This window comes from Blastococcus sp. TF02A-35, assembly GCF_004571075.1.
In the GTDB taxonomy this organism is placed as follows: Bacteria; Actinomycetota; Actinomycetes; order Mycobacteriales; family Geodermatophilaceae; genus Blastococcus.
The window spans coordinates 1-53,385 of record NZ_SPQP01000022.1 but is presented as its reverse complement, the minus strand read 5'-3'; the positions used below and the strand labels follow the sequence as shown (position 1 = coordinate 53,385).

The window sequence follows — 53,385 nt, the reverse complement described above, 5'->3', positions numbered from 1 at the left end:
CTTCTACTCGCCCGTCGTCTACACGCCGCAGCGGGGCAAGGAGATCACGACCCGGTACCTCGAGGCGGCGACCCTGACCCTCTCCGGTGACGCCGCCGCGGGGACCTTCCGCTACACCAAGGAGGTGCTGGGCGGGGACACCGCGGTGCTCGAGTTCGAGACGAGCGTGGCGGGCAAGTACGTCAACGGCGTCGACATCGTCCGCTGCGACGACGCCGGCCGGATCGTCGAGTTCCGCGTGATGATGCGGCCGCTGCAGGCCATCCAGGTCGTCCACGAGGAGATGGGCCGGCGCCTCGCCGGTCCCGAGGTGGTCAGCCGCTCCGCGTTCGAATGACCTGCTCGACGTGAGCCAGCGCCGTCGCCAGCTCCGCGAAGCCGGTGCTCAGCGGGGAGAGGCCGATCCGCAGCCCGCGGGGCCGCCGGAAGTCGGGGACGACCCCCCGCCGCCACAGCTCCTCGACGACGTCCCGCATCGCGGGGTGCTCCAGCGTCACGTGGCCGGCCCGGCGGGCGGCGTCGCGGGGGGAGGCGACCGTGACGCCGAGCGGAGCGAGGACCTGGTCGGCGACGGTGATCGCGAACTCGGTGAGCAGCACCGACTTCTGCCGGACGGCGGGCATGCCGGCCCGACCGATGAGGCCCAGCGTGTCCTCGACCGGGATCATCGACAGGATCGGCGGGGTCCCGCTGAGGAGGCGCCGGATGCCCTCGGCCGGGACGTAGTCCGGGCCCATGGCGAAGGGCTCGGCGTGGCCCATCCAGCCAGGGATCGGCTGCACCAGCTCGTCCTGCAGCCGCCGGGCCACGTAGCCGAACGCCGGCGCGCCCGGCCCACCGCCTAGGAACTTGTAGCTGCAGCCCACCGCCAGGTCGACGTCGTCGGCGTCCAGCCGGAGCTCGACGGCGCCGGCGGAGTGGCAGAGGTCCCACAGCACGAGGGCGCCGGCGCGGTGGGCGGCCGCGGTGATGCCCGCCAGGTCGGCGATATACGCGGACTTGTAGGCGACGTGGCTCAGCACGACCAGCGCCGTCCGGTCCGACAGCTGCGCCTCCACCTCGGCGAGCTCGACGCCGGTGGCGGGGTCGGGCTCGACCCAGCGGACCGTGCGGCCGGTCTCGGCGGCGACCTGGGCCACCACGTAGCGGTCGGTGGGGAAGTTCTCGGTGTCGGCGACGATCTCCGTCCGGTCCGGGCGGGCGTCCACCGCCGCCCGCAGGAGCTTGTAGAGCAGCACGGTCGTCGAGTCCGCGACGACGGTCTGGCCGGCCGCGGCGCCGAGCACCGTCCGGCCGACCAGGTCGCCGACGACCGTGGGCCGGTCCAGCCACTCCTCGTCCCACGCGCGGATCAGCCGCTCGCCCCACTGCTCCTCGACGAACCGGGCCAGCCGTCCGGCGGTGACCCGGAGGGGGCGGCCGAGCGAGTTGCCGTCGAGGTAGGCCAGCACCCCGTCGGGCAGCACGAACTCCGCGCGGAAGGCGGCCAGCGGGTCCTGGGCGTCGAGGGCGGCGGCGCGTTCGACGAGCTCCCGCGGGAGCCGGGGTTCCTCGGTCACGGGGCCGACGCTAGCGCCGGCGGGTGCACCGGCCGCCGGTCGAGTAGGACTGACGCATGGACGCCTGCCGCCGGAGGACCCCCTGATGGCCGCCGAGGACCGTTCGGTGCTGAGCCGGACGGCGTCGGCGCCCGACGCCGTCCTCACCTACGGGCCGGCCGAGGAGCAGGTCGCCGACGTCCGGTTCGCGCCGGCCGGCCCGCCCGGCCGGCCGGTGCTGGTTCTGCTGCACGGGGGCTTCTGGCGGCCGCAGATCGACCGGCTGCACGTGCGGCCGATGACCGAGGCGCTCGCCGCGGCGGGGTGGACGACGGTCGCGCCGGAGTACCGGCGGGTGCCCGGCCGGCCCGACCTCACCGTGGACGACGTCCGCGCGGCAGTGCGCGCGGTCGCCGGGCAGCCGGGGCTCGCCGGCCGGCCGGTCCTGCTCGCCGGGCACTCCGCCGGGGGGCACCTGGCCCTCCTGGCCGCGGCCACCCTGGAGCCGCCGCACGTGCCGGTCGGTGTCCTCGCCCTCGCGCCGGCCGCCGACCTGGGGCTGGCGGAGGCTCTGGGCCTGGGCGACGGCGCGGTCCCCGCCTTCCTGGGCGAGGCCGCCGCCGTGCGGGCCGACCTGGACCCCGTGCGGCTGCCGGCACCGGAGGGAGCGGTGCGGATCCTGCACGGGACGGCGGACGAGATCGTCCCCGTCGAGGTGAGCGAGTCCTACGTGCGCGCCCACCCCGCGGCGGCGCTCACCCGGGTCGACGGCGGCCACTTCCCGCTGGTCGACCCGGAGAGCGCCGCCTGGCCGACGGTGCTGGCCGCCCTCGACGAGCTGTCGGCGCCGGGCTGACGCCGGCGGCCGCGGTCGCCTCAGCCGGCGAGCTCGGCGAAGGTGTCGGCGACCCAGTCGGCCACGAAGGTGCTCACGTGCGGCAGGTGGTCCAGGCCGATGTGCTCGGTGGCGCCCTCCTCCGGCGTGAAGACCCGCAGCTCGCGCTTCGGCGAGCCCACCGCCTGGTCGTAGGAGCGGTGCGCCATCTCCAGCGGGATCTGCCGGTCGTTCTGCCCGTGCGCGACCAGGAACGGCACGGTGATCTTCTCGACGACGCCCTCGAGGTTCACGGCGTCGGCGAAGTCCAGGAACGTGTCCAGGTCGTGCTCGTCGCCCGGCTGCCCCCAGACCCAGAGCACGTGCGACCAGTAGTGCGGCACCGGGCGCTCGCCCTCGCGCTCCTTGCGCCGGCGCTGTACCGAGCCCCAGTCGTGGTTGGCGCCCCAGGCCACGCAGAGCGCGAAGCGCTTCTCGAAGGCGGCGGCGCGCGGTGCGTAGTAGCCGCCCAGCGACCAGCCGACGATGCCGATCCGGGAGGCGTCGACGTCGCCGCGCGTCTCCAGGTAGTCCACGGCCGCGCCCGCCCAGGCCTCGGTGTCGATGCGGGCGGTCAGCCCCTGCAGCCGGATCGCCTCACCGGTGCCGGGCTGGTCGAGCATCAGGCAGGAGATGCCGCGTGCGGCGAGCTCCTCCCAGTGGTTGGAGGCGTACATGTGCTCCTTGGTGGAGTCCAGGCCGTTGACCAGGACGATCACCGGCGCGGACCCCTGGTCGGTGGCCGGGGCGGCGCTGAAGTAGGCCGGGAGCGTCGTTCCCTCGTAGGGGATCTCGACCCGGGAGACCCGCGGGCTGTGCGTCTCGAACGCCTTCTCCGCGATCTCCAGCATCCGCCGGTAGGTGGGCACCCGGTCCGGGCTGGAGTGGGCGAGCATCCGCTCGGCCTGGGCCAGGTAGTTGTTGGCCCGGAAGTACAGCTGCCCGGCGGTCCGGACGTGCCCGGCCTTCTCGGCGTCCTCGGCCTGGCCCACCAGCTGGTCGGTCAGCGCCGTCCAGGCGCGCAGGAAGTCGCCCGTCCCGGCGTCCTCGCCGGCGTTCGCGGCGTCCTTGATCGGCCGGCAGGCGCGGTCGACCTCGTCGATGAGCCCGCCGGAGTTCAGCGTCGCGACGACGCTGAGGTTCCAGGTGTAGGGCGCGGTGGGGAAGTACTCGAACACGGGTGGTTCCTCTCGCAGGTGTTCAGGCGGTGCTGGACGGACGGGGGGCGCGGACGGCGTCGCTGATCGACTTGACCCCGCCGTGGGCGGTCAGGCCGCCGTCGACGGGGATCTCCGCGCCGGAGATGAAGGAGGCCTCGTCACTGACGAGGAAGAGCACCAGCGGCGCCACCTCGTCGACGGTGCCGGTGCGGCCGAGCGGGGTCTCGGCGATGTTCGCGTCCCGGAACGCCGGCGTCGCCGAGGCCGTCATCGGCGTCTCGACGTAGCCGGGGTGCACGGTGTTGACCCGGATGCCGCGGGGGCCCAGCTCCAGGCACGCCGCCTTGGCCAGGCCCCGCAGCGCCCACTTGCTGGCGGTGTAGGCGACCGGGTAGTGCCCGGTCAGCGCGGCGACCGACCCGACGACGACGACCGAGCCTCCGTCGGTCATCAGCGGGGTCAGCGCCTGGATGCCGAGCAGCGTCCCGGTGACGTTGACGTCGGCCACCCTCGCCAGGTCGGCGGGGTCCAGCTCGGCCAGCCGTGCCCGCCAGGTGACGCCGGCGTTGGCCACCAGGCCGTCGACCCGGTCCAGCTCCGCGGCGAGCGAGGCCCAGGCCGCGGCGTCGGTGACGTCGAGCTGCCGGTACTCGACGCCGGGGAGCGCCTCGACCGGTGCGGCGGTGAGGTCGCAGCCGATCACGGTCGCGCCCTCGGCGGCCAGGAGCCGCGCCTCCGCGGCGCCCTGGCCCTGCCCGGCTCCGGTGACGACGACCGTCTTGCCCGCGACCCTCACGAGCGCGTGCGGGTCCGGGGCCGTGGCCGTGCCGGGGCGACCGGGGGCAGGGTGAGGCCCTCGACGACGCGGTTGCGGATGGTGCCGAGGCCCTCGACGGTCATCTCGACGACGTCGCCGACCTGCAGCGGCGGGGGAGCGGCGTCGCCCCGGATGCCCCACAGCTCGCCGAGGCAGCCGCCGTTGCCGCAGGTCCCCGAGCCGAGCACGTCGCCGGCCCGCACCTGGGTGCCTCGCGAGGCGTAGGCGATGAGCTCCTCGAACGGCCAGCCCATGTTGGACAGCAGGTCCTGACCGATCTGGACGCCGTTGACCGAGACCCGCATGTCCAGGGCCAGGAAGCCCTCGGGGTCGCGGTAGGGCTCCAGCTCGTCGGCCGTCACCAGCCACGGGCCGAGCGTCGTCGCGGAGTCCTTGCCCTTGGCCGGGCCGAGCTTGACCGCCATCTCCCGGAACTGCAGGTCACGGGCCGACCAGTCGTTGAGGACCGTGTAGCCGAACACGTGCTCGCGGGCCTGCTCGCGGGTGAGCGAGGCGCCGTCCCGCCCGACGACGACGGCGACCTCGAGCTCGAAGTCGAACCGCTGCGACCCCGGGGGCACCGGGACGTCGTCGTGCGCGCCGACCAGCGCGTACGGGTTGGTGAAGTAGAACGTCGGCGCCTGGTACCACTCCGGCGGCACCGACTCGCCGCTCGGCGCGACCATGCCCTCGACGTGCTCCTCGAACGCGACGAAGTCGCGGACGGTCGGGGCCTCCAGCGGCGGCAGCAGCCGGACCGACGCCGGCGGCACCGCCGGGCCCTCGAGCGCGGCGGCACCCGCCTCGAGCGCGGCGGGGATCCCCGCGCGGACGAGGTCGAGCACCGTCGTCCGCGCGGGGAGCGCGTGCAGCCCGGCGTCGGAGACGACCCCGGCCGTGACCGCCCCGCCGGCTTCCCAGGTGGCGAACCGCATCAGACCGGGGGAGCCACGAACAGACCCTTGTCCGGGTCGTTGAACGACTTCTGCGCGACGAACTCGTTCATCGCGTTCGCCGTGCCCCACTGGTCGGAGACCTCGGGGTTGCTGATGTCGTAGAGGTGCGGGTGCCAGGTGTCCTCGTCGAGCGTCTCCAGCTCGGTCGTGTACTCGACGGTGTTGCCCTGCGGGTCGAGGAAGTAGCTGAAGGTGTTGTTGCCGGCCAGGTGGCGGCCGGGGCCCCAGATCTTCTCGACGCCGGCCCGCAGCAGCCGGCCCGTGCCGCGCATGTACTCGTCGACGCCGCGCATCTCGAACGAGGCGTGGTGCAGCGAGGCGTGCGGACCGCGCGCGATCGCCATGCTGTGGTGCCAGGCGTTGGTGCGCAGGAAATACATCATGTTGCCCATGCGGGGGTGCATGAGCGTGTCCGACAGCGAGAAGCCCAGGTGCTTGTCGTAGAACGCGACGGTGCCCTCGGGGTCGGTCGAGTTGAGCACGACGTGCGAGAGCCGCACCGGGATCGACTCGCCCTCCTCGATGGCCCGGTGCTGGCGCACCGCGACGTCGGAGCTGATCTCGATCGTGCGGCCCTCGTTGTCGAAGAACCGGAAGCCGTAGCCGCCACCGGGGGTCTGCAGGTCGGTGGGCTCGTGCACCAGCTGGACACCGTCCGTGGCCAGCTGCTCGGCGAGGGTGTCGACGTCGGCGGCGTTCGCGGCACCGAAGGAGATCAGGTCGATCCGCTTCTCGCCCTCGCGCAGCCGCACGATGTACTGCTCGGGGGAGCCCTCGGCGGCCAGGAAGGCCAGCCCGGAGTCGGTGTGCTCGGTCGTGAGCCCCCAGGTGCCGGAGTAGAACTCCAGCTGCTTGGCGAAGTCGGGCACGGCGAGGTCGACGTGCCGGAGGTGGGTGATCAGGCGCTGCTTGGTCATCGGTCTCTCCGGGTCGCGGGCGAGATCTGCACACTCGCCCGCATCAGTGGCTCGACGGGGGCGACTGTGCAGATCTCGTCCGGGGGAAGGGGTTATGCGGGCTGGCTGGTCAGCTGGGCGATGGAGCGCATGAGGCTCGGGATGTCGCCCTGCACGTGGTCGAGCTGCCACCGGGCGAGCGCGTTGGAGGCGTCGACGACGGTCCGCACGCGCTCGAACCGGCGGGCGGCGAAGGTGTCCCAGAGGTCCTGGTCGAGCACGTCCCGCTCGACGAGGAGCTCGGCGAGGACGACGGCGTCCTCGAGGGCCATGGCACCGCCCTGGGCGATGGTCGGCGGGCAGGTGTGCGCGGCGTCGCCGATGAGGACGACCCGGCCGCGGTTCCACGGCTCGTCGAGGAGGTGGGTCTCGAACCAGGTGTAGTTCACCCGCGACGGGTCGGTCAGCGACTCCCGGATCTCGTCCCACGGCCCGTGGTAGGCCTGCGACAGCTCCTTCATCACCGCCAGCTGCTCGTCCGGGGTGAGCGCGCTGCGGTCCTGCGCCGCCTCGACGATGTAGGCGTAGAGCGAGTCCTCGCCGGTGGGGCAGTAGCCGGCGATGTAGGACGGCCCGCCGTAGTAGAGGTCGGTGCGCGTCACGGCCTCCGGCCGCGGCCCGAAGGCGCGCCAGATGCCCATGCCGACCGACGTCGTCTCCAGGTTCACCCCGAGCGCCCGGCGCGTCCAGGACCGGATGCCGTCGGCGCCCACGACCACGTCGTAGCGGCCGGTGGAGTGGTCGGAGAAGGTGACGTCGACGCCGTGCTCGTCCTGCCGGAGGTCGCTGTGCGTCGTGCCGAGGCGGATCTTCACGCCTACCTCGGTCGCCCGGTCGGCGAGGATCCGGGCGAGCTCCGGGCGCGGCATGCCCATCGCGGCGGGGAGGTCCGGCCCGCCGGTCTTGGCGTCGGGGACCTCCGCGACGACGGTGCCGTGCGGGTCGGGCGCCCGGATGCCGGTGACGTCGAAGGCGTAGCCGGCGGCCTGGACCTGGTCCCACACCCCGAGGGAGCGCAGCTCGCGCAGCGCGTTCCCCTGGAGGGTGATGCCGGAGCCGAGCGCCGCGACGTCCGGCTTGATCTCGACCAGGTCGACGGCGACGCCGGCCCGGGCGAGGTGGATGGCGGTCGCGGCGCCGGCCAGGCCGCCTCCGACGACGAGGACGCTGTTCACAGCAGGCATGTCAGGACTCCCTTGTCCGGCTACTTGACGGCGATCGGGTTGACGGGGGCGCCCACGGCGCCGGTCACGCGCAGGGGGGCGGCGGTGAGCCAGAAGTCGTACCGGCCGTCCTCGGCGCAGTCGGCGGCCAGCGCGTCGAGGTCCCACATCTCGCCGATGAACAGGCCCATGTTCGGGATGGCGACCTGGTGGAGGGGCTGGAAGGCGACGTCGAACTCGTTCGGCCGGACCTCGAAGCCCCAGGTGTCGGTGGCGACACCGGCGACCTCGCTGCCGTGCAGCCAGTCGGCTGTGGTGAAGGACAGGCCGGGGGCCGCACCGCCGGCGTAGTCGCCCCAGCCGCGGCCCTCGGCGATGTCGCGGCGGGCCCGGGTCAGCCGCCCGGTGCGCACCAGCAGGAGGTCGCCGCGGCCGACGCGGGAGGAGCCGCCCTGCGCCGCGATGGTGGCCTCGAGGTGCTCGGCGGTGATGGCGAAGCCGTCGGGCAGCTCGCCGTCGGTGCCGATGGCCCGGCCCACGTCGAGCAGCACCCCGCGGCCGGCGATGAGCGAGGCCACGGTCTCGATGCCGGTGAGCGCGTCGCCGAGGCTGGTCACGACGTCGCCGGCCCGGCGGCCGTTCCACGCGTAGCCGTGGTCGAAGATGTGACCGAGGCCGTCCCACTGGGTCGAGCACTGCAGGGGCATGGCGATGACGTCGTCGGCGCCGCCGATGCCGTGCGGGAAGCCCTGCACGCCGCGCTCGGCGTCGGTGCCGGTGTCGGTCATGGTGTGCACCGGGTTGGTCCGGCGGCGCCAGCCCTTCTGCGGGCCGTCGGTGTCGAAGGGCAGCGAGAGGGAGAAGCTCGCGCCCCGGCGGACCAGCGCCGCGCCCTCGGCCCGCTTGGCCTCGTCGAGGAAGTTCATGGTGCCGAGCACGTCGTCGGCACCCCACCGGCCCCAGTTCGAGCAGCGCTTCGCGGCGGCGGCGATCGCGCCCTCGGGATCGGTGCGGTCGAGGCGGTCAGGGGTCTCGTGCATGGCCAGGACAGTGGTCCGGCCCACAGGGGTGAGGGAAGACGAGATGTCTGATGACGCGCATAAGCCCGATCTATAGGGTGCCGCGCATGAACCTCGCGAGCCTGGATCTCAACCTGCTCGTGTCGCTCGACGCGCTGCTCCAGCAGCGGAGCGTCACCCGGGCGGCGGCCCAGATGGGGCTGAGCCAGCCCGCCCTGTCGGCCTCCCTGGCCCGGCTGCGCCGGCACTTCGACGACGAGCTGCTCACCCGGGTGGGCAACGAGTACCGGCTCACGCCCCTGGCCGTGCAGCTGCGCGGCCTGGCCCGGATCGCGCTGACCGGGGTGGAGCGGGTCTTCACCGCCCAGCCGGCCTTCGACCCGGCGTCCTCGACCCGCGAGTTCCGGCTGCTGACCAGCGACTACGTGGTGGCGGTGCTCGGCGACACGGTGGCCGCCCTGCTCGCGGAGGAGGCTCCGCACACCCGCCTGCGGCTGGCCATGCACTCGCCGGCGATCGTGGACCGGGCCGACCAGGCCCTGCTCTCCGCCGACCTGCTCTTCCTGCCGCCCGGCTTCCTCACCGGGCTCTCCCGCCAGGACCTCTACCGCGACGAGTGGGTGTGCGTGGTGGCGGCGGACAACCCGGTCGCCGAGGTCGGGCTGACCGTCCGCGACCTGGAGACCCTGCCCTGGGTGGCGACCTACCACGGGCCGACGGCCTCGACGCCGGCCGCCCGCCAGATGCGCATGCTGGGCATCGAGCCGCAGGTCCAGGTGGTCGTGGAGAACTTCCTGACCGTGCCCGCGCTCGTGGCCGGCAGTGACCGGATCGCCCTGCTGCAGCGCCGCCTGGTGGACCTGCTGCCGCTGAACGTCGGCATCCGGGCGCTGCCCTGCCCCTTCGACGCCGGCCCGCTCATCGAGGCGATGTGGTGGCACCCCGCCTACGACGGCGACCCCGAGCACGAGTACTTGCGCGACGTCGTCGCGCGGGCAGCGGAGATGGCCGTGGGCGAGGAAGCAGTCCCCATAGATCGCGCTGATAGCGACCAGCAGAAGAAGTGATTTCCGCTTCCCGGCCGTGGTCCTGACACTTCGACGCCAGTGACGCCCGTCACCGACGACGGGCGCCTGCGTCGAAGGGAAGTCCATGACCCGCACCTTGCGCCGGCTCGGCGTGACCGCCGTCCTCACCCTGGTCGCCACCGTGGGGCTCGCGGCCTGTGGCTCCTCCGGTGAGGACGCAGGCGGCTCGGGGAGCTCCGCCGGCGGGTCCGGCGGCGAACCGGCCGCGACGCAGGACCTGCTCCAGGTCGCCTACGAGGGTCAGATGGGCACCCCTCCGACGACGCCCACCACGCCGAAGGAGGGCGTCGACCTGTGGGTCGTGTCCTGCGGTGAGCAGATCCCGAGCTGCTCGACGCCGACGGCGGCGGTCCAGGAGGCGGCCGAGGCCGTGGGCTGGAGCGCGCGGCTCTGCGACGGCAAGCTCAACCCCAACGGCTGGGGCGAGTGCGTCCGCCAGGCGGTCAGCGCCGGCGCCGACGTGGTGATCCCGGTGGGCATCGACTGCGCCAGCATCCAGCAGCCGTTCCAGGAGGCCAGGTCCGCGGGCGTGACCGTCGTCGGCGCCGGCGGTGCCGACTGCGACGCGGTGGGCGGGGAGCCGCTGTGGGCCAGCGAGCGCATCCAGCTCGAGGGCATGAGCGTCAAGGAGAGCTTCGAGCTGCAGGGCAAGCTCGCCGCCGACTGGCTGATCGGCACCACCGAGGGCTCGGCCAAGGTGCTCCACCTGGTCTTCACCGACCCGCTGTGGGGCCCCTGGCTCGCCGAGGGCTTCGAGAAGGAGATCGCCACCTGCGGTGGCTGCGAGATCGTCGGCACCCTCGAGGTCGCGAACAACGACGTCATGACCGGCGCCCTGCCGCAGAAGTTCTCGACCGCCCTGCTGCAGGCGCCCGACGTGAACTCGGTCTTCGTGCCGCTGGGCGGCTGGATGCCCGCCGGCCTGGCCCAGGCCGTCGTCTCCTCCGGCCGCTCCGCCGACCTGAACGTGATCAGCGGCCTGGGCAACGTCGCCAACATGGAGCTGATCCGCGCCGACGGCGGCCAGGACGCGATCGTCGGCTACCCGACGCAGTGGGGCGGCTGGGGCTCGGTGGACACCGCCATCCGCGTCCTGAACGAGGAGGAGCCCCTCGTGCAGGGCGACGGCTTCCAGGTCATCGACGCGGAGAACGGGCTCCCCGCGCAGGGGAAGGACTTCGAGCCGGTCGACTTCCGGGCCGCCTACCAGGAGGCCTGGGGCGTCTGACCCCGCTCCCTCTGCACCGGTGGCCGCTCCCTCGGGGGCGGCCACCGGCGAAAGGACCACCATGACCAGCACCGAGACAGCCCCGGTGGCGACGGACGTCGTCCTGCGCATCACGGGGATGACCAAGCGCTTCGGGGCGACGACGGCCCTCGACGGCGCCGACCTGGCGCTGCGCGCCGGCACCGTGCACGCGCTCGTCGGTGGCAACGGGTGCGGCAAGTCCACCACCATCAAGGTGCTCGCCGGGGTCCACCGGGCCGACGCCGGCCGGATCGAGGTGGCCGGGTCGGTGTGGACCGCCGCGGGCTACGACGCCCGTGCCGGGCGCGCGGCCGGGCTGCGCTTCGTCCACCAGGACCTGGGCCTGTTCCCCGAGCTGTCCGTCGCCGAGAACTTCGCCCTGGACGCCGGCTACCCCGCCGCCGGACCGGGCATCTCCTGGCGCCGGCTGCACCAGCGGGTGGCCGGCCTGCTCGAGGCGTACGAGATCGACGCCTCCCCGCGGACGCCGGCGGGGGCGCTGCGCCCCTCCCAGCGGACGCTGGTCGCCATCGCCCGGGCCCTCCAGGACCAGGAGCGCGACCAGCAGCTGGTCCTCGTGCTGGACGAGCCGACGGCGACGCTCCCGCAGCACGAGTCGCAGCTGCTGCTGGACGCCGTGCGCCGCCGGGCGGACCGGGGGCAGACGGTGCTGATGGTCAGCCACCGGATGGCCGAGGTGCTGTCGGTCTCCGACGACTTCACCGTCTTCCGGGACGGGCGGACGGTGGCGACGCTCGCCGGCGTGCGGCCGACCGAGCGGCAGCTGGTGGACCTCATGAGCGGCACGGCCACCGGCGCGGCGACGCAGCCGGCCGCCGCGAGCGCCCCCGCCGGGCCGGCCACGGCCGAGCCGGCCGTGCTGGAGGTCGCCGGGCTCGTCGGCGGCCCGCTGCGCGGGGTGGACCTGGCGGTGCGCCGCGGGGAGATCGTCGGGGTCGCCGGCCTCGTCGGCTCCGGCCGCACGTCCCTGCTGAAGACGGTGTTCGGCCAGCACGAGCCGGTCGCCGGGTCGGTGCGCGTCGACGGCGCACCAGCCGCGCCCGGCACCCCGGCCCGGATGGCCGCCGGGATCGCCTACGTACCCGAGGACCGCGGGGGAGAGGCGGCCTTCCCGGACCTCACGCTGCGGGAGAACCTCTCGGCCACGGTCCTCCGGCGCTACTGGCGCCCCTGGGGCATGGCCCGGAGGCGGGAGCGGGCGGAGGCCCGCGGGCTCATCGGGGCGCACGCGGTGAAGGCGGCGTCGTCCGAGGTGCCGTTCGCCGCGCTCTCCGGTGGCAACCAGCAGAAGGCGGTCCTGGCCCGCTGGCTGCGCCGCGAGCCCCAGGTGCTGCTGCTCGACGAGCCGACGCAGGGCGTCGACGTCATGTCCCGCGGCGACATCTACCGCACCGTCCGGGACGTCGCGGCCGGCGGCTGCGCCGTCGTCGTCGCCTCCTCGGACCTGATCGAGCTGTACGCGCTGTGCGACCGCGTCGTGGTCCTGCGCGACGGCCGGATCGCCACCGAGGTCAGCGGCTCGCAGCTGACGCCCGACCACCTGACCGAACTCACGCAGAGCACCGCCGGCCCGGTGCCGGCGCCCGGAGGGACCCGATGAGCCTGACCAACACCGAGACCGTGGCCACCGCCGCCGGCAACGCCGCGGCGGCACCTCCGGCAGACCGTCGGGGCGGCGGGGGGAGCTGGCGCGGCCACGCCGAGCGGCACGCCCTGCTGGGGCTGCTGGTCGCCGTCGTCGCGTTCTTCTCGCTGTACCCGGACAGCGCGCAGACCTTCTTCACCAGCTCCAACGCCAGCATGCTGCTGGGCAACCAGTCGGTGGTCGCGCTGCTGGCGCTGGCGGTGATCCTGCCCCTGGTGACCGGCTACTTCGACTTCTCGCTGGGCGCGGTCGCCGCGCTGTCCAGCGTGCTCACCGCCGGGCTCATGTCCTTCCACGGCTGGTCGCTGTGGGCCGCCGTCGCCGTGAGCGTCGCCGCCGGCGCGGCGATCGGGGCGGTGAACGGTCTGCTGGTGACCCGCTTCGGCCTCAACAGCTTCGTGACGACGCTGGGAATGGCCACGCTGCTGGGCGGGCTCGTGCAGTGGTACACGGGAGGTCAGACCATCCTCGCCGGGATCGACCCGGCGCTCCCGCAGTTCGGCAGCGCGACCTGGCTCGGCCTGCCGCGGGTGGTCTTCATCGTCGCGCTGGCCACCGTCGTGCTGTGGTACCTGCTGGCCCACACGCCGTTCGGGCGCCGGCTCTACGCGATCGGCTCCAACCCGCGGTCGGCCCGGCTGGTCGGCGTCCGGGTGGACCGGTCGGCGTGGACGACGTTCGTGATGGCCGGCGCGCTGGCCGGGGTGGCCGGCGTCCTCCAGCTGGCGCGCGCGGGCAGCGCGACGGCCGACAACGGGACCGGCCTGCTGTTCCCGGCGCTGGCCGCGGCGTTCCTGGGCGCGACGGCGGTCGTGCCCGGCTTCTTCAACCCCGTCGGCACGATCATCGGCGTCCTCTTCGTGTCGGTCAGCGTGAGCGGGCTGACCCTGTCCGGCGCCAGCAGCTGGGCGAGCCCGGTGTTCAACGGTGCGGCCCTGCTCGTCGCGGTCGGCCTCTCGACCTACCTGGGGCGGGCTCGCGGCGTGCGCACCGGCTGAGGCCGGCGCCGGCGTGCTCAGCCGGCCGGGTCGGGGGGCACCAGGTGCTGGCGGAGGAAGGCGCCGACCGCGGCCAGGGAGGCCGGTGAGTCGAAGGCGGGGTCCTCATGGTTCGCGCCGTGCAGCAGCCACAGCGTCGCGTCGGCACCCTCGGCCCGCAGCGCCCGGTGCAGGTCGCGGCTGTGCGTGGAGGGCACCAGACCGTCGCGGTCGCCGTGCACGAGCAGGAAGGGCGGCGCACCGGGTCGGACGTGCGTCACCGGGCTGGCCGCCACGGCCGCGTCACGGGCGTCGCGCACGTCCTCGACGCCCAGCAGCCGTGCCTCGAACGACGGCTGCGGCAGCGGCCCGGTGACGAAGGCGGGCAGCGGTCCCTCGGGGACGTCCGACGCCCGTCGCAGGAGATCGGTCGTGGGGAACCAGGCGACGACCGCCTGCACCGACGAGTCGCCCAGGTGCGCGTCGGCGTCGTCGACCGTCAGCCCCAGCAGCGAGGCGAGGTGGCCGCCCGCCGAGGCCCCCCACGCGCCGACCCGCTCGGCGTCCAGCCCGTGGTCGCCGGCGTGCGCCCGCAGCCAGCGGAGCGCCGCTCGCACGTCCCAGAGCGGCGCGGGGAACGCGGCCTGGCCGCTGAGCCGGTACTGCACCGCGGCGACCGCCACGCCGCTCGCGGCCAGCGGGAGGAGGCGCTGGTCCGCGCGGTCGCTGCGCGAGCCGCGCAGCCAGCCGCCGCCGTGCAGCCAGATGCACAGCGGGGCGGGCCGGACGTCGGGGAGGTACAGGTCCAGCCGGAGGTCCAGGCCGTCGACGCTCGCGTAGACGAGGTCCCGGTGCACCGTCGTCCCGGTCACCGCTGCTCCGCGGACCGGATGGCAGGGACCACCTCGTCGCGGAAGAGCCGCACCGACGCGAGGACGGTCTCCACGTCGAGCGACCCCCAGGCGAAGGCGCCGGCGAAGTAGTTGATCTCGCCGACCTCCCGCGCGCGGGCCACCTGCGCCGCCACGGTCCGCGGCGACCCGACGAACAGCTTGTGCCCCTCGACGAGCGCGCCGAAGTCGGCCGGGCCGGTGAACCGCTCGCTCCCGTGCAGCCGCCACAGGTGGGTGAAGCTCTCGTAGTGCGCCTCGAACGCCGGGCGGGCGAGCGCCACGGCGGCCTCGTCGGTCTCGGCGACGACGACGTGGCGCAGCATGCCGAACCGCGGCGGGGAGCCCGGCAGGCTGTAGCGGGCCCCGCCACGGGCCGCGGAGCGCCGGAAGTGGTCGAAGAAGACCCGGCTCTGCTCGCGGACCGCCTCCAGCGGCGGCGAGGCGAAGCCGAACCCGAAGAGCACGTTGTAGCCCTCGTCGCCCAGCCGCGGGACCGAGGCCGCGTTGGACGTCGGGTACCACAGCGGCGGGTGCGGGCGCTGGTACACGGGGACGTGCAGCTCCACCTCCTCCGCCGTCTGCCCGTCGGGCCCGGGCCGGCGGAAGCGACCGGTCTCCAGCGCCTCGACGATGGCGGGGAACGACGACTCGAAGCGCGCCGCGGTGTCGGCCGGACCGAGGCCGTACATCGCCGCCTCGATGGGCGAGGAGCCCTTCCCGACCCCGACGTCCAGCCGGCCGTGGCTGAGCTGGTCGAGCATGCAGATCTCCTGCACCAGCCGCAGCGGGTCGTACAGCGGGACGATGAAGGTGGTGGGCGCCAGCCGGATGCGCCGGGTCTCCCGGGCGGCCGCGGCGAGGAACACCGCGGGGGAGGGCGACAGGCCCAGCGGCGTGCCGTGGTGCTCCGCCAGGTGGTAGGTCGTGAACCCGCCCTGGTCGGCCTCGGCGAGGACGCGCAGCCGGGCGTCGTAGACCTCGGCAGGTGACAACCCGGGGACGGCGTCCACCCAGTCGAACAGGCCGAACTCCAGCTCGTCCCGGACGTCGTGCTCGACCTGCTGCGCTGACATCGCATCCCCTCTGCTGCCGGCCCGCTGGGCGGTGGGACGCAACCTACCGGTGGCGCCGGGCGGGCCCCGGGTGTCCGATCGGAGCAGCCGGTCGGACGAGCGAGGAGGACGGGCATGCGGATCACAGCTGCCGTCGTGGAGGAGCTGCACGGTCCCTTCGTCGTGCGGGAGGTCGAGCTCGACGAGCCGGGCCCGGGGGACGTGCTGGTCAAGGTGGCGGCCACCGGGTTCTGCCACACCGACGGCATCGCCCGCGACGGCGACCTGCCCTTCCCGCTGCCCGGCGTGCTCGGGCACGAGGGCGCCGGGACGGTGGTCGCGGTGGGCGACGGCGTCACCGGCGTCCGCGAGGGCCAGGACGTCGTCCTCGGCTGGCCGTCCTGCGGGGCCTGCCGCAACTGCCGGGCGGGGGAGCCGCGCTACTGCCTGCGGATGGGGGAGCTGGTCGGCGGCGGCCACCGGCTCGACGGGGCCTCGGCCCTGCGCGGCACCGACGGCTCCCCGCTGGCCAGCCATTTCTTCGGGCAGTCCTCGTTCGGCACCTACGCGATGACCACCGCCTCCTCGCTGGTGCCCGTCCCGGCCGGTCTGCCCGTGGAGCTCCTGGGCCCGCTGGCCTGCGGGCTGGCCACCGGTGCCGGAGCGGTGCTCAACACCCTGCGGCCCGAGCCGGGCAGCTCGATCGTGGTCTACGGCGCCGGCACCGTGGGGCTGGCCGCGGTGATGGCCGCCCGCAGCTCCGCGGCCACGACGGTCATCGCGGTCGACCGGCACGCCGGGCGGCTCCGGCTGGCCGAGGGCCTGGGTGCCACGCACACCGTCGACGCGACCGAGACCGACCCGGTGGCGGCGGTGACCGAGATCTGCGGTGGTCCCGCCGACGCGTCGCTGGACTGCACCGGCAACCTCGCGGTGATCCGGCAGGCGATCGACTCGGTGGGCATGCTCGGGACGGCGCTGCTCATCGGCGGCGCTCCCGCGGGGGCGGAGTTCACCGCCGACCACCTGACCACGCTGTGGGGCAAGACGATCCGCGGCACCCTCGGCGGCAGCGGCCACGGCCAGCAGCTGATCGCCGCCCTGATGGACCTCCACCTGCAGGGCCGGTTCCCGTTCGACCAGCTGGTGCAGTACTTCCCGCTGGACCGCATCGAGGACGCCGTCGAGGCCTCGTACAGCGGCGCCGTCGTGAAGCCGATCCTGACCATGCCGCACTGACACCGGCCCCGGTCCACCAGGACGCTTGAAGTCTCAACTGTCTCGCCGTAGGCTGACACTTGAAGCTTCAAGCTATGACCGGAGGACCCGTGAGCACCCCGCATAAGACCGCTGCCACCGCCGTGCCGCTGCACCCGCTGCTCGCCGGCCGGTGGAGCCCCCGCGGCCTGGACCCGCAGCACGAGCTGACCCAGCACCAGCTCACGGCCCTGCTCGAGGCCGCCCGCTGGGCGCCGAGCGCGTCCAACACCCAGCCCTGGCGGTTCGCCGTCGCGCTGCGCGGCACCGAGGAGCACGCCGCCGTCCTCGACGCGCTGGTCGGCTTCAACCGCGCCTGGGCGCACGCCGCGTCCGCCCTGGTCGTGGCCGCCGCCGAGACGCACACCCCCGAGGGCGCCGAGCGGCGCTGGGCCGTCTACGACACCGGCCAGGCCGTGGCCCACCTGTCGGTGCAGGCCGAGGTGGAGGGGCTCGCCGTGCACCAGATGGGCGGCTTCGACAGCGAGCGCATCGCGGCCCTCCTGCCCGAGGGCGTCACCCCGCTGGTCGTCCTGGCCATCGGCCGCCGGGACGACACCGCGGAGCTGCCCGAGCCGCTCGCCGGGCGGGAGGCCGCCGCGCGCGACCGCCTGCCGCTCGAGGCGCTCCAGCTGCCCCTCGGCGTCCCCGCGTCCGTCTGAGCCGTCGAGGAGGGCCCGTGACCACCGCACCGCGGAGCAGCACCGCCGCCGCCGACGCGCTCATCGACCCGCGGCACCCCTTCGCCGCGCACCTCCGGCACGTCGCTGCCGCCGAGGCGGCCGAGCCGCACCGGGAGTGGACGCCGGAGGACGGGCCGCTGCCGGCGCTGTACCTCTCCCACGGCGCCCCGCCGACCTTCGAGGACGGCCCGTGGATGCGGCAGCTGCACGACTGGGCGCGGGCGCTGCCCCGGCCGAGGGCGGTGCTCATCGTCAGCGCGCACTGGGAGTCCGACGCCCTCGGCATCACCAGCACGGCCCCCACCGAGCTGGTCTACGACTTCGGCGGCTTCGCCCCGATGTACTACCGGATGCGGTACGACACCCCCGACCCGTCGGCGCTGGCGCAGCAGGTGCTCGCGGTCCTGCCCGCCGGCCAGCACGTGCACGAGCACCGCAGCCGGGGCCTGGACCACGGCGCCTGGCTGCCGCTCAAGGTCATGTACCCCGACGCCGGCATCCCCGTGCTGCAGCTCAGCCTGCCGACCCACGACACCACCGCGCTGCTCGGCCTCGGCCGGCGGCTGCGCACGCTGCGGGAGCAGGGAGTGCTGGTCGTCGGCTCCGGGTTCATGACCCACGGGCTGCCCTTCGTCGACTGGTCCCGGCCCGACGTCGTCCCCGGCTGGTCGGCCGACTTCGACGCCTGGGCTGCCGACGCCCTCGACCGCGGCGACGTCGAGGAGCTGGCGCGGTTCCGGCTGCGGGCGCCCGGCCTGCGCTACGCCCACCCCACGGTCGAGCACTTCACGCCGCTGTTCGTCACCCTGGGAGCCGCGACCGACCCCACCGCGCCGGTCACCACGGCCATCGACGGGTTCACCATGGGGCTGGCCAAGCGCTCCTTCCAGGTCGCCTGAGGCGGAGGACGGCACCGATGACGGCGGAGGACGTGGCCACCCCGGCGACCCGCTGGCTGGACGCGCAGCAGATGGCGGCCTGGCTGCCGCTGCTGCGCGTGGTCCAGCTGCTGCCGCAGGCCCTGGACCGGCAGCTGCGGCGGGAGGCCGGTATCGGCCACGCCTACTACCAGGTGCTGGCCACCCTCTCCGCCCAGCCGGAGCGGACCCTGTCCATGGGCGAGCTGGCGCGGATGACGGCGACCAGCCCCTCGCGGCTGAGCCACGCCGTCGCCGCGATGGAGGAGCGCGGCTGGGTCGCCCGCCGGCCCTGCCCGACCAACCGGCGGATCCAGTACGCCACGCTCACCGACGAGGGCCTCGGGCTGCTCGAGCGCATCGCGCCCGGCCACGTCGCCGAGGTCCGCCGGGTGGTCTTCGACGGGCTGACCGACGAGCAGGTCGAGCAGCTGCGGTCGCTCGCCCTCGCCATCCTGGCCCCGCTGGACGACTGACTCCCGGGGCGTCGCGCCGAGGCCGCTGTCGGGCCCGGGAGGGCCGTGCGCCATAGTCGTGGCTCCTCGACACCGCCGCCACGCTGTTCCCGGAGGCAATCGGACATGCCCAGAGCACTGCTGCTGGAGAACATCGACCCCGTGGCGGTGGAGCTGCTCTCGGCCGCCGGCTACGAGGTGGAGTCCGTCCGGGGCGCGCTGGACGCCGCCGACCTGACCGCCGCGCTGGACGGCGTCGACGTGCTCGGCATCCGGTCCAAGACGCAGGTGGACGCCGACGTGCTGGCGCAGCACCCCGGCCTGGCGGCGGTGGGCGCCTTCTGCATCGGCACCAACCAGATCGACCTGACCGCGGCCGCGGCGGCCGGCGTCGCGGTGTTCAACGCGCCGTACTCCAACACCCGCAGCGTCGTGGAGCTGGCGATCGCGGAGATCATCAGCCTGGCGCGGCGGCTGATCGACCGGGACCGGGCGCTGCACGCCGGTACCTGGGACAAGTCCGCCTCCGGTAGCCACGAGATCCGCGGGCGCACGCTGGGCATCGTCGGCTACGGCAACATCGGCAGCCAGCTGTCGGTGCTGGCCGAGGCGCTGGGCATGCGGGTCCTCTACTACGACCTGGAGGACAAGCTCGCGCTGGGCAACGCCGAGCGCTGCGGCAGCCTGGAGGAGCTGCTGGAGCGCGCCGAGACGGTGTCGCTGCACGTGGACGGCCGGGGCGGCAACGCCGGCATGTTCGGCGCCGAGCAGTTCGCCCGGATGCGGCCGCGCAGCCTCTTCCTGAACCTGTCCCGCGGCTTCGTCGTGGACCACGAGGCGCTGCGGGACAACGTCCTCAGCGGCCACATCGCCGGCGCCGCCGTCGACGTCTTCCCCGACGAGCCGCGCGAGCAGGGCGACGAGTTCCGGTCCGTGCTGCGCGGGCTGCCCAACGTCATCCTCACCCCGCACGTCGGCGGGTCGACCCAGGAGGCGCAGTACGACATCGGGCGGTTCGTCGCCGGGAAGCTGGTCGACTACACCCGCACCGGGACGACGACGCTGAGCGTGAACCTGCCCGCGGTGGCCCTGCACGGGTCGTCGGCGGACCGGTTCGGGCTGCTGCACCACAACGTGCCCGGCGTCCTGGCGCGGGTGGACGCGCTGGTGGGGGAGTACGGGCTGAACGTGGACGGCCAGGTCCTCGGGACCCGCGGCCAGGTCGGCTACGTCGTCACCGACGTCAACGCCGAGCTGCCGGCCGAGCTGCTGGCAGCGCTGACCGCGCTCCCCGAGACGGTCCGCCTGATGACCTTCCGGTGAGCACGGCGGGTTTCGGATCGACGGCACGAGGGCAGGGCCAGGCGCCGACGAGGAGGGCAGGATGAACCTGGAGAAGGTCGTCTTCGGGTTCTTCGTCGTCCTGGCCGCCACGCTGAACTTCGGCTTCTTCATCGGCGACATCTCCGACCCGGACCTGCACAACCCCTACGAGCTGTTCGCGGCTGTCGTCGTCAACCTCATCGCCACGGTGCTGAAGTTCGGCGACCGGACGCAGATCGGGGCGGTGCACCTCGCGACGAGCCTGGTCGCCGTCCTGCAGCTCGTCGCCGCCACCCTCCTGTACGGGTACGCGACGCACGTGTCGTCGGCCGGGATGAACGAGTCCTGGACGGCGAGCGTCGTCTCCCTCTCCGGCGGCGCGCTCCTGGCCAACATCGTCTCGGTCGTCCTGCTCGTCGTGGAGACGGTCTCCTTCCACCGCGACTGACGATGGTCAACCCCGTGCTGGCCCTGGTGAAGCGCCTCTCCGGCCGCGACCGGGGCGACCGGCGGCGGGTGCGCCGGGCGACGTTCCGCGTCGCCGCCGCCTCGGCGGCCCAGGCGTCGGCGACGGTCTTCCTGATCATGCGCCGGATGCGCGCGCCGCTGATCGTGCTGATCGTCATCTTCGCCGTCAGCGTGCTCGGCCTGACCGTCATCCCGGGGCAGGACGAGAACGGCGAGCCCCTGCGGATGAGCTTCTTCGACGCGTTCTACGTCATGAGCTACACCGCGACGACGATCGGGTTCGGCGAGATCCCCGTGCCGTTCACCTACAACCAGCGGATGTGGGTGACCGTCTCCATCTACCTCACGGTCATCGGCTGGGCCTACGCGATCGGGTCGCTGCTGGCCCTCCTGCAGGACCGGGCCTTCCGCTCCGCGCTGTCGCTGCAGCACTTCAGCAGGAAGGTGGCGCGGCTGCGCGAGCCCTTCCTCCTCATCGCCGGGCACGGCCGCACCGGCGAGCTGGTCGGGAGGTCCTTCGACAAGCTGGGCCGCCGCTTCGTCGTCCTCGACCTGGACCAGGAGCGGATCGACCGCCTGGAGCTCGGCTCCTACGTCTCGGACGTGCCCGGCCTGGCCGCGGACGCGCGCGACCCCGGGCACCTGGCGGTCGCCGGGCTGGGCCATGCCTGCTGCGAGGCCGTCGTCGCGCTGACCAACGACGAGGAGGCCAACCTGACCATCGTCATGGCGGCGGCCCTCCTGCGGCCCGACCTGCCGGTCATCGCCCGGGTCAGCTCCCGGACGATCGCCGAGCGGATGCAGGCCTTCGGCACCCCGAGCACGGTCAACGCCTTCGACCGGTTCGGCGACCACCTGCGGCTCGCGCTCCGCGCGCCGGCCGCCTACCAGCTGAAGAGCTGGCTGGAGAGCGGGCCGGGGGCGGAGCTGCCCGAGCGCGGGGCGCCACCGAGCAGCGGCCGCTGGGTGGTCTTCGGCTACGGCCGGCTGGGCCGCGAGCTCACGTCGGACCTGCGTGCCGAGGGCATGGACGTCACCGTCGTGGAGGTGCAGCCGACCGACGCCGACGGCGCCGACCTGCTGGTCGGGGACGCCTCCGACCCGTGGGTGCTGGCGCAGTCGGACCTGGACCGGGCGGTGGGCGTGGTCGCGGGCACCGACAACGACACCACCAACCTCTCCCTGGTCGCGGCGGCCCGCCGCAGCAACCCGTCGCTGTTCGTCGCGGCCCGCCAGAACCGCCCGGCGAGCGCGCCGCTGTTCGCCGCCATGGACATCGACGCCCTGCTCGTGCCGACGGAGGTGGTCGCGCACGAGGTGTACGCGCAGCTCTCGACGCCGCTGCTGTGGCGGTTCCTCCGCGAGATGCCGGGGCAGGGCGAGGCGTGGGCCGAGGAGGTCGTCGACCGGCTCACCGCCGTGTGCGGCACCCGGCTGCAGACCCTCTGGAAGGTCCGCCTCACCGCGCAGCACGCGCCCGCCCTGCAGGGCTGGCTGGCCTCGGGCGAGGCGACGCTCGGGGCGCTGCTGCGCAACCCTGAGGACCGGGAGGCCCCCCTGCACGCGGTGGTGCTGCTGGCCATGCGCGACCGGGAGGCGACGCTGGCACCGGGGGAGGACCACGTGCTCCGGCCCGGCGACGAGCTGCTGTTCGCCGGCCGTGCCGCCGCCCGCCGCGCGCTGTCGACGACGCTGCTCGTCCCGGGCGTCCTCGAGTACGTGCTCACCGGCCGCCGGGTGCCGGCGAGCTGGGTCTGGCGCGCGCTGGCACCCGGCCGGCCGGCCTCTCCGGATGCAGCGGGGCGCGGACCCGCCTAGCCTTCGGGCGTGGCCGGCGAGGACCTGCAGCAGCTGGTCCGCCGACGTCTGTGGGAGCTCGGCCGGACGGTGGACGAGGCGTCCCGCCGCGCGCGCCGGGTCATCCCCGCCGACACGCTGGCGCTCATGGCCCGCAGGGGCGGCCGGAGCTTCATCAGCGAGGGACTGGCCGGCTTCCTCGCCCGGGCCCTCGACGTCCCGGAGAACCGGGTGCGCCGCGCGGCCGGGCTGCCGCTCGTGCGGGACGAGCGGGAGAGCACCACCACCCGCCCGCACCTCCGGCTGGTCCGCGGGGACGGCACCGAGCAGCAGTAGCCGCGCCGGTGCCGTGACGTGCCGGGCGCCGTCGGGCGGGCGCTGGCAGGGTGGTCGGCATGGCCGACACCTCTCCCGTCGTCACGTCCCCCGTCGTCGTGGTGACCGGTGCCAACGGTCTGGTGGGCGCCGCGGTGTGCCGGGCCCTCGCCGAGCGGTCGGCGACGGTGCGCGCCGTCGTCCGCCGGGCCGGCAGCGCCCCCGCGCTCGAGGGGGTCACCGAGCACGTCGGCGACTTCGCGGACGAGGCCTTCGCCCGTGCCGTGACCGAGGGCGCGGACGCCGCGGTGACGACGGTCCACCCGATGGGCTCCCCGCGGGAGGTGCAGCACCGGGTGGGCGCCGAGGGCACGGCCGCCTTCGCCCGGGCCGCCCGCGACGCCGGCGTCGCCCGGCTGGTGCACGTGTCCACCGCCGGGGTCTACGACCGCTCGGCGGGGGTCGGTGACATCGCCGAGGACGGCGCGCTGCTGCCCGAGGGCAGCGGTGACTACCCCGACACCAAGAACGCCGCCGACGCCGCGCTGGCACAGGTGGGTGGGCTCACCACCGTGCTCGTCCGCCCGCCGGCGATCACCGGTGCCGGCGAGACGTCTGTCTGGAACACCCTGCGCCCGCAGGCGGTCCGGGACGGCGAGCGGCGGGAGAACCCGGCGAAGAGCTGGCCGTGGGTGCACGTGGACGACCTCGCGGCCCTCGTCGCCGACGTCGCCACCGGTGCGGTCGCGACCGCGGACGACCCGGAGCGGGGCCCGGTCGCCGGGGGCACCACCCCGGTCGTCGTCGCCGGCGAGCCCGCCACCTGGCGGGACTACCTCGGCACGGTCACCGACGCGCTCGGGGTCGCCCCCGAGTGGACCGACGAGCCGGTCTGGACCGGGCAGCTGCGGACCGACCGCGCGCGGAGCTGGGGCTGGGCGCCCCGGGTGACCCTCGCGCAGGCCCTGGACGAGCTGCGTCAGGGGCTGCGGAGCTGAGCGCGGCCGGTCACCTGCGGTCGGCGGGTGGCTCGATGAACCACATCGCGCCGGCGACGGCGCCGTACGCCAGCGCGGGGCCGGTGTGCGGCAGCCGCTTGCCGGCCGCCGCCCGCGCCTGGCCCCGCCGGAAGATCCACCGTTCGACGACGGCCAGCCAGCCTGCCGTCACGCCGGCCACGGCGACCAGTGGGGCGAGGGCGACGGCCTTGCGTGCAGCCGGCAGCGCGCGGAACGCCTGGGCGAGGGAGGGGGCTCCGTCGGCCGCCTGCTGCCTCTGCCCGCCGGGCCACGTCCTCCGCACCTCGGGCAGGGAGGCGGCGACGGCGACGGCGGTGGTCCCGACCTTCACCCAGCCGCGCGTCCGGCGGTCGGCGACCAGGTCGGGCAGGGAGTAGTGCAGCGCGGTGGCGGCTCCGGTCACCAGAGCCGCCACCGCGCGAGACGTCGGCGTCCGGGAAGGCATGCGCTCATCCTGGCGTGACCGGCCCGACCAGGGCACCACCGCGCTCGCGCGCGCCGTGGCCGGCGGGCGTCAGCGCCGGCTCAGTCCACGACCGCGCGGGTCCGCGACCGGTAGAGCAGGTCGGCGTACTCGGGGTGGCGCTGCACGTAGCCGCTGACGAAGGGGCAGACGGCCAGCACGGCCAGCTGCTGCCCACGGACGTCGTCCAGGGCATGGCGGACCAGGACGCTGCCCACGCCCTTCCCCTCGAACTCGGGCAGGACCTCGGTGTGCGTGAACGCCACGAGCTCGTCGGTCGGGATGTAGTCGGCGATCGCGGCGAGGGCGCCGTCGACCCGCGCCTCGTAGCGCCTGCGCTCTGGTGCGTTGGTGACCGTGACGTCCATGCGGTGCCTTCCTCGTCCAGCAGGGTGCGGATGGCGCTGATCATGCCGCCCGGACCGGCGGCGTCGTCGTCACCGGACGGTTCCGGCCCGGCGCTGGTAGAACGGGACATGCCCATCGACGCGCTCGAGCCCAGCCCGATCGTCCGCCTGCTCGGCAAGCCCGCGGCCGAGCTCACCGGCGCCGACCTCGTCCGGGCGGTCGAGGAGCTGGGGCTGCGCCAGGTGAACCTGCGCTACGTCGGTGGCGACGGGCGGCTGAAGACCCTGGCCTTCCCGGTCAGCTCCCGCGAGCACCTGCTGGAGGTGCTGGTCCGGGGCGAGCGGGTGGACGGCTCCAGCGTCTTCGAGGGCACCGACACCGACGCCAGCGACGTGTACGTCGTCCCGCGGCACCGGACCGCCTTCGTCAACCCCTTCGGGGAGCGGCCCTCGCTCGACCTGCTGTGCTCCTTCTACGACGAGTCGGGGCAGCCGCTGCCCTACGCCCGCGAGCAGGTCGTGCGGCGGGCTGCCGAGGCGCTCACGCGGGAGACCGGCATGACGCTGGAGGCATTCGGCGAGCTGGAGTACTACCTCGTCGACGAGCCGGAGCGGATCTACCCGGTCGAGGAGGAGCGCGGCTACCAGGAGTCGACCCCCTTCTCGAAGGGGCAGCGGGTCCGCGAGCAGGTGCTGGGCCACCTCACCGCCATGGGGGTGCGGCTGAAGTACGCCCACGGCGAGGTCGGCAACATCCTCGAGGAGGACCGGCAGCTGGTCCAGCACGAGATCGAGCTGCAGCCGGTGCCGGTGGAACAGGCCGCGGACGCCCTGGTCCTGACCAAGTGGGTGGTGCGGGAGGTGGCGGCCGCGCACGGGCTGGAGGCGACGTTCGCCCCGCTGGTCAGCGGCGAGGGTGCGGGCAACGGCCTGCACGTGCACAGCCGGCTGGTGCGCGACGGCGCCAACGCCATCGTCGGGGAGGACGGGCTCAACGACACGGGGCGCCGGCTGGTCGCCGGCTACCTGCAGACGGCGCGGGCGCTCACGGCGTTCGGCAACACGGTGCCCACGTCCTACCTGCGGTTCGCCGAGGGGGACGAGTCGCCCGGCGCCATCTGCTGGGGCGAGAAGGACCGCACCGGGCTGGTCCGGGTACCCCTGGCCTGGAACGGCGACGTGCTGCCCGGGATGGTCGCCCACGCCAACCCGGGCAGCACCGAGCCGGTCCCCGAGCCGGCCACCCACCCCCAGACCGTCGAGCTGCGCGTCGGCGACGGCTCGGCCGACGTGCACCTGCTGCTGGCCGGCATGGCCGTCGCCGCGAGACGCGGGCTGGCCGACGAGGGCAGCCTGGAGCTGGCCGAGCGGCTGGACGCCGCCGACCACGACGAGGACGACTTCGAGCAGCTGCCCACCTCGTGCGGCGAGTCCGCCGATGCCCTGGAGGCCGAGCGCGAGCTGTTCGAGGCCGACGGCGTCTTCCCCGCCGCGCTCGTCGACGCGGTGCTCGCCGGCCTGCGCGAGGCCGAGGAACACGCCGGCGACGTCTCCGGGGACGACGAGGCCCGCGACGAGCTCATCCGCCGGTACTGGCACGTCGGCTAAGGCGCCACGGGGCCGCGCGGTGGCCCGGGAAGCAAGAAGCCCCAGGTGCCGGTGCTGCCGGTTCCTGGGGCTCCGTCTGTGTCCGAGGGGGGACTTGAACTCCCGTCGGACCACCTGCATCGAGATGCATGCGCCAGCAGAATGCCGCCTGCCAGGCGGGGGAAAGACTGTCTGATTGTCGCTTTCAGGCATCCAGATGCACCCGAATACATCGGCGGCGGTATCGCGCCGGGTATCACGAGCGAACCGTCACACGCGCCCGCCATCGTCTGCGCCATGACCGACAACGAGATCAAGACGCTGGCCAAGCTGCTGCAGCCGTACAGGGACCAGGTCGAGGAGTTCTGGGGTCGCCGACGAACGGGCACGCAGGCCACGAGTTCTCCGACTGAGCTGCTCACGATCCCGGAGACCGCCGCGGTGCTCGGCTACAAGGACCGGGGCACGGTCTACGACCTCATCTCGACAGGCGCGCTGCGTGCCGTGGACGTGCGAGCGACCGGCAAGCAGGCGAAGACCCGAGTCCGTCGCGATGACCTGCAGTCGTTCATCGACTCTCGTACGCGGAGGGCAGCGCGATGACCGGCGGACGCCCCTCTCGCGAGGAGTGCTTCGCGGCCGCCGGCGCCGCGCTGGCCGCCGCCATCGAACGGCGGGACGCGCTCAGCCCGCGGCAGGCAGCCCAAGCCGCCTGGCGCCCGGGAGGCCCGTCGGTCGACGAGATCGAGCGTCGCATCACCGCACGACGCCTGAGCGAGGGATGGCAATGAGCGGCGACCTGATCCCGTACTGGGGGCCGCTGCCGGTGCCTCACGGCCATCGCCTGCCGACCCGCGAGGAGTGCTTCGCCGCGGCGGCGCGGGCGTTCAACGCCGGCCGTGCACGCCGTGACGCCCTTCCGGTGATGGACGCCGCGCGTGAGGCCTACGTGCCCGGCGGCCCCGTCGTCGAAGAGCTGGCCGCCCAGATCCGGGCGCAGCGAGAACAGGCGCGACGACGCGCCTCCACAGACACGTCTCCGCCGCCCGGCTGAGACGAGGCGGGCCCGTCATCAGTTGGCGCTGACGACGGGCCCTAGATCCCCACCCCCAGGAGGATGAGGACCTTGACGAAGAACGCTATCGGCACCCCCCGACAGACTCTTCAGCTGAACGGTCGCGACTGGTCGCTCGACGCCGCTGAGGTGGACTCTGTCGTGGAGTTCCTGACCGAGCTGCGCCGCTACCGCTACTGGAAGCACGAGACGTGGTGCGACCCGAAGCAGCACGAGTTGAACGCTGAGGGCGCCGAGCTGGACGAGACGCCCTGCGTTGGTCGCATGATCCAGGTCAGCGACGAGCTCGGCGGCTGGTGGCACCAGGACGATGTGGGCACGCCGGCCCGCTTCTACGTCGACCGTGACCGGCGCAGCGGGCCGAGCTGGGACGCGACCCTCGAGGAGGTTGAGGTCGTGATGAGCTTCCTGCCGAAGGACGCCCCGGCGGGGGAACTGTTCGCGCAGGCGATGGTCGACTACGCGGGCAGCGTCGACCTTGGAGGCCAGCAGTGACGGCGGCGCTGACCGACACCCCGGACCGCGGCTTGGAGGCGCGGCAGCTGTACGAGGGGGAGCGGAGGTCGCTGCGGCAGGTGGCTGCACGCATGGGTGTCTCGCACTCGACGGTGAGGCGGCTTCTGCTTGAGCAGGGGGTGTCGATGAGGCGTCCGCGCCTGTGGGTCGTCCCGGACGCCCCACGGCCCGCACAGCCGCTGCAGGTGGCACCCGAGCGGGCGGCGCTCGCCTTCACCGCTGACCGAGGCTGGCACATGGTGCAGGCGCCGCCGGCCTGGTTCCTCGACCTGCTCGCCGAGCTCGACTGAGCAGCGGGGCTCCGGTTCGCAGACGTACGGGGCGTGAGCAAGCATCGCGCCCCGTCCACCCGCCCGCCGATCCGCAGCGTCGTCGTTGTGATCGCCCTGATCGCCCGCATCTGGGAGGTGATCCACCCATACGTGGCTGAATCGAGCTAACCGAGGTGGTCCCGCCCCGACATGCCCCGGGGCGGGACCACCTCGTGTTCTGTCGTCCGGAACCGATACGGTCTCGTCCACCAATCAGAACGGGGCGGTCATGCGCAGAATCTTGGCCCTTGGGGCCATCCTCGGACTCGTGGCCGCATGCGGAGGTGAGGCGGACGAGGAGGCGGTGCAGACCGCCCCCGCCGCAGAGCCGGCAGAGCCAACCGAGCCCTACGACGTCTATCTCGAGGAGATGGACTCCGCCGGCCTGACGCCGGAGGTAAAGCCTGACGAGGCGGTCAGCGTCGCCGGAAACACATGCGACAACACCCTCCCGGAGATGCGCGAGTTCCTGACCACCATGCAGACCCTGTACACCGGCACGGAGTACGACCACTTTCTGGAGGGGCGGGCCTACTTCATCGACGCCTACTGCCCGAACATCCGGGTGGTCTACGACGCCGCCACCGAGGCCGTGGCTGGCGTCATTGTCCCACCGGCCGGGTCCTGAACCGTGGGGTGACGGTCCCCGCCGCCCGGCCTGGGCGTGCGGGGACCGAAGCGGTGGCGCTGCGGCCGGCGGGTGCCAGACCGTGTGGGCGGGGTGCCGTAGCCGCCGGCGGGGTCACCCCGCCGGCGACGTCCAGGGTGGCAGTGCCGACGGCTCCCACCACCGGCCCTGTCGGCGCACTACGGCGGCGGACTAGGCGCCTGATCCGTCGATGAGCTGCACGCCGAGCCCGGCGAAGTGCCTCATGTTGCCCGTGAGGATGGGTGCGTCGTAGTAGACGCCGCACGCGGCGATCCAGCAGTCGTTGGCCTGGCTGGCCTGGGCCAGCGCCAAGCCCTGCTGCTTCGCCTGATGGCGCAGCTGCGCCCAGACCAGGGTCAGCTGATCGTCGAAGGGGAGGATCACGCACTTCTTGATCTGCGCCTCAAGATCCGCCTTGCGACGGTCACCCCAACCCCCGTCCAACGCGCCGAATCGCAGCTCAGCAACCGAGACGAACGCCAGCGCTGGAACTCGACCCCTGAGTACCGGCCCGTAGTTCACCGCTTGCGGTCGCCGAGCGATGAGGAAGGAGAAGGCATCCGTGTCGAGGATGATGTGTGGGGCTGGCACCGGGTCGGTCACTCCGCCCGTGCGGAGAGAGCGGACTGGAAGAAGCTCTCGAAGTCGTCCTCGGGCACGTCTTCCGACAGTCCGAACTCGGCGGCGTCAGAGATGAGTCCGACGCCCTGCTCAGCAGCCAGTTCCTCGAACGTGCGCCGGCTTCCCTCGGGGACCACCTCGAGGTCCACGAGATCGAGTGAGCGCATCGTTCCGCCAATCCCGAACTCGGCAATGCCAGAGGCGATGACCATGCTGTCCATGTCGGCGAGCACCTGCGGCCGCATCGACTCGTCGAAGTTGCAGAGGATACTGGAATCGATCGTATCGATACGACAGCGGAGGGCCGACAGCGCGAAGTCGCCCATCTGCAGCCGACCGACCAGGCTTGCTTGATCGTAGTGGCGGGAGCGCCGCATGACTCGCACAGCCTGACGGAAGGCGCTGTCCACGTGCAGCATGCGGTGCCCGTTGAGGTCGAAGTCCACCGCGGCCACGGCGGCCTCTGCGATACCGCCGGACATGTGCAGAAGGCCATCCAGCACGGGAGCCGTGAACGGCTCCGGAAGTGCCTTTACGTCGCCTGCAACGATCGCACTCGCTCCGGCCTCCAACACCTCGAACGACTGCGCTAAGAGCTCATGGTCGAAAAGCGCCCCTTGCGCACGGTCGACCTCGAGGACTGCCGACCCGACCCTGAAGCCGCGTATCTCGAGACGAACCGCCTCAACGATGTCCGCCGGCCTCCGACCGCCACTTTGCGCGGCCCCCCCGGAGAGGCCTAGCGCGATGCGCTCCAGTGTCGCCTGGAACTCACCGGCGACCCGAGCCAACTCAGATAGGGGTAGCCGACCACCAGTTGTGGCGGGGCCTCTCGCGGTGATCACCAGCGAGAAGTCGCTGTCTGGGTCCACGGCTGCCTCCCCTCGTCTCGACTGGCTTATCGACCACGAGGCGCCCTAGCTCAACCTGAGCCGGGTGCCTGAGAGGTCATTCGCCCAAGGTAGTGCGCAGGTGTGTCGATTCGCCTAGTGATCTTGTGCCGGGTCGCCTGTTCGTGGACGGACCGACCGACTGACTGTTCCCTCGACGGGGCTCCCAGCTAGCCGCCCTGAGCGCCCCCTGAGGGCGCCTCAGGAGGCTATGACGTACCGCTCCGCGCCGACTTCTGTCTCGTACCGCGGCCGGGACCGCGCGACCCCTTCTCTTCGGCGTCGAACACCATGCGCGCGCGGGACTCGTAGAAGGCCAGCCGAGCGGCCTGGTCCGGCTCGGCCGCCCGCTTCAGAGCCACCGCCAACTTGGCCGAGGTGAAGATCCAGTCGGCAAGGGCCACATTCTCGCCGTTCGACGCCAGGCAGCGCTGATGCAGCGTTTCCTGGGCGACGGCGCAGCGGTGCTGCGCCTCCGAGTCCAGGCTCTTGGCGGTCGTGGTTTGCGCTGACTTCAAGGCGCTCCCGAGGGCCATCCACTCGTTGGGGCTCTCGACGTTGATGAGCAGCTGGGCGGCGCCCTCCCCGTCGCCAAGGTCGAAGTGCCGCATGAGCTGGTAGGCACGACGGCTCGCGGCCAGCGTCAGCGCTGCACCCTCCTCGGGCGTGAAGTTCACAGGCATGGCGGCACCGTAGCTACGTTCCCCGACAGAACGGGGGCGAGTAGCTGCAGGTGCTGGTAGTTGGGGCGCTCGCCGACGATCGTGACGGTCACCGCCGGACCCGCTGCCGGTAGTAGTCCTCGAGGCGGCCGTCGACGACGGCCCTGGACTCGATCCGGACGATGTCGGTGATCTCCCGGTCGCCGAGGAACACGCGCGCCTCCACGGTGACGTTGGGCGGGGCCGGTGCTGCTGCCACGACCATCTGCGGGGCCATGCCGTAGCCCGGCATCGCCGCGGCCGGGCGGGCCATCCACTCCTCGAACGCCTGCGTCTGGCGGGGGTCCAGCACCCGCTCCGGGGCGATGGTGGCCTTCGGCAGGTAGCCCTGGCCGACCGCGACACCGCCACGGTCGAACGTGTCGATGTGCACGTGGTCGTAGTGGTTCTGCGTCGGCGACCCGCGGTCGGCCATCCGCTTGAACGGCCCACCGTTGCTGCTGATCGACTGCTGCCAGATCACGTTCTCGGCGCGGAACCGGTTACTGGCCGCACCGAAAGCGAAGTCGTTGGCGATCGCCCAACCCAGCTGCAGGTTCGACGTCATGACGTCGATCGCCTTGCCCATGCCGTGGTCCGACGGCGTGTTGGTGCCCGCGATGTTCCGCTTGGCGAACCCGCCGATGTTGCGGACCCCGTAGACGTCCATCACGTACTGGCGGGCCGCCGCCATGATCGGCAGGAGGCCGTTCGCCGACCCGCCGCCGCTGGGCTCGCCGTACCGCTCGAGCAGAGCCTCCTCGAGCTCGGCCAGCTTCGCCGGACCCATCCCCACGTAGTAGGTGGTGCCACCCTCCACGCGGCCGCCTGCGGCCAACAGTGGCAGCACGTCCTTCTGGGTCAAACGCCCCGCGTTGATGGCCTCGATGAGCTGGCGGTTCTCGTCGGTGACCCGCTTGTTGACGACGAACTCTCCAGCAGACACCCAGGAGGTGGGGGCGCCGGTCTGGCGATCGATCCCGAGAATCGAGTCAGACGTGCCAGTGCCGGGACCCTCGATGATGCCGCCGGCGGCCCTGGCCGAGATGCCCGTGACGTTGCGGACGTTCGGTGCGGTGTAGACGACCCGCCCACCCGCAGTGCGGATCTTGTTCTCGAGCGCGTCGATCTCAGCGTTCGCCTGACTGGCGTCCGCGGTGATCCGGGTGAGGCGCTGGTCGGGGATGCCCAGGATGTCGTCGGCCAGCCGGTTGGCGGCCTGTGACGAGATGCCCATCCTGGCCGCGGTGTCAATGAACGACTGCCTCAGCTGGGCGTCCCGCGCTCGGACCTCGTCCTCAGTAGCGCCCTGCTGCCGCAGGGTGGAGATGAGCTGGTTGCCCTTGTCTCGCACCTCGAGGAGCACGTCACCGGCCTGTCGGCCCGACTCGGAGTAGGCGTTGAGCGTCCCGTCGGCGTTCAGCACCGATCCCGTGAGTCCGTCGACCGCACCGATCGCCTCATCGACGGCCGCGGCAAGCTGGGACTCGGCCTCGAAGGTGGTGACCGTGGCCCCGGTGAGCGCGTCCAGGCCGGCCTTCAGCGCGTCGACAGCCTTCTTCGCCTCGTCCGCTTCAGCGCCGAAGTCGCGGACATGACCGGCCGAGGCCTCCATCGCACCACCGGTCTCGGCGGTAGCGGCGGCGACATCCTCCTGCCCCTGCTTCATGCCGGCCAGGTCGGGAAACAGCTCCTCAAGGGCGCCCCGGTAGCCGTCGACCTTGTCCATCGCCGCGACGAAGGACGGGTCCTCGCTGTTGAAGTCGGCCGCCTCCAGCGCCTTCTGCAGGTACGCGTCAGTAGCCGTGCGCAGCTCGCCGTAGGCAGCCTCATTGCCGAGCAGCGCGTCGGTGACCTTAGGAAGGTCCAGCCCAAGCTCGCGGGACACGGACAGCAGATTGCTGTCACCGATCTTGGTGTCGGCGGCCTCTCGGGCGGCGATCGCCCGGACGTTCTCGTTGAGGGCCCCGTTGGACTCTTCTAGGGCATCCGCCAGACGTTGCTGGTAGCTGGCGGCCTGCTCCGTGGAGACGCTGGACTGGTCCAGCCAGGAGACCAGTGAGCCGAGGCCGAGGGTGGCGCCGGTGATGGCGAGGCCCCAGGGGCCGCCGAACGCGCCGACGAGACCACTCGCGGCTGCGCGCAGCCCGGCGGCGGACCCGACGGCGTTCGACATGCTCGTCGTGAGGTTCTGGATGGCCGTCCCGGTCGCGGACAGGGTGCCCGCGAGGGGGCCGGTGGCCAAGCGGAAGACACCCCAGGCGGCCGCGGCCGCGAGAACCGGGGTGGGGAGGGCGGAGATGCCGCTGACGATGTCTCCGGCGACCGTGACGAGGCCGGTGAGGCCCTGCACCAGCAGCCGAAGCGGACCCTGTGCACCGTCTCCCATCTGGGTGAACACCGCGTCCACCGCGCCGCCGAGCCGCTCGAGGTCGCCGCGCAGGTTGTTCGTCAGGTCGGCGGCCTGCCGCTGCGCGAACCCGGCGTCGTTGGTCTTGTCGATCCACTGCTGCAGCCCGGTCGCGCCCTGCTCGAACAGGATGTTGGAGGCCCGAACGGCGTCGGCGCCGAAGATCGTGGCCATCGCCTGGTCGCGCTGCTGCTGCGTCAGGTGACCCATCCGGGACTGCAGCTGCCCGGCCAGGGTCGTCATGCCGACGAACTTGCCGTTGGCGTCGTACAGGCTGATGCCGAGGTCGGACATGACCCCAGCGGCCTTCTCAGACGGCGCCTGCAGGTGCAGCAGCATCTGCCGGAAGCTGGTGCCGGCGTCGGAGCCGATGAGGCCCTCGGACGCGAACGCGGCCAGCGCGCCGGTGGTCTCCTCGATCGTGAGACCGGTGGCGGAGGCGACCAGCGCCGACTGGTTGAGGGCCATGCCCAGGTCGTGCACGGACCCCTGCGCCTTGCCGGCGCCGGCGGCCAGGAGGTCGGCGACGTGGTTCATCTGGTCGCCGCGCAGGTTGAACACGTTCAGCGCAGTGGCGCCGAGCTCGGCGGCGTCGGCGACCTCCATCTGCCCGGCGGCCGCCAGGTCCAGGGCGCCCTTGAGCCCGCCGTTGATGATGTCGGTGGTCTGGACGCCGGCCTTGGACAGCTCGGTGATGCCCTGTGCGGCCTCGACGGCGCTGTACTGGGTGTCGGCGCCGGCCTGGATGGCGGTTTCGCGGAGTTCGTTGAGGGTGGCGCCGGTGGCCTGGGAGGCTGCTCGCACCTGCGACATGGCGGAGTCGAACTCCATGCCGCGGTACCCGGCGTAGCCCAGGGCCAAGGCGGTGGCGCCCAGCCCGGTGGCGAGGGGGCCGAGGGAGCCGACGAGGAGCCCGTTGGAGCGGGTCAGGGCGAGGTTGGCGGACTCCTGCACGCGGGCGGCGGTGGTCGCCGACTGTGCGGCTGCGGAGTGCGCTCGGGCCTGAGCCTGCGCCGAGGCGGTGGCCGACGTCGACGCCTTGACGTTCGACAGGGCGATCTTGTCGGCTGCGGCGGCCTGCCGTGCGGCGCTGCTCGTCGTCGCGGCCGCGGCGTTGTTCGACGCGGTGGTGACCGCCGTGGTGGCGGCGGCCTGAGCGCGGGCCGAGGTGGTCGCCGACGTGGCGGCCCGCTCGTTCGCCGCAGCCACGTGAGCGCTGAACGCTGTGACGTCCTTCGCGGCCTTCAACAGCTCCGGGGACAGCAGGTTCCTGGCCGTCAGGATGGTCTCGAGAACCCTCGGCATCAGGCCACCCCCTGGCCGGACGACACGCGGCACCGTCGCGGGCGCCGCCCGGGGTTAGTCACCCGTCACCATCCCGGCCGCCGCCGGCGCAGGCCGGCGCAGGAGCACGCTGCGCTCCTCGGTGATGTCGCGGCCGACGACCTCCCAGCCGTCCGCGCCCAGCGCGTTGAGCTGGTCGAGCCACGTGCCCAGCTGCGTCGCGATCAGCAGCGTCCGGTACTCCCAGGTGATCAAGGTGGTCCTCAGCTCCGTGTGAAGTTATGGGGTGCCAGGGCGCAGGTGGCCGCCCCAAGGAGGGCAGGGGCTGTTGGTGGCCACCTTCGGTCCCGACGAGCGCCATGCCCGGCGCGCTGCGGGTGGCGTTGACGCCCCGGCACCCTGGTCATCGGGCGCCCTGTCCGGCCAGGTCCCGAGAGCGCACTTGGCAGCCGCTCTGGCAGGCGATGGCCAGCACGTCGCCGTCCGTGTAGCTCGATGTCTTGCTGGGAGCGCGCTTCGTCACCGGCGCGACATGCCGGCAGGTCGGGCAGCGAACCGCATCGACCCACCAGCGGGCGACGCCGTCGTTCAGCAGACGGCCCGGCCGGTGCTCCTCGGCGAGTACCTGGCCGTTGCAGCGGACCGTCGCCCTGCCGCCGCCAGCCTGCAGCTTCACCCGCTTGCCCCAGGAGCGCCGCCCCTGCTCGTCCGGCAGTGTCACGAAATCGATGCCGTCGGCACTCGTGGACACCTCAAAGGTGACCGAACCGGTGCCGCGATTCACCGAGCAGCTCACCTGGCTCGTGCCGTCGATGTCGTCCCAGCGGGGCACGATGACCGAAGCCGACGGCACCACCGGCGACTCCCTCTCAGCCCGATCGGCGCGGGCCTCCCGCACCTGCCGCTCCAGTTGCTCCGCCTCCGCCAGGAGCGGACCGATGGGCTTCCGCAGCACCTCGCTCTTCGAGAGCGTCCGCTCCACCCGGCCGTAGGTGTTCAGGAGTCGCTGGTGCTCTTCGGGCGTGGGCCAGTCGGGCACGTAGCGCGGCCCGTCAAGCTCCTCGAGCTGCCGCAGCAGCTCGTCGACCTTGACCTGGTGGGCGTCGGCCTCCGCGGTCAGCTTCGCGGCCTGCTGCCGCTTCTCCGCCGCCTGCGCCAGCGCCAGCTCCTCGCGGGCGTCACGCAGCTGCAGCCGGCTCTTCTCCGCCGCAGCACGGGCACCGTCGACCAGGAAGCGCAACTCCATGGCCTTGCCTGCCATCTCGCGGGCAGCGGCGCGCGGATCGTCGGAGTCCACGAGCGACGCGGTGGACGCCTCCAGCTCCTCGAGCTCCGTGGCGGTGCGCTGCGCGTCGTCCTCCCACGTGGCCACCGCACGCTCCAGGCGGGCCACCTCCGACTCCGCGGACTTCCTTGACCGGATCGCTGCCGTCACCGTCTTCACCAGTCCCATCGCGGACGCTCCGACTCGAGCACCTCGAACCGACCACCACGACCGGCCTTCGTCACGAAGTCCACCGAGACGGCGGGAGGGATGAGGCGAGTGATCTTGCGGACGTACTGACCGCCGACCTCGCCCATCTCCACGTCCCCGGAGGCGCGCAGACTCACGCCGATCACGTTGGCCATGGGCGCCAACAGATCCGCGTGCGCCGGCATCAGCTCCGCCTCGGCCACCAAGGCGTTGTCGTCCCAGCGGGCGTCGGTGGTGAGCACCCCCGCGAGGTCGCGGACGGACCCCTCAGGCCGTTCGCGCTGTTCGCTGGGCGTGCTGTGGTCGATCATCATGTGCAAGCCCGCCGGGAAGACCCGCTCGCGGGCAGCGGCCTGGAGCACCTCGGCGCCGTAGTGGCCGCTCGCACCCATTCCAGGCGTCGCGATCGTGACCCTGATCCGCCGACCAGTCAGGGGCCGCGGGGCGACCGCGGTGGCCTCCTGCAGGCGCACCCGCATGCCGGCGTCCAGCAGGGCGCCGGCCAGCGACTCCCGCAGCTGTGTGCCCGATCCGCCGAGGCGCTGCTTCACGGACTCCGCCACGGTGGCCAGCTCGCCGCTGCTGTTCGACCGCAGCCAGTCCCAGCCGTGCGCCTCCGCCAGCCGCAGCACCTTCTGCTCCTCGGCGATCTGCCGGTCGGTCTCCTCGACGGCTGCACGCCGACGCTGGTGCTCCTGCCACTGCGCGTGGCTGTGCATGCTCGACAGCGTGCCGAAGCGGGCCGTGAACTCGGCCTCCGTCAGCTTCCCGGGTGGGCCCGTGCGCCAGCCAGCGGACTCGGACGTCGACGCGGCGGGCTTGCGGCCGAACGCAGACGCGATGGCGGCGTCGATGCCCGCCGTCACGCCGCACCTCGCCGGTGGAGCTCCACGCTCGCCCGGTCGACGAGCCAGGACCACCCGGGCTTGCGGGCCCCGATGGTGCCCTCGTCGCAGAGCTGACGGACCCGCCGGTCGCTCACTCGCAGCATGTCCGCCGCCTCACGCACGCTGATCTCATGCGACAACGGTGCAGCCGGTGCCGAGTCCACCCCTTCCGAGCTGCCGACCTCGGAAGCCCGCCATTCGCGGTACTCCCCGGCGACCTCCTGGAGGTCCCGAAGCGCCTCGGCCACCTGCTCCCGCTCCGTCGGACTCAGCGACGCCAGCGGCCCAGGAAGCCACTGCGCGAAGCCCTGCCGCCCTAGGAACACCGTCACCACCCAAGCCGCCGCCCCCGACACCGGAGCCGGCCGAGGACGACGAGGCGTCCGACCCGACGTGTCCATCAGCGGCCACCGCCAGCGGCTACTAGCGTCGGAGCGGTGACCCGACCGGAGCCGTTGCCCGACACCTGGTACAGCCGTGACCTCCTCGTCCTCCGGGAAGTCGCCCGCGCCTTCGGGGACGACCCGACGACCACCCGCGTGGACGTGCGCGCGGTCGCCACGGCGCTCGACATGGACGAGGCCGCCGTCGCTGCAATCGGTGAAACCCTCATCGATGCGGGCTTCGCCGAAGGCCGCGGCACGGACTGGGGGCTCGCCTTCTTCTCGAAGGTGACTGCCGCGGGGCGCCGCGAGGTGGGCCAGTGGCCTTCACCCGACACCGCCGCAGACCGGCTCATGGCCGCCCTCGAAGCCGCGGTGGCGAACGCCCCCACCGAGGAGGCGAAGAGCCGCGCGAAGCGCATCCTCGAGGGTTTTCGGAGCGCCAGCCGCGACTTCATCGTCGATGTGGCCAGCGGGGTGGTCACCGGGCAGATCAGCGGCGGATAGTTCATCTCGCCTCCCCGTACACGGTCGGCCGGCACCCGGCGCAGCATCGGCCGGTGACCAGCAGCGCGTCGAGCTGGAACATGAACGGCTCCAGCGCGGCTTCCTCGCGGCACACGTCGCACCGGCGCCCATCCAGCGACCGGCGCAGGTCCTTCGCCACCTGGTGAGCGCAGGCACGGCACAGCAGCTGACCCACGTGTGCCGGCACGAACACCACCGCGCCTGCCCCCTCCCGCGGCCCATGCCCGCACCGCATGCGTCGAGCCCTCCGCATCAGATGCAGCACCCAGCCTGACGGGCGCTGTGAGTAGTCCACGCCACGGGCGCCGGCCGTCGCAGCGATCACCTCGCAGGCGTCCTCGAGCGCCGCCGCAGCTTGGTCGGCGCAGAAGATCCGGCGCAGCTCGTCGAGGTCGGCGCCCGTCACCGCCGCATCTCCGGCCCGACGAAAAGCCGCAGGCAGCGCACGACCTGCGCCGGCGCGCTCGTCTCACCGCGGTCGATGCGCGCCAGACGGGCACGGGCCTCGGTCTGCGCCTGCTCCCACCACTCCCGCTGACGCTCGACTGGGCGCTTCATGCCGTCCACCCGGCACACTCGCGGGCGTGGACAGCTATGAGGTGGAGTGTCAGCGCGAGGGCGGCTGGTGGGTGCTGACGATCCCCGTGATCGGCGGGGCTGTTACGCAAGCGGTCAACCTCGAGCAGATCCCCTTCATGGCCGCAGGCGCCATCGAGAGCCTGAGCGGACGCCTGGCCAACACGCTGCGCCTGACCGGCGCCGCAGTGGTCGACGCCTTCCGGGAGCGCCCCCTGTGGCGCGGAGACGAGCTTTCCGCGGCCCTCGTTGAGGGGTTCACGCCCGCCACCACCGACGCCGACCGACAGCTGCTCGCCGACCAGGTGGAGCGCTTCGGCCGATGGACGTGCACCCCGGACGACGACGGAGTCACCTGCACGCGGATGTGAGCCCCGTGCCGAGCCACTACGGTCCGAGGCATGGAGCAGTGGGAGCACCTGTTGGTTCGCGTCGTCCCCCTTCCCGGCGGTGGGGGGCGGCAGTACGTGCTGTCGCCCATGCAGTCCGACCTGCAGGCCAACCTGCACAACGTGGGCCCCGACCACACCGTGGCACTGCTCGACGAGCTCGGAGAGGACGGCTGGGAGCTGCTGTCCGTGGACGTCGCTTCGGACACCTACTGGCTGAAGCGACCGGCGCAGAGCGACGCCGGGTTCACCAGCCTCTGAAGCGGCGCCGACCCAGGGATAGCTGATCCCCTGACGGGCGACTGACCTGCGCTGATCCGCAGTGTGGGCACGAGGTGGGCACACGACGGTCATGCGCCGGCCCCCGCATCGAGCGCCCTGAGCTGAGTGCTCACGACCCGCAGCACCGCAGGGTGCGACGGGTCGTGGCCCAACGCGACCAGCACCGCCTTCATCGCCACCACGAACTCGGCCGCCGTCTGCTCCGACAGCCGCATCCGGCGCTCGTCGACCTTGGCGTCCAACACCGCCTTCGAGAGCCGGGACACCAACTCCATCCACGTGCGCAACGCCTCGAGGTCGTGCGCCCGCAGCTCACCCGACAGCTCCACCCGCTGCTGCAGCGACCGCAGCACCTGGTCGGCGTTCACGGCTGCCGCCGCCAGCGCCTCCCCGGGTCCCGCGGCTTGTAGGTGTCCGCGAACATCGCCTGCGCCTCAGCAGCAGCCAGACGGGCCTCCCGCTGCCGCGCGATCTGACCGGCGGCACCTCCGTGCCACATGCACACGCCACCACCCGGGACGAGTTGCCCACACCGGCGCCTGGTCCGCTTCGACATAGCGGTGCACTGCTCGCTGCGGCCGCTCACCGGTACTGCGCAGGGGTGAGGGGGGACGTCCGATCCCGCCGCTTGAGGCGAGTCTGACCGGCTCTGAGCTGCGCGGACGCGAGCAGTAGCGCGATGGCCGCAGTTCCCGATACCGCCAGCGATACCCCGCACGCTCCAGAGCGGCTCAAGAGGTCGCTCACGCTCAAGAGGTTGGAGCCACGAAGAGACGCCAGTTCGCTCGTCGAGGGTGTCAGCAGAGGGGTGTCAGCAGGGGGTGTCCCGTACAGAGGTGTCAGCTGACGCTGACACCCTCCTGTCAGCGTGGTGTCAGGTGACGTGTCAGCTGACAGTGCTGACAGGTCCGGGGGTGTGGTCATGCTGCGGGGGTCTCCGTTCGGATTCGGTACCAGAGGCGCTCCTTGCCGTGACCGGTGTCGAGGTAGTCGGCGAGGCCGCGGTCGCGGAGCTTGTTGAGCTCGGTGGAGACGGTGGGTCGGCGGAGGCCGTGGCCGTGTGCGGCGCTGATGTGATCCACCAGGGCGCCCCATGGCTGGGGTGTCTCTTGGGCGTCGAGGGCGGCGAGGAGCTTGGCGCCGGCGGGGGAGAGGTCGCTTCCGGCGGCCGTGGGTGTCGACTCGGCTGCGTCCGGTTCATCGACGCGGTACTCGAGGGCGCTGTCGAGGTCGTCGGGGTCGAGGGCGCGGATGGTGCGTCGGACGCGGACGGTCTGGTCGGGGACTTCTCCGCCTTGCACGTCGAGGGAGGTGAGAACGGTGGTGGCCTGGGTGGTCGGGTCGGTGTGGCGCGAGAGGACCTCGGCGGAGATGAGGACGCGGCCCCACTCGGCTGGCCCGGCCCCAGTGATGCGCGCTGCGCCCTTGAGGTCGCGGGAGCGGTTGAAGTGGGTGACGACGACGAGGGAGGCCCCGGCGTGCTCGCAGAGATGCTGGGGCTTCTCCAGCAGCCGGCCCATGGAGTAGAGGTCTTTGCCGTCGGCCCCGCCGGCGGCGAGGTAGAACGGGTCGAGGACGACGAGGACGGGCCTTGTCGCGGCGAGGTGGTCGGCCATGGCGGCGAGGTGCTCGTCGTCGGCGAGGTGCGGGGCCCGGGTGCACACGCTGATGGGCATGTCGTCGCTCGTGATCCCGCGGCCGGTCGCGATGGCGCGGACTCGGCGGACGATGTTGCCGTCGCCGCCCTCGCCCGCGAATACGACGACGTGGCCGCTGGTGTCGATCGGGTGCTGGCCGAGCCAAGGCGTGCCGGAGGCGACGGACACGGCCAGGTCGAGCGCGTTCCATGTCTTCCCGGCCTTGGGCTCGGCGGCGTGCACCCCGTAGGCGCCCGCGGGCCAGATGCCGCGAATGAGCCAGCGCCGCGGGCCGGCAGCGTCGACGTCGGCGGCGAGCTGCCCGAAGGTGCGAAACTGCAGCGCTGGCCCAGCCGGCGAGGCGATGCGTTTCGGCTCGTCCGGTGCCCGATCCGGCGGCGGCACCCACTCGTTGGGGGCGACGAGGCGGGGGACGCTCACCGTTCGACCGTGGTGAGTTCGACGACCCGCTTGTCCCGGTGCTCGAGAAGGGCGAGCAGGTCGCCGACCCGGTCGACGGGCATGGTGAGGCAGCGGCGGAAGGGGCAGATCATGACGGGGACGTCGAGCTCCTCGAGGAGTCGGTGGAGGCCGTAGCCGCGAAGCCATGCCGATCGGGGCCCTACCTCGACGGCGACGGTGGCGCGGGTGACCGGCTCGTCGAAGAGGGCCGGCTGCCATCTCATGCGGCGCTCTCGTCGGGGAGCCGGTGGGCGGCAATGGCCGCGGCTTGGGCGCGTGCCCGGTCGGCGGCGGCCGGCTCCCCGCGGCGCTGCGCCAGCTCGAGCTGGGACGGGCCGGGGCGCGCGTAGCTGGCGCGCTGCTTCCGGGTGAGGGTTGGCGTCCAGCCGTCCAGCTCCTGTTCTTGGCGGTCGCGCTCGCGGGCCTCGTCGAGTTCGAGGCGTAGGCGTAGGGCGATCTCGGTGGGGTCGGTGTACGTCCGCCATGCCGCAGCGGCCTGGACGCAGGCTGCGACGCGGATGGGGGAGTCCTCGGGGAGGGCGCGCCACTCGCGGGAGCCGTAGTCGGGGATCGGCTGCCCGTCGGCCAGGGCGAGCAGTCGGGCTTCCCACGGCAGCAGCTGCGGCAGCGGCAGCGGCGAAGGCCGGGTCACCGGACCACCCGCAGGTGGCGTCGGCGCCGGCGGCCAGTGAGGGCTCCTGCGACGTGCGGCGGCACGATCCCGCGCAGCCCTCGGGCGGCGAGGTGGTCAAGCGCCGCCTGCCACGCCCACAGCTCGTGGTCGTCGAGGACTGGCGGGTCAGCTGGCCAGGTGGATCGGCCTCGCGGCGGTAGCATTGGTGGTGACTCCTGTTGAGTTGTGAGTGTTCGTGGTGGCGAAGGCCGGGCTGGCGGGCCCGGCCTCGTCCATGTCCGGGGCCGCCCCGAGGAGGGCGAGCAGCGGCAGTCGGGGAATGAGCAGCCGGCGACCGACGCGGAGTGACGGGATCTGCCCTTCGTCGCAGGCGCGGGAGACGGTCCGGACGTCGACCTCCAGGATCTGCGCGACCTGCGCCACCGTCAGAGCCGCGGCTTCGCTTCGGCAGGCGGCGGTGAGGTTCATGCGGCGTCGCCAGTCGAGACACGCTGACCCTCGAGCCACGCCATGACGTCGCTCGGCCGGTACCGCACGTGCCGCCCGATCCGCAGGTAGGCCGGGCCGGTGCCGACGTCCCGCCAGTGCCGGACAGTGCCTGCCGGGACCTTCGCCTTCTGTGCGAACTCGGCGGTGCTGAGCAGGTCTTCAAGCTCGGCCATCACCAGATCTCCCATCGCTGATGCGCAGAATCGCCATAGCCCAGTGTGGAGCGTTCAGCGCTTGCCAGCATTGGCACGCGCTGTTACGGTCTAAGCAATATCCATAGCTACGGAGATCAGGAGCGTGCTGTGCCCGATTGGGAAACGCTGGTCGAGCTCCTAGCCGATGTCGGCAAGGAGGGGCACCTGGCTCGCCGGATGGTGGCGGAGCGGACCCGGCGGGGTTGGTCTCAAGCCGAGCTGGCGAGACAGGTGCAGGCCCAGGGGTTCCGCGGACTCGGCCAGCCAGCCATCTCGGCCATCGAGAAGCCCAATGGCCGGAGGGCGATCACCGTGGATGAGGCCCTGGCGCTGTCCCGGGTCTTCGAGATTCCCTTGCCGGAACTCCTGCTGCCCGATGACGTGCTGTTCGACGTGCGGCTGGCTCGTGACATTCGACGCGGTGTGCTGGAGCGCGAGGAGATCGACCGGCAGATGTCGAACTACCTCCAACTCCTGCGCAGCATCGTCGCGGTGACTCGCACGAACGAGCCTCAGCAATGGGAGAAGCGCTTCGAGCAGGAAGTCGCTCGAGCCGATGCTGATCGCCACGCGCTCGCCGAGGACTGGGGGCCGAACCGCGAGGAGGCTGAGGCGCGGGCGCAGTTCTACCGGGACCTGCTCGAAGAACACCGGCGTGAGCAGGGGGAGCAGTGACCAAGCCACGGCGCCGACAGGCCGGCGAAGGCTCCATCAGCGAGTACCAGACGAAGGCCGGCCCCCGGTTCCTCATCAAGTACGGCGTCACGCAGGCGGACGGCTCCCGCAAGCAGGTGCTCCGACGGGGCTTCCTGAGCCGACGGGACGCCGCGGCGGCGCTGCGGGAGGAGATCAGGAAGGCCGAGCGGGGGGAGTGGGTGGAGCCGAGCAAGCAGCGGCTGGACGCCTACCTGGAGGAGTGGGTGGCCGGCCAGCGGCTCAGTCCCGCCACGCTGGCCTCCTACCGCAAAAACATCCGGTTGCACATCGACCCGCACCTCGGGACGACGCCGGTCGCCCGGCTCACCGGTCCGGCGCTGAACGCGTGGATGCGCAAGCTCGAGGCGTCCGGTCGGGCCGACGGTCAAGGCGGGCTCTCCGCCCGCACGGTCCGCTACGTCTTCACGATCCTGCGGTCGGCGCTCGGTGATGCGGTCCGCGAAGGGCGGCTCGCGTTGAATCCGACGGACCGGGCGACCCCACCGAGTGCGTCGGAGGCGCGGCCGCCGGAGATGCAGGCCTGGACCGCGATCGAGCTCGGCCGGTTCCTCGGCTGGGCCGACGCTCGAGACAAGGACCTCGCGATGGGCTGGCGTCTGCTGGCCGCGACCGGGATGCGCCGCGGGGAGGCGCTCGCCCTGCGTTGGCGCGACGTCGACCTCGACGCGGGCAGGGTGCAGGTGCGCCGTTCCGTTGGCGTGGTGAAGACCAAGGGTGGCGGCGAGCAGCTGGTGGAGGGCCCCACCAAGACGGGTCAGTCACGCGTGGTCGACCTGGACGCCGGCACCGTCGCAGCTCTCCGGGCCTACCGCGCCGTCCGCGGCGGCCTAGCGCTCGACCTGGTCCGGGACACAGCCCTTGTGCTGGGGGAGCTCACAGGCGCCCACCGTCACCCTGAGCGGTTCTCCCGACGGTTCGTCGGCCAGGTGGCGCAGGCGCGGAAGGCGATGGGTGCGGACCTCCTGCCGGCCATCCGCCTGCACGACCTCCGGCACACCCACGCGACGCTGCTCCTGGCCGACGGGGTGCCCGTCAAGGTCGTGTCCGAGCGTCTCGGGCACGCCAACGCCACCATCACGCTCACCGTCTACCAGCACGTCCACCCCGGCATGGGCCGCCAGGCCGCCGACCGGTTCGCCATTCTCCTTGGAGGCTGACCCATGACCGACGAGATCCGAGCTGACGTCGTCCAGGTGCTGATCGACTTGGTCATCGCGCCTTCGCCGGACGTGCTGCGGCGCATGCAGCTATTGGATCGCGTCACGGACGCCGAGCAGCGCGCTGCCAACGACCTGATCCTCGCCGCGCTGTTGGCGTCTCAAGACCACCGGGATCGAGGTATGCAGGTCTGGGACATCCTGCTGCGGCGGCAGTGGGATAGCCCGCCGTCGTGGATCCAGCTGTTCGACGAGCTGGAGGAGCGGCATGTCGACCAGCTCCGCGAGCTGTATGACGTGTTGCCTGATGGGGCCCGTCATGAGTTCGACCGCCGCTACGGCCGGCCGGAGCTGTGATGCGAATCCAAGTATCACCGCGGTATCAGCAGGCCTTCGCGGGGCGGAACAGCAAAAAGCCCCAGGTCCCTGACCTGCAGGTTCCTGGGGCTTCGTCTGTGTCCGAGGGGGGACTTGAACCCCCACGCCCGATAAAGGGCACTAGCACCTCAAGCTAGCGCGTCTGCCATTCCGCCACCCGGACGAGTGCGAGCTGAAGACTACCCGACGCCGATCAGGGGATCACGCACCCCCCGCCGTGCCGGGACGGCTCATGCCGGAGCCAGCGACACCCGCCCCCGGCCGGCGCGCTTGGCGTCGTAGAGCGCCGAGTCCGCGGCCGTGTACAGGGACGTCCGGTCCTGCGAGGACCGGGCGGCGTGCGCCACGCCCAGGCTGATCGACAGCGGCACCACCGTGCCGTCGGGGAGCACCAGCGGCTCGGCGCGGACCGCCTCCAGCAGCTCCTCGGCGCGCCGGGCCGCCACCTCGCGGCTGCACCCGGGCATGAGCACGGCAAGCTCGTCGCCCCCCAGCCGGGAGAGGACGGCGTCGGCGGCCCGGACCTTCCCGCGCAGCACCCCGGCAAGGTGGGCGAGGACCTCGTCGCCCACCGGGTGCCCGTGGGTGTCGTTGATCCGCTTGAACGAGTCGACGTCGATGAGCACCAGCGCCGTCCCGCCCGGCCCGGAGAGGGCGAGGGTCCGGCCGAGCGCGTCCTCGAAGCCGCGCCGAGTGGTGAGGCGGGTCAGCGGGTCGACGGTCGCCTGCTCCCGCAGGGCCGCGACGAGGCGGTCCTGCACCCGGTTGGCGCGCACCAGCATGAGCGCCATCACCACGAGGACCGCGCCGAAGAAGACGACGTCCACGGCTGCGGCCTCGGCGGGCAGCATGAGGAAGAGCGTCACGCAGTCACCGGCGATGGCGACCCCGGTGACCAGGGCGATGGCGCCGGCACGCAGGTGCGCCGCCGCCCACAGGACGGGGAAGGCCAGGAACGCCTGGGCGGCCGCGGAGGTGTCCTCGGTCAGCAGGTTCAGGCTGCAGGCCAGGACGACGCCGCCCAGCGCGATGAACACCCCGGCACCCACCCGGTCCAGCCGCTCGGCGGGCACCACCCGGCACAGCACCGAGGCGGCGCCGAGCACCGCGACGCCCACCCAGGACGCGGTCTCGGCGGGCCCGTCCATCGGCTGCAGGAGGGTGAAACCGGCGACGCAGGCCGCGCACACGGCGAGGATCAGCGCGGCGCTGCGCACGGCAGCCTCGGGGTCGCGGGCGCGCATCGCACTGAGGGTCCTCACGGGTTCCTCATCGGCCGCTGACCTGCGGCGGAGCAGTCCCGGTCACCCGAGAGGGGCAGCACCTCGCGGCGTGCGGCACGATCGGCCCATGGTCGACACCCCCGCCCCGCTGGCCGGAGCACAGGCCGAGGTCGCCGAGCTGCTCTCCGAGCTCATCCGGATCGACACCACCAACACCGGCGACACCGCCACGGGAGCGGGGGAGCGGAAGGCCGCCGAGTGGGTCGCGGCCAAGCTCGACGAGGTCGGGATCGACTCGGTCATCCACGAGTCCGAGCGCGGCCGGGCCAGCCTCGTCGCCCGGATCCCCGGCCGCGACCGGTCGAGGCCCGCGCTGCTCGTGCACGGGCACCTCGACGTCGTCCCCGCCGACCCGGCCGAGTGGAGCGTCCACCCGTTCTCCGGCGAGGAGCGCGACGGCTACATCTGGGGCCGCGGCGCGGTCGACATGAAGGACATGGACTGCATGGTCCTGGCGCTGGTCCGCGACTGGGCGCGCACCGGGGTGCAGCCCGACCGCGACATCGTCCTGGCCTTCCTCGCCGACGAGGAGGCCGGCGGCGCGCTCGGCGCGCACTTCATGGTCGACCAGCACCCCGACCTCTTCGAGGGCTGCACCGAGGCGATCAGCGAGGTCGGCGGCTTCAGCATCACCGTCCGTGACGACCTCCGGCTCTACCTCGTGCAGACCGCCGAGAAGGGCATGGGCTGGATGCGGCTGACCGTGGGCGGACGTCCTGGGCACGGCTCCTTCGTGCACGACGACAACGCCGTCACCCGGCTGGCCGAGGCTGTCGCCCGCGTCGGCAACCACCGGTTCCCGCTCACCCTCACGCCGCCGATGCGGGAGTTCATCGCGGCGGTCGAGGACGCCTACGGCATCGAGATCGACGCGGCCGAGCCGGAGGTCGCCCTGGCCCGGCTCGGCAGCCTCAGCCGGATGATCGGCGCCGCGCTGCGCAACACCGCCAACCCGACGATGCTCCAGGCCGGCTACAAGGCCAACGTCGTCCCCGGCACCGCCAGCGCCACCGTCGACGGCCGCTTCCTCTACGGCCAGGAGGAGGAGTTCGAGCGCCAGCTCGACGCGCTCATCGGTGAGGGCGTGACCCGCGAGTGGCTGGTGCACAACCCCGCCGTCGAGACGACGTTCGACGGCCCGCTGGTCGACCAGATGGTCGCCGCGCTCAAGGCCGAGGACGACGGTGCGCGGCCGGTGCCGTTCACCATGAGCGGCGGCACCGACGCCAAGAGCTTCCAGCGCCTCGGCATGCGCTGCTTCGGGTTCTCCCCGCTGCGCCTGCCCGCCGACCTGGACTTCGCCTCGCTGTTCCACGGCATCGACGAGCGCGTCCCGGTGGAGTCGCTGAGGTTCGGCATCCGGGTCCTCGACCGGTTCCTCCGCAGCGCGTGATGTGATGCGGGGGTGACCGACACCACTCCCGCCCCCGGATCCGTCGCCCTGATCACCGGAGGGGCCGGTGGCTTCGGCCGCGCCCTGGCCAGGAAGCTGCGCGAGCGCGAGGTCACCGTCGTCCTCGCCGACCTCGACAGCGAGCGCAACCGCCAGGTCGCCGCCGACCTGGGCTGCGAGTTCGCCGTCCTCGACGTCACCGACCGCGCGGCCAACGAGGCGCTCGTGGCGAGGATCGAGGCCGACCACGGCCGGCTCGACGCGGCGTACCTCAACGCCGGCATCTCCGCCGCGAAGAGCGACGACGTCCTCGACCTCGACGAGTTCATGCGCGTGGTCGACATCGACCTGTTCGGCGTCGTCTACGGCGTCGCCGCCGCCCGGCCGGCGATCAAGCGCGCCGGGGGAGGGGCGATCGTGGTGACGGCGTCGCTCGCCGGCCTCTCGCCGATGGCCACCGACCCCGGGTACAGCGTCGCCAAGGGCGGGGCGATCGCCTTCGTGCGCTCGATGGCGCCCCGGCTGGCCGCCGAGGGGACGACCATCACCGCGATCTGCCCCGGCTTCGCCGACACCGCGATCATCGACCGGATCCGCGACCAGTTCACCGCCGCGGGCTTCCCGGTGCTCACCGCCGAGGAGGTCGCCGACGCGATGGTCATGGCGTGGGGCTCCGGCGAGCCAGGTGCCGCCTACGTGATCCAGCCCGGCGTGGGCACGGTGCCCTACAAGTTCAAGGGCGTGCCCGCGGCGCGCACCGAGGCCGGCGAGACCGCCGTCGTCCCGGAGGCCCTGCGCCCGCCGTCGATGCGCTGACCGACGGCGCGCGCGTCAGTCGACGACCGGTCCCCGGCAGGCGAAGAGGAACGCCGGGGGCACGTTCCACGGCGTGACCCGCCAGTCCACGGTGCGGAAGCGCCTGCGGAAGTCGGCCAGCATCAGCGGCGAGTACTGGATGACGACGACGGTGCCGTCCGGCGCCAGCGCGCCGGGCAGCACGTCGAGGATCCGCTGCCGCAGGCGCTGCTCCAGCGAGGTGTAGGGCAGCGCGGAGACCATGACGTCGGCCTTGGCCCCGCCCAGGTGGGCGTCCAGGTTCTCCGCCGAGTCGCACACGACCTGCACCCGCGGGTCGTCGAAGCGCTCGTCGAGCAGCTTGGCCAGCCGCGGGTCGATCTCGAGGGTCACCAGGCGCGCGCCCGGCTTCATGCGGGCCAGGATCTCCTGCGTCTGCGCGCCGGTGCCGGCGCCCAGCTCGACGACGAGGTCGGCGCCCGGCACGTCGGCCAGGTCGAGCATGTCCCGCACCGCCGTGCGGGAGGTCGGGAGGACGGCACCGACCTGCCGGGGGTTGGCGATGAACGCCCCGAGGAAGCGCAGGCGGTCGGTGAGCTGGTGCAGCATCGGGTCCCTCCCTGGCCGCCGAGGAGGGGGCGACCGAACGCTCCGCACCCTGACACGTCCGGCCCGTCCGGGCGAGCGGACCGTCGTCCGGACCCCGTGACGGCGGTCACGCGCCGTCTGGCAAGGTCAGGGGCATGCGCGCATGGCGGGTCCACGAGCTCGGCGACCCCTCCCAGGTCATGTCCTTCGACGAGGTCGACCAGCCCTCGCCCGGCGAGGGCCAGGTGCTGGTCAAGGTGCGGGCGGCCGCGCTGAACTTCCCCGACGTGCTCATGGCCATGGGCATGTACCAGGAGAAGCCGCCGCTGCCGTACACGCCCGGGGTCGAGCTCTGCGGCGAGATCGTGGAGACCGGGCAGCGCGTGATCGGCTCGCCCGCCGGCGGGCCGGGCGCCTTCGCCGAGTACGCCCTCATGGACGCCGCGGCCGCCTTCCCCGTGCCGGACTCGATGTCCGACGAGAAGGCCGCCTCGCTGTACCTGACCTACCAGACCGGCTACGTCGGGCTCCACCGCCGCGCGCACCTGCAGGCGGGGGAGACCCTCCTCGTGCACGCCGGCGCCGGTGGCGTCGGGACGGCGGCGATCCAGCTGGGCAAGGCCGCCGGCGCCACGGTCATCGCGACCGCCGGCGGCGCGCGCAAGACCGAGGTCTGCAAGCAGCTGGGCGCCGACCACGTCATCGACTACACGACCGAGGACTTCGTCTCGATCGTCAAGGACGTCACCGGCGGTCGCGGTGCCGACGTGGTCTACGACCCGGTCGGCGGCGACGTCTTCGACAAGTCGCGCAAGTGCATCGCCTTCGAGGGCCGGATCGTCGTCGTGGGCTTCACCAGCGGCCGGATCCCCGAGGCCCCGGCCAACCACCTGCTGGTCAAGAACTACAGCGTCGTCGGCCTGCACTGGGGCCTGTACCGCAAGCACGACCCCTCCGTCTTCACCGAGACCCACGAGCAGCTGGTCCGCCTGGTCGAGGAGGGCAAGGTCGACCCGCTGGTCGGCGAGGTGCTCCCGCTGGACCAGGCTCCCCAGGCGCTGCTGAAGCTGGCCAGCCGCGACACCGTCGGCAAGGTCGTCCTCGTCCCCTGAGCGGTCGGGCGGGGACCGGGCGCCTAGCCTGGTCCCCGCCATGCCGTCCCGCCCGCTGCCCGTCGTCGACGACCGGGCGCACCTGCGGGCGGACTGCTCGCGGTGCGCCGGTCTCTGCTGCGTGGCGCCGGCCTTCGCCGCCTCCGCCGACTTCGCGGTCGACAAGCCGGCGGGCACGCCGTGCACCCACCTCGCCGATGACTTCCGCTGCGGCATCCACGCCGAGCTGCGCGAGCGCGGGTTCCCCGGCTGCACGGTCTTCGACTGCTTCGGCGCCGGGCAGCAGATCACCCAGAGCACCTTCGGCGGCCGCAGCTGGGGGGAGTCACCGGAGCTCGCGCGGAGCCAGTTCGCCGTCCTGCCGGTGATGCGCCAGCTGCACGAGATGCTCTGGTACCTCGCCGAGGTGCTCGCGCTGCCGGCCGCGGCCGGCCTGCACGCCGAGGCGCAGGCCCGGCGCACCGAGGTCGAGGACCTCACCCGGCTGGACGCGGCCGCCCTGGCCGGCCTGGACGTCGGCGCGCGCCGGGCTGAGGTCGGGGAGCTCCTGGGCCGCGTGAGCGACGCCGTCCGCGGTGGTCGCGGGCCCGACCGGCGCGGCGCCGACCTCATGGGCAGGGACCTGCGGCGCACCGACGTCCGGGGCGCCAGCCTCCGGGGCGCCTACCTGATCGGCGCCGACCTGCGCGGGTCCGACCTCGGGACGGCGGACCTGCTGGGCGCCGACCTGCGCGCAGCCGACGTGCGCGGCGCGGACCTCGGCCGGTGCCTGTTCCTCACCCAGCCGCAGGTCACGGCCGCACGGGGGGACGCGGCCACCGCTCTTCCGTCTGCGGTGCGCCGACCGCCGCACTGGTAGCGGCGGCCCGGCTCAGACGACGGGCTTGGGCAGGTAGGACAGGCGGGCGCGGCGGCGCAGGATGACCTTGCGCGTGCCGTCCGCGTGCAGCTGCAGGCGGGCCAGCTCCCAGCCCCCGACGTCGGCCTGCAGGCTGAGCATGGTCGCGGCCGCGGACCGGGACGTGCCCGGTGGGATCCGCAGGGGCGCGAACTCGTAGTCCCCGGGCGTGTCCATCCCCGCCGATTGTGCCCGCCGTTCCGCGGCCGGTCACGGGATCGTCGCCTCCCTCACACGATCTCGTGCTGCCGGGTCCCCGGGGGACCGGCACGATGGGGGAGACCTGACCTGCACCCCGAGGGAGGACGACGACGTGACCGAGCCCGGCTTCTCGAGCGACGTGCCCGACGCCGACCGCGCGGAGCAGGAGGCGCTGCTCGACCCGCCCGCGGTCAGCCGGGCCGCCGACGCCGAGGCTCCCGCCGCGGACGCGTCCGAGGCCGACGCCCTGGAGCAGCAGCTGTCCGCCCGCCCCGGTGAGGCGGGTGCGCCGCGCGGCCCGCTGGGCGACCGCGAGGCGAACGAGGCAGACGTCCTGGAGCAGGAAGCGGACGTGCCGGTCGACGAGGACGACGTCCGCGCCTGAGCGCACGTGCGGGTGAATGTCCCGCCCCGACCTGCCGCGACGGTCACTCCGCGTCATCGTGGACCGGGTGGACCCCGTGACGGCGCAGGAGACCCGGAGTGCCCCCGCCGGTGACGTGGACGCCGCCGTCGCCCGCTGGGCCGCCGCCGCAGGGCTCCCCGCGTCGGTCGCCCAGGGGTACGAGTCCCGCACGCCGGCCGCCCTGCGGGTGCTGCGCGGGTTCCTCCTCGGGATGACCGTCGTCCTGCCGCTCCTCGCTCTCGGGTGGGCGGTGGAGCTCGGCGGCGGCCCGGCGGTGGTGCTGGTCTGCGCCCTCCTGGTCCTGGCGCTGCGGGTCGCGCAGCGCCGCAGCGCCCGCTCCGGCTGACCGGGCGGGCGAACCCCCTGGCCCGCCGCCGCTTCGTATGGTTAGGCTGCCCTAACCAGCCGAGGAGGGGCCATGCAGAGCCGACCGAGCCAGCCCGCGCCCGGACGTCGTCCCGAGGACGACGGCCTGCGCCCCGGCCCCGCAGAGCGCGCCCGCACGGTGGCCACCCGCGCCGCGGCGACCGTCTGCGCCAGCGGGCTCCAGGGCAGCCGCCTGCTCGCCCACGCGGTCACCGCGGCCGGCCAGGTGCTGCTCGTCGTACCGCGCGACGGGGAGCTCGCCCACGCCGTCCGCGAGGCACCCGACCAGGACCTCTCCGCGCTGGTCCTGGTCAGCGACCACGCCCCCGTGCCGGTCCGCCGGCCGGTGCGCGCGCAGCTCTGGCTCTCCGGCTGGGTGACGCCGGTCCGCGCCGCGGACGAGCGGGCTGCCACCCTGGCCTTCGCCGAGACCCGTCCCGACGGCGCGCTGCTCGACGTCGGCCGCACCGCACAGCTGCTGCGCCTCGACCTCGCCGAGGTCGTGCTCGGCGAGGGAGGGGCCACCGTCGACGTCAGCCCCGGCGACTTCCTCGCCGCCCGCCCGGACCCGCTGGCCGACCTCGAGGCCGACCACCTGCGCCACCTGGCCCGCGACCACGCCGACGTCCTCGACCTGCTGGCCGGCCGCCTGCCGGTCGGCATGGTGGGACCGACCGACGTCGTACGCCCGCTGGGCCTGGACCGGTTCGGCTTCCGGCTGCGCGTCGAGCGCCCGCTCGGGCACACCGACGTCCGCGTGCCCTTCGCCCGTCCGCTCACCTGCGCGGGCCAGCTCGGCGCCGCCGTCGGGCAGGTGCTCTGCGCGGCACGCCGGGCCTAGCCGCCCCGTCCAGGGCCACGCGCGCCCCTGCCCGTGCCAGGGTGACCGCGTGGACGTGTTCGCCGAGATCGCCGACGAGCGCCGCTCCGTCGCGGCCCTGGTGTCCGGGCTCACCGACGAGCAGCTGGCGACGCAGAGCCTCTGCAGCGCGTGGACGGTGCACGACGTGCTGGCCCACCTCGTCGTCCCCCTGGAGGTGGGCATCCCGCGGTTCGCGCTGGCCATGCTGGTGGAGCGCGGCAACTTCGACCGGGCGAACGTCCGGCTGACCCGCCGGCAGGCCCGCCGGTCCTCCGATGAGCTCGCGGAGGTGCTGCGGAGGAAGGCCGGCTCGCGGTTCACCCCTCCCGGGGCCGGGCCGGAGGCGCCGCTCACCGACCTCCTGGTGCACGGCCTTGACATCCGCTGGCCGCTGGGGCTGCCGCGGGTCGTCCCGGGGGAGCGCCTGCGCACGGCGCTGACCCACCTCACCTCGGGCGCGGCCGGGGGCGTCGTCGCCGCCGGCACGCCGGACGGGCTGCGGTTCGTCGCGGAGGACGTCGGCTGGGCGCACGGCAGCGGCCCGACCGTGAGCGGCCGGGCCGAGGCGGTCCTGCTCGCCGTGTCCGGTCGGGTGGCCGCGCTCGAGCAGCTCGCCGGCGACGGCGTCCCGGTCCTGCGGAGCCGGCTGTCCGGAGCGGCTGAGGCCTAGCTGTACTGACCGGGCACGTTGGTCAAGCGGCTGATGGGTGGGTGGCCGCCGATGCCGGTGTGGGGCCGGTGGTGGTTGTAGCTGTGTAGCCAAGCAGGGAAGGCTGCGCGGCGGTCGGTCTCGCTGGT

The 53,385-nt window shown here is 73.1% G+C and carries 66 protein-coding genes, 1 tRNA gene and 1 pseudogene (1 of these 68 only partly in view); 36 read left to right on the top strand and 32 right to left on the bottom strand.

Going from position 1 to position 53,385, the window contains the following annotated elements; all coding sequences use genetic code 11:
* Positions 1-337 carry the 3' portion of a nuclear transport factor 2 family protein gene (locus E4P43_RS12050; protein WP_135145723.1) on the top strand. The gene continues 89 nt to the left of window position 1, outside the view, so the window shows 337 of its 426 coding nt (coding positions 90-426); its start codon lies off the left edge, out of view; the stop codon is at positions 335-337.
* Here E4P43_RS12050 and kynU read toward each other — a convergent pair.
* On the bottom strand, positions 315-1,559 hold the full coding sequence (gene kynU / locus E4P43_RS12045; RefSeq protein ID WP_135145722.1) for a kynureninase: 1,245 nt from the start codon (positions 1,557-1,559) through the stop codon (positions 315-317). The two genes, E4P43_RS12050 and kynU, sit on opposite strands and share 23 nt — an antisense overlap.
* An 85-nt stretch (positions 1,560-1,644) precedes the next feature.
* On the opposite strand from kynU, the gene E4P43_RS12040 reads away from it, so the two are divergent.
* Positions 1,645-2,394, top strand: a complete 750-nt coding sequence (locus E4P43_RS12040; RefSeq protein ID WP_135145721.1) for an alpha/beta hydrolase — start codon at positions 1,645-1,647, stop codon at positions 2,392-2,394.
* Between the two features lie 20 nt (positions 2,395-2,414).
* On the opposite strand, the gene E4P43_RS12035 is transcribed toward E4P43_RS12040, so the two are convergent.
* From E4P43_RS12035 to E4P43_RS12010, 6 genes are all read right to left on the bottom strand, one after another.
* Entirely contained in the window at positions 2,415-3,590 is a 1,176-nt protein-coding gene (locus E4P43_RS12035) for an alpha/beta fold hydrolase (RefSeq protein WP_135145720.1), read from the bottom strand.
* Between the two features lie 22 nt (positions 3,591-3,612).
* The gene (locus E4P43_RS12030; protein ID WP_135145719.1) at positions 3,613-4,368 is read right to left on the bottom strand and encodes an SDR family NAD(P)-dependent oxidoreductase; all 756 of its coding nucleotides are present in this window, start codon (positions 4,366-4,368) and stop codon (positions 3,613-3,615) included.
* The gene (locus E4P43_RS12025; protein ID WP_135145718.1) at positions 4,365-5,324 is read right to left on the bottom strand and encodes a fumarylacetoacetate hydrolase family protein; all 960 of its coding nucleotides are present in this window, start codon (positions 5,322-5,324) and stop codon (positions 4,365-4,367) included. Before E4P43_RS12025 ends, E4P43_RS12030 begins: the two co-directional genes overlap by 4 nt.
* Positions 5,324-6,262: a VOC family protein gene (locus E4P43_RS12020; RefSeq protein ID WP_135145717.1), complete on the bottom strand. Its 939-nt coding sequence runs from the start codon at positions 6,260-6,262 to the stop codon at positions 5,324-5,326. The genes E4P43_RS12025 and E4P43_RS12020 overlap by 1 nt, the downstream gene beginning before the upstream one ends.
* A gap of 92 nt (positions 6,263-6,354) precedes the next feature.
* Positions 6,355-7,485 (bottom strand): FAD-dependent oxidoreductase, encoded by a 1,131-nt coding sequence (locus E4P43_RS12015; RefSeq protein ID WP_135145716.1) that lies wholly within the window; start codon positions 7,483-7,485, stop codon positions 6,355-6,357.
* 20 nt (positions 7,486-7,505) lie between these two features.
* Entirely contained in the window at positions 7,506-8,504 is a 999-nt protein-coding gene (locus tag E4P43_RS12010) for a cyclase family protein (protein WP_135145715.1), read from the bottom strand.
* An 86-nt stretch (positions 8,505-8,590) separates the two neighbouring features.
* On the opposite strand from E4P43_RS12010, the gene E4P43_RS12005 reads away from it, so the two are divergent.
* From E4P43_RS12005 to E4P43_RS11990, 4 genes are all read left to right on the top strand, one after another.
* On the top strand, positions 8,591-9,550 hold the full coding sequence (locus E4P43_RS12005; protein WP_135145714.1) for a LysR family transcriptional regulator: 960 nt from the start codon (positions 8,591-8,593) through the stop codon (positions 9,548-9,550).
* A gap of 85 nt (positions 9,551-9,635) precedes the next feature.
* A complete protein-coding gene (locus E4P43_RS12000; protein ID WP_135145713.1) occupies positions 9,636-10,799 on the top strand; it encodes a substrate-binding domain-containing protein in 1,164 nt (387 codons plus the stop codon).
* A 61-nt stretch (positions 10,800-10,860) separates the two neighbouring features.
* Positions 10,861-12,441: a sugar ABC transporter ATP-binding protein gene (locus E4P43_RS11995; RefSeq protein WP_135145712.1), complete on the top strand. Its 1,581-nt coding sequence runs from the start codon at positions 10,861-10,863 to the stop codon at positions 12,439-12,441.
* Positions 12,438-13,484: an ABC transporter permease gene (locus E4P43_RS11990; protein WP_135145711.1), complete on the top strand. Its 1,047-nt coding sequence runs from the start codon at positions 12,438-12,440 to the stop codon at positions 13,482-13,484. Before E4P43_RS11995 ends, E4P43_RS11990 begins: the two co-directional genes overlap by 4 nt.
* 17 nt (positions 13,485-13,501) lie before the next feature.
* Here the strand turns inward: E4P43_RS11990 and E4P43_RS11985 are convergent, their stop codons facing one another.
* Both E4P43_RS11985 and E4P43_RS11980 read right to left on the bottom strand, forming a co-directional pair.
* Positions 13,502-14,335 carry an alpha/beta hydrolase gene (locus tag E4P43_RS11985; RefSeq protein WP_135145710.1) on the bottom strand — a complete coding sequence of 278 codons (834 nt, stop codon included), beginning with the start codon at positions 14,333-14,335 and terminating at the stop codon, positions 13,502-13,504.
* Positions 14,332-15,429 (bottom strand): LLM class flavin-dependent oxidoreductase, encoded by a 1,098-nt coding sequence (locus tag E4P43_RS11980; protein WP_135145709.1) that lies wholly within the window; start codon positions 15,427-15,429, stop codon positions 14,332-14,334. Before E4P43_RS11980 ends, E4P43_RS11985 begins: the two co-directional genes overlap by 4 nt.
* A gap of 114 nt (positions 15,430-15,543) precedes the next feature.
* On the opposite strand from E4P43_RS11980, the gene E4P43_RS11975 reads away from it, so the two are divergent.
* From E4P43_RS11975 to E4P43_RS11935, 9 genes are all read left to right on the top strand, one after another.
* Entirely contained in the window at positions 15,544-16,647 is a 1,104-nt protein-coding gene (locus E4P43_RS11975; protein WP_135145707.1) for an NAD(P)-dependent alcohol dehydrogenase, read from the top strand.
* An 89-nt stretch (positions 16,648-16,736) separates the two neighbouring features.
* Positions 16,737-17,327, top strand: a complete 591-nt coding sequence (locus E4P43_RS11970) for a nitroreductase family protein (protein WP_209313849.1) — start codon at positions 16,737-16,739, stop codon at positions 17,325-17,327.
* Positions 17,328-17,344: 17 nt separating this feature from the next.
* Entirely contained in the window at positions 17,345-18,247 is a 903-nt protein-coding gene (locus tag E4P43_RS11965) for a class III extradiol ring-cleavage dioxygenase (RefSeq protein WP_135145704.1), read from the top strand.
* Positions 18,248-18,264: 17 nt separating this feature from the next.
* Positions 18,265-18,741: a MarR family transcriptional regulator gene (locus E4P43_RS11960; protein WP_135145702.1), complete on the top strand. Its 477-nt coding sequence runs from the start codon at positions 18,265-18,267 to the stop codon at positions 18,739-18,741.
* A 105-nt stretch (positions 18,742-18,846) separates the two neighbouring features.
* Complete coding sequence (gene serA / locus E4P43_RS11955) at positions 18,847-20,043, top strand: phosphoglycerate dehydrogenase (protein ID WP_135145701.1); 1,197 nt, start codon at positions 18,847-18,849, stop codon at positions 20,041-20,043.
* 61 nt (positions 20,044-20,104) lie between these two features.
* Positions 20,105-20,491, top strand: a complete 387-nt coding sequence (locus tag E4P43_RS11950) for a DUF6394 family protein (protein ID WP_135145699.1) — start codon at positions 20,105-20,107, stop codon at positions 20,489-20,491.
* A 2-nt stretch (positions 20,492-20,493) separates the two neighbouring features.
* Positions 20,494-22,329: a potassium channel protein gene (locus E4P43_RS11945; RefSeq protein WP_135145698.1), complete on the top strand. Its 1,836-nt coding sequence runs from the start codon at positions 20,494-20,496 to the stop codon at positions 22,327-22,329.
* A 9-nt stretch (positions 22,330-22,338) separates the two neighbouring features.
* Entirely contained in the window at positions 22,339-22,644 is a 306-nt protein-coding gene (locus E4P43_RS11940; RefSeq protein WP_135145696.1) for a hypothetical protein, read from the top strand.
* Positions 22,645-22,703: 59 nt separating this feature from the next.
* The gene (locus tag E4P43_RS11935; RefSeq protein WP_135145694.1) at positions 22,704-23,621 is read left to right on the top strand and encodes an NAD(P)-dependent oxidoreductase; all 918 of its coding nucleotides are present in this window, start codon (positions 22,704-22,706) and stop codon (positions 23,619-23,621) included.
* 10 nt (positions 23,622-23,631) lie between these two features.
* Here E4P43_RS11935 and E4P43_RS11930 read toward each other — a convergent pair whose 3' ends face one another.
* The gene (locus E4P43_RS11930) at positions 23,632-24,045 is read right to left on the bottom strand and encodes a hypothetical protein (protein ID WP_135145693.1); all 414 of its coding nucleotides are present in this window, start codon (positions 24,043-24,045) and stop codon (positions 23,632-23,634) included.
* Positions 24,046-24,167: 122 nt separating this feature from the next.
* Positions 24,168-24,500: pseudogene (locus tag E4P43_RS11925) on the bottom strand (GNAT family N-acetyltransferase); the annotation flags it as partial.
* Positions 24,501-24,581: 81 nt separating this feature from the next.
* Here E4P43_RS11925 and E4P43_RS11920 point away from each other — a divergent pair.
* The 7 genes from E4P43_RS11920 to E4P43_RS11895 all read left to right on the top strand — a co-directional run bounded on the left by E4P43_RS11920 (position 24,582) and on the right by E4P43_RS11895 (position 28,569).
* Entirely contained in the window at positions 24,582-26,060 is a 1,479-nt protein-coding gene (locus E4P43_RS11920; protein WP_135145690.1) for a glutamine synthetase family protein, read from the top strand.
* Positions 26,061-26,336: 276 nt separating this feature from the next.
* A complete protein-coding gene (locus E4P43_RS19935; protein ID WP_167759166.1) occupies positions 26,337-26,642 on the top strand; it encodes a helix-turn-helix domain-containing protein in 306 nt (101 codons plus the stop codon).
* A complete protein-coding gene (locus tag E4P43_RS11910; RefSeq protein ID WP_135145687.1) occupies positions 26,639-26,830 on the top strand; it encodes a hypothetical protein in 192 nt (63 codons plus the stop codon). The genes E4P43_RS19935 and E4P43_RS11910 overlap by 4 nt, the downstream gene beginning before the upstream one ends.
* Positions 26,827-27,093 (top strand): hypothetical protein, encoded by a 267-nt coding sequence (locus tag E4P43_RS11905; RefSeq protein WP_135145685.1) that lies wholly within the window; start codon positions 26,827-26,829, stop codon positions 27,091-27,093. The genes E4P43_RS11910 and E4P43_RS11905 overlap by 4 nt, the downstream gene beginning before the upstream one ends.
* 72 nt (positions 27,094-27,165) lie before the next feature.
* Positions 27,166-27,609, top strand: coding sequence for a hypothetical protein (locus E4P43_RS11900; protein WP_135145684.1), 444 nt, complete (start codon positions 27,166-27,168; stop codon positions 27,607-27,609).
* A 146-nt stretch (positions 27,610-27,755) separates the two neighbouring features.
* The gene (locus E4P43_RS19930; RefSeq protein ID WP_167759165.1) at positions 27,756-27,920 is read left to right on the top strand and encodes a hypothetical protein; all 165 of its coding nucleotides are present in this window, start codon (positions 27,756-27,758) and stop codon (positions 27,918-27,920) included.
* 250 nt (positions 27,921-28,170) lie between these two features.
* Positions 28,171-28,569 (top strand): hypothetical protein, encoded by a 399-nt coding sequence (locus E4P43_RS11895; protein WP_167759164.1) that lies wholly within the window; start codon positions 28,171-28,173, stop codon positions 28,567-28,569.
* A gap of 192 nt (positions 28,570-28,761) precedes the next feature.
* Here E4P43_RS11895 and E4P43_RS11890 read toward each other — a convergent pair whose 3' ends face one another.
* The 8 genes from E4P43_RS11890 to E4P43_RS11855 all read right to left on the bottom strand — a co-directional run bounded on the left by E4P43_RS11890 (position 28,762) and on the right by E4P43_RS11855 (position 37,192).
* The gene (locus E4P43_RS11890) at positions 28,762-29,193 is read right to left on the bottom strand and encodes a PIN domain-containing protein (protein WP_135145680.1); all 432 of its coding nucleotides are present in this window, start codon (positions 29,191-29,193) and stop codon (positions 28,762-28,764) included.
* The gene (locus E4P43_RS11885) at positions 29,190-30,083 is read right to left on the bottom strand and encodes a hypothetical protein (RefSeq protein WP_135145678.1); all 894 of its coding nucleotides are present in this window, start codon (positions 30,081-30,083) and stop codon (positions 29,190-29,192) included. Before E4P43_RS11885 ends, E4P43_RS11890 begins: the two co-directional genes overlap by 4 nt.
* Positions 30,084-30,310: 227 nt before the next feature.
* Positions 30,311-30,784: a hypothetical protein gene (locus E4P43_RS11880; protein ID WP_135145676.1), complete on the bottom strand. Its 474-nt coding sequence runs from the start codon at positions 30,782-30,784 to the stop codon at positions 30,311-30,313.
* An 88-nt stretch (positions 30,785-30,872) separates the two neighbouring features.
* Positions 30,873-34,517, bottom strand: a complete 3,645-nt coding sequence (locus E4P43_RS11875; protein WP_135145674.1) for a phage tail tape measure protein — start codon at positions 34,515-34,517, stop codon at positions 30,873-30,875.
* Positions 34,518-34,571: 54 nt separating this feature from the next.
* Entirely contained in the window at positions 34,572-34,751 is a 180-nt protein-coding gene (locus E4P43_RS11870) for a hypothetical protein (protein ID WP_135145672.1), read from the bottom strand.
* A 148-nt stretch (positions 34,752-34,899) separates the two neighbouring features.
* The gene (locus E4P43_RS11865) at positions 34,900-35,949 is read right to left on the bottom strand and encodes a hypothetical protein (RefSeq protein WP_135145671.1); all 1,050 of its coding nucleotides are present in this window, start codon (positions 35,947-35,949) and stop codon (positions 34,900-34,902) included.
* A complete protein-coding gene (locus E4P43_RS11860) occupies positions 35,937-36,836 on the bottom strand; it encodes a hypothetical protein (RefSeq protein ID WP_135145669.1) in 900 nt (299 codons plus the stop codon). Before E4P43_RS11860 ends, E4P43_RS11865 begins: the two co-directional genes overlap by 13 nt.
* Positions 36,833-37,192 (bottom strand): helix-turn-helix domain-containing protein, encoded by a 360-nt coding sequence (locus E4P43_RS11855; RefSeq protein WP_167759163.1) that lies wholly within the window; start codon positions 37,190-37,192, stop codon positions 36,833-36,835. The genes E4P43_RS11860 and E4P43_RS11855 overlap by 4 nt, the downstream gene beginning before the upstream one ends.
* Positions 37,193-37,294: 102 nt before the next feature.
* Here E4P43_RS11855 and E4P43_RS11850 point away from each other — a divergent pair, with 102 nt between their 5' ends.
* Positions 37,295-37,747, top strand: a complete 453-nt coding sequence (locus E4P43_RS11850; RefSeq protein ID WP_135145667.1) for a hypothetical protein — start codon at positions 37,295-37,297, stop codon at positions 37,745-37,747.
* 1 nt (position 37,748) lies between these two features.
* Here the strand turns inward: E4P43_RS11850 and E4P43_RS11845 are convergent, their stop codons facing one another.
* Positions 37,749-38,174, bottom strand: coding sequence for a hypothetical protein (locus E4P43_RS11845; RefSeq protein WP_135145665.1), 426 nt, complete (start codon positions 38,172-38,174; stop codon positions 37,749-37,751).
* Positions 38,171-38,326 (bottom strand): hypothetical protein, encoded by a 156-nt coding sequence (locus E4P43_RS19925; protein WP_167759162.1) that lies wholly within the window; start codon positions 38,324-38,326, stop codon positions 38,171-38,173. Before E4P43_RS19925 ends, E4P43_RS11845 begins: the two co-directional genes overlap by 4 nt.
* Positions 38,327-38,352: 26 nt before the next feature.
* Between E4P43_RS19925 and E4P43_RS11840 the strand changes: the two genes are divergently transcribed.
* Complete coding sequence (locus E4P43_RS11840) at positions 38,353-38,715, top strand: hypothetical protein (RefSeq protein ID WP_135145662.1); 363 nt, start codon at positions 38,353-38,355, stop codon at positions 38,713-38,715.
* A gap of 30 nt (positions 38,716-38,745) precedes the next feature.
* Positions 38,746-38,994 (top strand): hypothetical protein, encoded by a 249-nt coding sequence (locus E4P43_RS11835; RefSeq protein WP_135145661.1) that lies wholly within the window; start codon positions 38,746-38,748, stop codon positions 38,992-38,994.
* 89 nt (positions 38,995-39,083) lie between these two features.
* Here the strand turns inward: E4P43_RS11835 and E4P43_RS11830 are convergent, their stop codons facing one another.
* From E4P43_RS11830 to E4P43_RS11810, 6 genes are all read right to left on the bottom strand, one after another.
* Positions 39,084-39,383 carry a hypothetical protein gene (locus tag E4P43_RS11830; RefSeq protein WP_135145660.1) on the bottom strand — a complete coding sequence of 100 codons (300 nt, stop codon included), beginning with the start codon at positions 39,381-39,383 and terminating at the stop codon, positions 39,084-39,086.
* 552 nt (positions 39,384-39,935) lie between these two features.
* Positions 39,936-41,093 carry an AAA family ATPase gene (locus E4P43_RS11825; RefSeq protein WP_167759161.1) on the bottom strand — a complete coding sequence of 386 codons (1,158 nt, stop codon included), beginning with the start codon at positions 41,091-41,093 and terminating at the stop codon, positions 39,936-39,938.
* Positions 41,090-41,338: a hypothetical protein gene (locus E4P43_RS19920; RefSeq protein WP_167759160.1), complete on the bottom strand. Its 249-nt coding sequence runs from the start codon at positions 41,336-41,338 to the stop codon at positions 41,090-41,092. Before E4P43_RS19920 ends, E4P43_RS11825 begins: the two co-directional genes overlap by 4 nt.
* Positions 41,335-41,766, bottom strand: coding sequence for a hypothetical protein (locus tag E4P43_RS11820; RefSeq protein ID WP_135145656.1), 432 nt, complete (start codon positions 41,764-41,766; stop codon positions 41,335-41,337). The genes E4P43_RS19920 and E4P43_RS11820 overlap by 4 nt, the downstream gene beginning before the upstream one ends.
* A gap of 147 nt (positions 41,767-41,913) precedes the next feature.
* Entirely contained in the window at positions 41,914-42,216 is a 303-nt protein-coding gene (locus E4P43_RS11815) for a helix-turn-helix domain-containing protein (protein WP_135145655.1), read from the bottom strand.
* Positions 42,213-42,425 (bottom strand): helix-turn-helix domain-containing protein, encoded by a 213-nt coding sequence (locus E4P43_RS11810; protein ID WP_209313848.1) that lies wholly within the window; start codon positions 42,423-42,425, stop codon positions 42,213-42,215. The genes E4P43_RS11815 and E4P43_RS11810 overlap by 4 nt, the downstream gene beginning before the upstream one ends.
* A 114-nt stretch (positions 42,426-42,539) precedes the next feature.
* On the opposite strand from E4P43_RS11810, the gene E4P43_RS11805 reads away from it, so the two are divergent.
* Genes E4P43_RS11805 through E4P43_RS11795 form a run of 3 tightly spaced genes read left to right on the top strand, consistent with a single transcriptional unit; the run spans position 42,540 to position 44,662 of the window.
* Positions 42,540-43,106 (top strand): helix-turn-helix transcriptional regulator, encoded by a 567-nt coding sequence (locus E4P43_RS11805; protein WP_135145653.1) that lies wholly within the window; start codon positions 42,540-42,542, stop codon positions 43,104-43,106.
* Positions 43,103-44,305, top strand: a complete 1,203-nt coding sequence (locus E4P43_RS11800) for a tyrosine-type recombinase/integrase (protein WP_135145651.1) — start codon at positions 43,103-43,105, stop codon at positions 44,303-44,305. The genes E4P43_RS11805 and E4P43_RS11800 overlap by 4 nt, the downstream gene beginning before the upstream one ends.
* A gap of 3 nt (positions 44,306-44,308) precedes the next feature.
* Positions 44,309-44,662, top strand: coding sequence for a hypothetical protein (locus E4P43_RS11795; RefSeq protein WP_135145650.1), 354 nt, complete (start codon positions 44,309-44,311; stop codon positions 44,660-44,662).
* 99 nt (positions 44,663-44,761) lie between these two features.
* Here the strand turns inward: E4P43_RS11795 and E4P43_RS11790 are convergent.
* A tRNA-Leu gene (locus tag E4P43_RS11790) sits at positions 44,762-44,846 on the bottom strand.
* Between the two features lie 67 nt (positions 44,847-44,913).
* The gene (locus E4P43_RS11785; RefSeq protein WP_245159097.1) at positions 44,914-45,945 is read right to left on the bottom strand and encodes a GGDEF domain-containing protein; all 1,032 of its coding nucleotides are present in this window, start codon (positions 45,943-45,945) and stop codon (positions 44,914-44,916) included.
* 88 nt (positions 45,946-46,033) lie between these two features.
* Between E4P43_RS11785 and E4P43_RS11780 the strand changes: the two genes are divergently transcribed.
* Both E4P43_RS11780 and E4P43_RS11775 read left to right on the top strand, forming a co-directional pair.
* The gene (locus tag E4P43_RS11780; protein ID WP_135145648.1) at positions 46,034-47,359 is read left to right on the top strand and encodes a M20/M25/M40 family metallo-hydrolase; all 1,326 of its coding nucleotides are present in this window, start codon (positions 46,034-46,036) and stop codon (positions 47,357-47,359) included.
* A gap of 12 nt (positions 47,360-47,371) precedes the next feature.
* Positions 47,372-48,175, top strand: a complete 804-nt coding sequence (locus E4P43_RS11775; RefSeq protein WP_135145647.1) for an SDR family NAD(P)-dependent oxidoreductase — start codon at positions 47,372-47,374, stop codon at positions 48,173-48,175.
* A gap of 15 nt (positions 48,176-48,190) precedes the next feature.
* Here E4P43_RS11775 and E4P43_RS11770 read toward each other — a convergent pair whose 3' ends face one another.
* Positions 48,191-48,763 (bottom strand): methyltransferase domain-containing protein, encoded by a 573-nt coding sequence (locus tag E4P43_RS11770; RefSeq protein ID WP_135145645.1) that lies wholly within the window; start codon positions 48,761-48,763, stop codon positions 48,191-48,193.
* A gap of 134 nt (positions 48,764-48,897) precedes the next feature.
* On the opposite strand from E4P43_RS11770, the gene E4P43_RS11765 reads away from it, so the two are divergent.
* Positions 48,898-49,854, top strand: coding sequence for an NADPH:quinone oxidoreductase family protein (locus E4P43_RS11765; protein ID WP_135145644.1), 957 nt, complete (start codon positions 48,898-48,900; stop codon positions 49,852-49,854).
* A 40-nt stretch (positions 49,855-49,894) separates the two neighbouring features.
* On the top strand, positions 49,895-50,713 hold the full coding sequence (locus E4P43_RS11760) for a pentapeptide repeat-containing protein (RefSeq protein ID WP_135145643.1): 819 nt from the start codon (positions 49,895-49,897) through the stop codon (positions 50,711-50,713).
* A 12-nt stretch (positions 50,714-50,725) separates the two neighbouring features.
* Here the strand turns inward: E4P43_RS11760 and E4P43_RS11755 are convergent, their stop codons facing one another.
* Positions 50,726-50,929: a DUF5703 family protein gene (locus tag E4P43_RS11755; protein WP_135145642.1), complete on the bottom strand. Its 204-nt coding sequence runs from the start codon at positions 50,927-50,929 to the stop codon at positions 50,726-50,728.
* 136 nt (positions 50,930-51,065) lie between these two features.
* Here E4P43_RS11755 and E4P43_RS11750 point away from each other — a divergent pair, with 136 nt between their 5' ends.
* The 4 genes from E4P43_RS11750 (at position 51,066) to E4P43_RS11735 (ending at position 53,257) form a co-directional block, all read left to right on the top strand.
* Entirely contained in the window at positions 51,066-51,338 is a 273-nt protein-coding gene (locus E4P43_RS11750) for a hypothetical protein (protein ID WP_135145640.1), read from the top strand.
* Between the two features lie 67 nt (positions 51,339-51,405).
* Entirely contained in the window at positions 51,406-51,705 is a 300-nt protein-coding gene (locus E4P43_RS11745) for a hypothetical protein (RefSeq protein ID WP_135145639.1), read from the top strand.
* A 72-nt stretch (positions 51,706-51,777) separates the two neighbouring features.
* Positions 51,778-52,566 carry a DUF2470 domain-containing protein gene (locus E4P43_RS11740; protein ID WP_135145638.1) on the top strand — a complete coding sequence of 263 codons (789 nt, stop codon included), beginning with the start codon at positions 51,778-51,780 and terminating at the stop codon, positions 52,564-52,566.
* 49 nt (positions 52,567-52,615) lie between these two features.
* Positions 52,616-53,257: a maleylpyruvate isomerase family mycothiol-dependent enzyme gene (locus E4P43_RS11735; protein ID WP_135145636.1), complete on the top strand. Its 642-nt coding sequence runs from the start codon at positions 52,616-52,618 to the stop codon at positions 53,255-53,257.
* Here the strand turns inward: E4P43_RS11735 and E4P43_RS11730 are convergent.
* A partial coding sequence (locus E4P43_RS11730; protein WP_167759159.1) for an integrase core domain-containing protein occupies positions 53,254-53,385 on the bottom strand: 132 nt, incomplete at its 5' end. The two genes, E4P43_RS11735 and E4P43_RS11730, sit on opposite strands and share 4 nt — an antisense overlap.

What these genes read in the sequence shown, in the direction of transcription:
- E4P43_RS12040 (WP_135145721.1), top strand. Translation starts at nt 1,645, where the DNA reads ATGGCCGCCGAGGACCGTTCGGTGCTGAGCCGGACGGCGTCGGCGCCC.
- E4P43_RS12025 (WP_135145718.1), bottom strand. Translation starts at nt 5,324, where the DNA reads ATGCGGTTCGCCACCTGGGAAGCCGGCGGGGCGGTCACGGCCGGGGTC.
- E4P43_RS12020 (WP_135145717.1), bottom strand. Translation starts at nt 6,262, where the DNA reads ATGACCAAGCAGCGCCTGATCACCCACCTCCGGCACGTCGACCTCGCC.
- E4P43_RS12015 (WP_135145716.1), bottom strand. Translation starts at nt 7,485, where the DNA reads ATGCCTGCTGTGAACAGCGTCCTCGTCGTCGGAGGCGGCCTGGCCGGC.
- E4P43_RS12010 (WP_135145715.1), bottom strand. Translation starts at nt 8,504, where the DNA reads ATGCACGAGACCCCTGACCGCCTCGACCGCACCGATCCCGAGGGCGCG.
- E4P43_RS12005 (WP_135145714.1), top strand. Translation starts at nt 8,591, where the DNA reads ATGAACCTCGCGAGCCTGGATCTCAACCTGCTCGTGTCGCTCGACGCG.
- E4P43_RS12000 (WP_135145713.1), top strand. Translation starts at nt 9,636, where the DNA reads ATGACCCGCACCTTGCGCCGGCTCGGCGTGACCGCCGTCCTCACCCTG.
- E4P43_RS11995 (WP_135145712.1), top strand. Translation starts at nt 10,861, where the DNA reads ATGACCAGCACCGAGACAGCCCCGGTGGCGACGGACGTCGTCCTGCGC.
- E4P43_RS11990 (WP_135145711.1), top strand. Translation starts at nt 12,438, where the DNA reads ATGAGCCTGACCAACACCGAGACCGTGGCCACCGCCGCCGGCAACGCC.
- E4P43_RS11980 (WP_135145709.1), bottom strand. Translation starts at nt 15,429, where the DNA reads ATGTCAGCGCAGCAGGTCGAGCACGACGTCCGGGACGAGCTGGAGTTC.
- E4P43_RS11975 (WP_135145707.1), top strand. Translation starts at nt 15,544, where the DNA reads ATGCGGATCACAGCTGCCGTCGTGGAGGAGCTGCACGGTCCCTTCGTC.
- E4P43_RS11960 (WP_135145702.1), top strand. Translation starts at nt 18,265, where the DNA reads ATGACGGCGGAGGACGTGGCCACCCCGGCGACCCGCTGGCTGGACGCG.
- serA (WP_135145701.1), top strand. Translation starts at nt 18,847, where the DNA reads ATGCCCAGAGCACTGCTGCTGGAGAACATCGACCCCGTGGCGGTGGAG.
- E4P43_RS11950 (WP_135145699.1), top strand. Translation starts at nt 20,105, where the DNA reads ATGAACCTGGAGAAGGTCGTCTTCGGGTTCTTCGTCGTCCTGGCCGCC.
- E4P43_RS11945 (WP_135145698.1), top strand. Translation starts at nt 20,494, where the DNA reads ATGGTCAACCCCGTGCTGGCCCTGGTGAAGCGCCTCTCCGGCCGCGAC.
- E4P43_RS11935 (WP_135145694.1), top strand. Translation starts at nt 22,704, where the DNA reads ATGGCCGACACCTCTCCCGTCGTCACGTCCCCCGTCGTCGTGGTGACC.
- E4P43_RS11920 (WP_135145690.1), top strand. Translation starts at nt 24,582, where the DNA reads ATGCCCATCGACGCGCTCGAGCCCAGCCCGATCGTCCGCCTGCTCGGC.
- E4P43_RS19935 (WP_167759166.1), top strand. Translation starts at nt 26,337, where the DNA reads ATGACCGACAACGAGATCAAGACGCTGGCCAAGCTGCTGCAGCCGTAC.
- E4P43_RS11910 (WP_135145687.1), top strand. Translation starts at nt 26,639, where the DNA reads ATGACCGGCGGACGCCCCTCTCGCGAGGAGTGCTTCGCGGCCGCCGGC.
- E4P43_RS11905 (WP_135145685.1), top strand. Translation starts at nt 26,827, where the DNA reads ATGAGCGGCGACCTGATCCCGTACTGGGGGCCGCTGCCGGTGCCTCAC.
- E4P43_RS19930 (WP_167759165.1), top strand. Translation starts at nt 27,756, where the DNA reads ATGAGGCGTCCGCGCCTGTGGGTCGTCCCGGACGCCCCACGGCCCGCA.
- E4P43_RS11895 (WP_167759164.1), top strand. Translation starts at nt 28,171, where the DNA reads ATGCGCAGAATCTTGGCCCTTGGGGCCATCCTCGGACTCGTGGCCGCA.
- E4P43_RS11880 (WP_135145676.1), bottom strand. Translation starts at nt 30,784, where the DNA reads ATGCCTGTGAACTTCACGCCCGAGGAGGGTGCAGCGCTGACGCTGGCC.
- E4P43_RS11875 (WP_135145674.1), bottom strand. Translation starts at nt 34,517, where the DNA reads ATGCCGAGGGTTCTCGAGACCATCCTGACGGCCAGGAACCTGCTGTCC.
- E4P43_RS11865 (WP_135145671.1), bottom strand. Translation starts at nt 35,949, where the DNA reads ATGGGACTGGTGAAGACGGTGACGGCAGCGATCCGGTCAAGGAAGTCC.
- E4P43_RS19925 (WP_167759162.1), bottom strand. Translation starts at nt 38,326, where the DNA reads ATGAAGCGCCCAGTCGAGCGTCAGCGGGAGTGGTGGGAGCAGGCGCAG.
- E4P43_RS11835 (WP_135145661.1), top strand. Translation starts at nt 38,746, where the DNA reads ATGGAGCAGTGGGAGCACCTGTTGGTTCGCGTCGTCCCCCTTCCCGGC.
- E4P43_RS19920 (WP_167759160.1), bottom strand. Translation starts at nt 41,338, where the DNA reads ATGAGATGGCAGCCGGCCCTCTTCGACGAGCCGGTCACCCGCGCCACC.
- E4P43_RS11815 (WP_135145655.1), bottom strand. Translation starts at nt 42,216, where the DNA reads ATGAACCTCACCGCCGCCTGCCGAAGCGAAGCCGCGGCTCTGACGGTG.
- E4P43_RS11810 (WP_209313848.1), bottom strand. Translation starts at nt 42,425, where the DNA reads ATGGGAGATCTGGTGATGGCCGAGCTTGAAGACCTGCTCAGCACCGCC.
- E4P43_RS11795 (WP_135145650.1), top strand. Translation starts at nt 44,309, where the DNA reads ATGACCGACGAGATCCGAGCTGACGTCGTCCAGGTGCTGATCGACTTG.
- E4P43_RS11780 (WP_135145648.1), top strand. Translation starts at nt 46,034, where the DNA reads ATGGTCGACACCCCCGCCCCGCTGGCCGGAGCACAGGCCGAGGTCGCC.
- E4P43_RS11770 (WP_135145645.1), bottom strand. Translation starts at nt 48,763, where the DNA reads ATGCTGCACCAGCTCACCGACCGCCTGCGCTTCCTCGGGGCGTTCATC.
- E4P43_RS11765 (WP_135145644.1), top strand. Translation starts at nt 48,898, where the DNA reads ATGCGCGCATGGCGGGTCCACGAGCTCGGCGACCCCTCCCAGGTCATG.
- E4P43_RS11760 (WP_135145643.1), top strand. Translation starts at nt 49,895, where the DNA reads ATGCCGTCCCGCCCGCTGCCCGTCGTCGACGACCGGGCGCACCTGCGG.
- E4P43_RS11755 (WP_135145642.1), bottom strand. Translation starts at nt 50,929, where the DNA reads ATGGACACGCCCGGGGACTACGAGTTCGCGCCCCTGCGGATCCCACCG.
- E4P43_RS11740 (WP_135145638.1), top strand. Translation starts at nt 51,778, where the DNA reads ATGCAGAGCCGACCGAGCCAGCCCGCGCCCGGACGTCGTCCCGAGGAC.